Origin of the sequence: Streptococcus sp. 27098_8_22 (assembly GCF_041432415.1) — a bacterium.
Taxonomy (GTDB): Bacteria; Bacillota; Bacilli; order Lactobacillales; family Streptococcaceae; genus Streptococcus; species Streptococcus pseudopneumoniae_M.
Genome location: NZ_JAPVZP010000001.1, coordinates 691,696 through 734,994 on the forward strand (window position 1 = coordinate 691,696; position 43,299 = coordinate 734,994).

General features: G+C 40.6%; 49 protein-coding genes, 12 tRNA genes and 1 other annotated feature (1 of these 62 only partly in view). Of the genes, 9 read left to right on the forward strand and 52 right to left on the reverse strand.

Translation table 11 applies throughout. The annotated features are described in order from the left end of the window. The 6 genes from O3633_RS03320 to O3633_RS03345 all read right to left on the reverse strand — a co-directional run. A protein-coding gene (locus O3633_RS03320; protein WP_049529954.1) for a nicotinate-nucleotide adenylyltransferase crosses the window boundary here: on the reverse strand, positions 1-195 show its beginning. Its footprint begins 435 nt before the window's first position; 195 of the gene's 630 nt are visible here — the first part of the coding sequence; it begins with the start codon at positions 193-195; its stop codon lies off the left edge, out of view. A gap of 51 nt (positions 196-246) precedes the next feature. After that, positions 247-558 (reverse strand): ribosome assembly RNA-binding protein YhbY, encoded by a 312-nt coding sequence (yhbY, locus tag O3633_RS03325; RefSeq protein ID WP_000060171.1) that lies wholly within the window; start codon positions 556-558, stop codon positions 247-249. An 83-nt stretch (positions 559-641) separates the two neighbouring features. Continuing rightward, the gene (yqeH, locus tag O3633_RS03330) at positions 642-1,748 is read right to left on the reverse strand and encodes a ribosome biogenesis GTPase YqeH (protein ID WP_371620374.1); all 1,107 of its coding nucleotides are present in this window, start codon (positions 1,746-1,748) and stop codon (positions 642-644) included. A 2-nt stretch (positions 1,749-1,750) separates the two neighbouring features. Then, positions 1,751-2,278, reverse strand: a complete 528-nt coding sequence (locus O3633_RS03335; protein ID WP_049529952.1) for a YqeG family HAD IIIA-type phosphatase — start codon at positions 2,276-2,278, stop codon at positions 1,751-1,753. A gap of 16 nt (positions 2,279-2,294) precedes the next feature. After that, on the reverse strand, positions 2,295-3,200 hold the full coding sequence (locus O3633_RS03340; RefSeq protein ID WP_371620375.1) for a magnesium transporter CorA family protein: 906 nt from the start codon (positions 3,198-3,200) through the stop codon (positions 2,295-2,297). 51 nt (positions 3,201-3,251) lie between these two features. After that, the gene (locus O3633_RS03345; protein WP_371620376.1) at positions 3,252-3,818 is read right to left on the reverse strand and encodes a mechanosensitive ion channel family protein; all 567 of its coding nucleotides are present in this window, start codon (positions 3,816-3,818) and stop codon (positions 3,252-3,254) included. A gap of 151 nt (positions 3,819-3,969) precedes the next feature. On the opposite strand from O3633_RS03345, the gene sstT reads away from it, so the two are divergent. Both sstT and O3633_RS03355 read left to right on the forward strand, forming a co-directional pair. Then, on the forward strand, positions 3,970-5,175 hold the full coding sequence (gene sstT / locus O3633_RS03350) for a serine/threonine transporter SstT (RefSeq protein ID WP_371620377.1): 1,206 nt from the start codon (positions 3,970-3,972) through the stop codon (positions 5,173-5,175). A 64-nt stretch (positions 5,176-5,239) separates the two neighbouring features. Beyond that, a complete protein-coding gene (locus O3633_RS03355; RefSeq protein WP_371620378.1) occupies positions 5,240-6,211 on the forward strand; it encodes an aromatic acid exporter family protein in 972 nt (323 codons plus the stop codon). Between the two features lie 70 nt (positions 6,212-6,281). On the opposite strand, the gene O3633_RS03360 is transcribed toward O3633_RS03355, so the two are convergent. Next, a complete protein-coding gene (locus O3633_RS03360) occupies positions 6,282-6,530 on the reverse strand; it encodes a DUF3165 family protein (RefSeq protein ID WP_000262655.1) in 249 nt (82 codons plus the stop codon). 19 nt (positions 6,531-6,549) lie between these two features. Continuing rightward, positions 6,550-8,391 (reverse strand): translational GTPase TypA, encoded by a 1,842-nt coding sequence (typA, locus tag O3633_RS03365; protein ID WP_049529947.1) that lies wholly within the window; start codon positions 8,389-8,391, stop codon positions 6,550-6,552. 161 nt (positions 8,392-8,552) lie between these two features. On the opposite strand from typA, the gene O3633_RS03370 reads away from it, so the two are divergent. Next, complete coding sequence (locus O3633_RS03370; protein ID WP_371620379.1) at positions 8,553-9,278, forward strand: 16S rRNA pseudouridine(516) synthase; 726 nt, start codon at positions 8,553-8,555, stop codon at positions 9,276-9,278. Positions 9,279-9,320: 42 nt separating this feature from the next. On the opposite strand, the gene O3633_RS03375 is transcribed toward O3633_RS03370, so the two are convergent. The 8 genes from O3633_RS03375 to O3633_RS03410 all read right to left on the reverse strand — a co-directional run bounded on the left by O3633_RS03375 (position 9,321) and on the right by O3633_RS03410 (position 13,206). Continuing rightward, positions 9,321-9,548 carry a DUF4190 domain-containing protein gene (locus tag O3633_RS03375; protein WP_371620380.1) on the reverse strand — a complete coding sequence of 76 codons (228 nt, stop codon included), beginning with the start codon at positions 9,546-9,548 and terminating at the stop codon, positions 9,321-9,323. Between the two features lie 166 nt (positions 9,549-9,714). Then, entirely contained in the window at positions 9,715-9,942 is a 228-nt protein-coding gene (locus tag O3633_RS03380; protein WP_049529906.1) for a hypothetical protein, read from the reverse strand. Between the two features lie 92 nt (positions 9,943-10,034). Beyond that, entirely contained in the window at positions 10,035-10,415 is a 381-nt protein-coding gene (locus tag O3633_RS03385; RefSeq protein WP_000259323.1) for a rhodanese-like domain-containing protein, read from the reverse strand. Between the two features lie 5 nt (positions 10,416-10,420). Further along, positions 10,421-10,645, reverse strand: a complete 225-nt coding sequence (locus O3633_RS03390) for a YqgQ family protein (RefSeq protein ID WP_049529907.1) — start codon at positions 10,643-10,645, stop codon at positions 10,421-10,423. Positions 10,646-10,713: 68 nt separating this feature from the next. Then, the gene (locus O3633_RS03395) at positions 10,714-11,175 is read right to left on the reverse strand and encodes an ECF transporter S component (RefSeq protein ID WP_049529908.1); all 462 of its coding nucleotides are present in this window, start codon (positions 11,173-11,175) and stop codon (positions 10,714-10,716) included. Next, positions 11,153-11,926 carry a bifunctional hydroxymethylpyrimidine kinase/phosphomethylpyrimidine kinase gene (locus tag O3633_RS03400; protein WP_371620381.1) on the reverse strand — a complete coding sequence of 258 codons (774 nt, stop codon included), beginning with the start codon at positions 11,924-11,926 and terminating at the stop codon, positions 11,153-11,155. Before O3633_RS03400 ends, O3633_RS03395 begins: the two co-directional genes overlap by 23 nt. Continuing rightward, positions 11,916-12,665, reverse strand: a complete 750-nt coding sequence (gene truA, locus O3633_RS03405) for a tRNA pseudouridine(38-40) synthase TruA (RefSeq protein ID WP_371620382.1) — start codon at positions 12,663-12,665, stop codon at positions 11,916-11,918. Before truA ends, O3633_RS03400 begins: the two co-directional genes overlap by 11 nt. An 85-nt stretch (positions 12,666-12,750) precedes the next feature. Next, positions 12,751-13,206 carry a GNAT family N-acetyltransferase gene (locus tag O3633_RS03410; protein ID WP_371620383.1) on the reverse strand — a complete coding sequence of 152 codons (456 nt, stop codon included), beginning with the start codon at positions 13,204-13,206 and terminating at the stop codon, positions 12,751-12,753. 70 nt (positions 13,207-13,276) lie between these two features. Here O3633_RS03410 and O3633_RS03415 point away from each other — a divergent pair, with 70 nt between their 5' ends. Further along, entirely contained in the window at positions 13,277-13,939 is a 663-nt protein-coding gene (locus tag O3633_RS03415) for a prepilin peptidase (protein WP_371620384.1), read from the forward strand. Between the two features lie 41 nt (positions 13,940-13,980). On the opposite strand, the gene O3633_RS03420 is transcribed toward O3633_RS03415, so the two are convergent. From O3633_RS03420 to O3633_RS03470, 11 genes are all read right to left on the reverse strand, one after another. Then, positions 13,981-14,544, reverse strand: a complete 564-nt coding sequence (locus tag O3633_RS03420; protein WP_000601936.1) for an aminodeoxychorismate/anthranilate synthase component II — start codon at positions 14,542-14,544, stop codon at positions 13,981-13,983. Between the two features lie 27 nt (positions 14,545-14,571). Further along, entirely contained in the window at positions 14,572-15,753 is a 1,182-nt protein-coding gene (gene trpB / locus O3633_RS03425) for a tryptophan synthase subunit beta (RefSeq protein ID WP_371620385.1), read from the reverse strand. 161 nt (positions 15,754-15,914) lie between these two features. Next, positions 15,915-16,139 (reverse strand) — a binding site (T-box leader). Between the two features lie 66 nt (positions 16,140-16,205). Then, entirely contained in the window at positions 16,206-17,432 is a 1,227-nt protein-coding gene (locus O3633_RS03430) for a DegT/DnrJ/EryC1/StrS family aminotransferase (RefSeq protein WP_371620386.1), read from the reverse strand. A 38-nt stretch (positions 17,433-17,470) separates the two neighbouring features. Continuing rightward, positions 17,471-18,163 carry a sugar transferase gene (locus O3633_RS03435; protein ID WP_061863623.1) on the reverse strand — a complete coding sequence of 231 codons (693 nt, stop codon included), beginning with the start codon at positions 18,161-18,163 and terminating at the stop codon, positions 17,471-17,473. 105 nt (positions 18,164-18,268) lie between these two features. After that, a complete protein-coding gene (locus O3633_RS03440) occupies positions 18,269-20,011 on the reverse strand; it encodes an ABC transporter ATP-binding protein (RefSeq protein WP_371620387.1) in 1,743 nt (580 codons plus the stop codon). After that, positions 20,001-21,746 carry an ABC transporter ATP-binding protein gene (locus tag O3633_RS03445; protein WP_371620388.1) on the reverse strand — a complete coding sequence of 582 codons (1,746 nt, stop codon included), beginning with the start codon at positions 21,744-21,746 and terminating at the stop codon, positions 20,001-20,003. Before O3633_RS03445 ends, O3633_RS03440 begins: the two co-directional genes overlap by 11 nt. A gap of 54 nt (positions 21,747-21,800) precedes the next feature. Next, positions 21,801-22,436, reverse strand: a complete 636-nt coding sequence (locus O3633_RS03450; RefSeq protein WP_000174434.1) for a DUF421 domain-containing protein — start codon at positions 22,434-22,436, stop codon at positions 21,801-21,803. Continuing rightward, the gene (locus O3633_RS03455) at positions 22,433-22,888 is read right to left on the reverse strand and encodes a DUF3290 family protein (protein WP_308688043.1); all 456 of its coding nucleotides are present in this window, start codon (positions 22,886-22,888) and stop codon (positions 22,433-22,435) included. Before O3633_RS03455 ends, O3633_RS03450 begins: the two co-directional genes overlap by 4 nt. Positions 22,889-23,014: 126 nt before the next feature. Further along, on the reverse strand, positions 23,015-23,656 hold the full coding sequence (locus O3633_RS03460; RefSeq protein ID WP_371620389.1) for an SdpI family protein: 642 nt from the start codon (positions 23,654-23,656) through the stop codon (positions 23,015-23,017). Beyond that, positions 23,657-23,923: an autorepressor SdpR family transcription factor gene (locus O3633_RS03465; RefSeq protein ID WP_371620390.1), complete on the reverse strand. Its 267-nt coding sequence runs from the start codon at positions 23,921-23,923 to the stop codon at positions 23,657-23,659. It abuts the gene before it with no gap. Next, a complete protein-coding gene (locus O3633_RS03470; protein ID WP_371620391.1) occupies positions 23,907-24,806 on the reverse strand; it encodes a CPBP family intramembrane glutamic endopeptidase in 900 nt (299 codons plus the stop codon). Before O3633_RS03470 ends, O3633_RS03465 begins: the two co-directional genes overlap by 17 nt. Before the next feature lie 218 nt (positions 24,807-25,024). Here O3633_RS03470 and O3633_RS03475 point away from each other — a divergent pair, with 218 nt between their 5' ends. From O3633_RS03475 to O3633_RS03485, 3 genes are all read left to right on the forward strand, one after another. Then, on the forward strand, positions 25,025-25,852 hold the full coding sequence (locus O3633_RS03475; RefSeq protein ID WP_371620392.1) for an exodeoxyribonuclease III: 828 nt from the start codon (positions 25,025-25,027) through the stop codon (positions 25,850-25,852). A gap of 11 nt (positions 25,853-25,863) precedes the next feature. Next, entirely contained in the window at positions 25,864-26,250 is a 387-nt protein-coding gene (locus O3633_RS03480; RefSeq protein WP_371620393.1) for a bleomycin resistance protein, read from the forward strand. Between the two features lie 170 nt (positions 26,251-26,420). Then, positions 26,421-27,014: a helix-turn-helix domain-containing protein gene (locus O3633_RS03485; protein ID WP_371620394.1), complete on the forward strand. Its 594-nt coding sequence runs from the start codon at positions 26,421-26,423 to the stop codon at positions 27,012-27,014. A 105-nt stretch (positions 27,015-27,119) separates the two neighbouring features. Here the strand turns inward: O3633_RS03485 and O3633_RS03490 are convergent, their stop codons facing one another. The 3 genes from O3633_RS03490 to O3633_RS03500 all read right to left on the reverse strand — a co-directional run bounded on the left by O3633_RS03490 (position 27,120) and on the right by O3633_RS03500 (position 30,272). Further along, the gene (locus tag O3633_RS03490; protein WP_036759319.1) at positions 27,120-27,524 is read right to left on the reverse strand and encodes a PaaI family thioesterase; all 405 of its coding nucleotides are present in this window, start codon (positions 27,522-27,524) and stop codon (positions 27,120-27,122) included. 69 nt (positions 27,525-27,593) lie between these two features. Further along, positions 27,594-29,075 (reverse strand): UDP-glucose--hexose-1-phosphate uridylyltransferase, encoded by a 1,482-nt coding sequence (locus O3633_RS03495; protein WP_371620395.1) that lies wholly within the window; start codon positions 29,073-29,075, stop codon positions 27,594-27,596. A gap of 18 nt (positions 29,076-29,093) precedes the next feature. Then, positions 29,094-30,272 carry a galactokinase gene (locus O3633_RS03500; protein ID WP_371620396.1) on the reverse strand — a complete coding sequence of 393 codons (1,179 nt, stop codon included), beginning with the start codon at positions 30,270-30,272 and terminating at the stop codon, positions 29,094-29,096. A 168-nt stretch (positions 30,273-30,440) separates the two neighbouring features. Between O3633_RS03500 and O3633_RS03505 the strand changes: the two genes are divergently transcribed. Next, positions 30,441-31,442 carry a LacI family DNA-binding transcriptional regulator gene (locus O3633_RS03505; RefSeq protein ID WP_045763128.1) on the forward strand — a complete coding sequence of 334 codons (1,002 nt, stop codon included), beginning with the start codon at positions 30,441-30,443 and terminating at the stop codon, positions 31,440-31,442. Positions 31,443-31,655: 213 nt separating this feature from the next. Here O3633_RS03505 and O3633_RS03510 read toward each other — a convergent pair whose 3' ends face one another. Both O3633_RS03510 and O3633_RS03515 read right to left on the reverse strand, forming a co-directional pair. Beyond that, positions 31,656-32,693, reverse strand: a complete 1,038-nt coding sequence (locus O3633_RS03510; RefSeq protein ID WP_049529927.1) for a zinc-binding dehydrogenase — start codon at positions 32,691-32,693, stop codon at positions 31,656-31,658. Positions 32,694-32,769: 76 nt separating this feature from the next. After that, positions 32,770-33,672: a cation diffusion facilitator family transporter gene (locus O3633_RS03515; protein WP_049529928.1), complete on the reverse strand. Its 903-nt coding sequence runs from the start codon at positions 33,670-33,672 to the stop codon at positions 32,770-32,772. Positions 33,673-33,804: 132 nt separating this feature from the next. Between O3633_RS03515 and O3633_RS03520 the strand changes: the two genes are divergently transcribed. Beyond that, positions 33,805-34,338, forward strand: coding sequence for a TetR/AcrR family transcriptional regulator (locus O3633_RS03520; protein ID WP_049529929.1), 534 nt, complete (start codon positions 33,805-33,807; stop codon positions 34,336-34,338). Between the two features lie 184 nt (positions 34,339-34,522). Here O3633_RS03520 and O3633_RS03525 read toward each other — a convergent pair whose 3' ends face one another. The 20 genes from O3633_RS03525 to O3633_RS03620 all read right to left on the reverse strand — a co-directional run bounded on the left by O3633_RS03525 (position 34,523) and on the right by O3633_RS03620 (position 43,283). Continuing rightward, positions 34,523-35,146, reverse strand: a complete 624-nt coding sequence (locus O3633_RS03525; RefSeq protein ID WP_049529930.1) for an endonuclease III domain-containing protein — start codon at positions 35,144-35,146, stop codon at positions 34,523-34,525. Continuing rightward, entirely contained in the window at positions 35,143-36,663 is a 1,521-nt protein-coding gene (locus O3633_RS03530; RefSeq protein ID WP_371620397.1) for an ABC transporter permease/substrate-binding protein, read from the reverse strand. Before O3633_RS03530 ends, O3633_RS03525 begins: the two co-directional genes overlap by 4 nt. Next, entirely contained in the window at positions 36,656-37,384 is a 729-nt protein-coding gene (locus tag O3633_RS03535) for an ATP-binding cassette domain-containing protein (RefSeq protein ID WP_049529932.1), read from the reverse strand. Before O3633_RS03535 ends, O3633_RS03530 begins: the two co-directional genes overlap by 8 nt. Further along, positions 37,385-38,344: a zinc-binding dehydrogenase gene (locus tag O3633_RS03540; RefSeq protein WP_049529933.1), complete on the reverse strand. Its 960-nt coding sequence runs from the start codon at positions 38,342-38,344 to the stop codon at positions 37,385-37,387. A 13-nt stretch (positions 38,345-38,357) separates the two neighbouring features. Next, on the reverse strand, positions 38,358-39,122 hold the full coding sequence (locus O3633_RS03545; protein ID WP_049529934.1) for a nuclear transport factor 2 family protein: 765 nt from the start codon (positions 39,120-39,122) through the stop codon (positions 38,358-38,360). Positions 39,123-39,125: 3 nt separating this feature from the next. Then, on the reverse strand, positions 39,126-39,575 hold the full coding sequence (locus O3633_RS03550; RefSeq protein ID WP_049529935.1) for a MarR family winged helix-turn-helix transcriptional regulator: 450 nt from the start codon (positions 39,573-39,575) through the stop codon (positions 39,126-39,128). A gap of 133 nt (positions 39,576-39,708) precedes the next feature. After that, the gene (locus O3633_RS03555) at positions 39,709-40,413 is read right to left on the reverse strand and encodes a hypothetical protein (RefSeq protein WP_049529936.1); all 705 of its coding nucleotides are present in this window, start codon (positions 40,411-40,413) and stop codon (positions 39,709-39,711) included. A 152-nt stretch (positions 40,414-40,565) separates the two neighbouring features. Beyond that, positions 40,566-41,699, reverse strand: coding sequence for a DUF4767 domain-containing protein (locus O3633_RS03560; protein ID WP_049529937.1), 1,134 nt, complete (start codon positions 41,697-41,699; stop codon positions 40,566-40,568). Positions 41,700-42,231: 532 nt separating this feature from the next. Beyond that, a tRNA-Ser gene (locus O3633_RS03565) sits at positions 42,232-42,319 on the reverse strand. A gap of 6 nt (positions 42,320-42,325) precedes the next feature. Further along, a tRNA-Ile gene (locus O3633_RS03570) sits at positions 42,326-42,399 on the reverse strand. Between the two features lie 37 nt (positions 42,400-42,436). After that, positions 42,437-42,507: transfer RNA gene (locus O3633_RS03575), tRNA-Gly, on the reverse strand. A 13-nt stretch (positions 42,508-42,520) separates the two neighbouring features. Beyond that, positions 42,521-42,593 (reverse strand) — tRNA-Phe (locus O3633_RS03580). A gap of 3 nt (positions 42,594-42,596) precedes the next feature. Continuing rightward, positions 42,597-42,670, reverse strand: a tRNA-Met gene (locus O3633_RS03585). Positions 42,671-42,680: 10 nt separating this feature from the next. Then, positions 42,681-42,770 (reverse strand) — tRNA-Ser (locus tag O3633_RS03590). An 11-nt stretch (positions 42,771-42,781) separates the two neighbouring features. Then, positions 42,782-42,855, reverse strand: a tRNA-Ile gene (locus O3633_RS03595). Positions 42,856-42,868: 13 nt separating this feature from the next. Continuing rightward, a tRNA-Met gene (locus O3633_RS03600) sits at positions 42,869-42,942 on the reverse strand. Positions 42,943-42,947: 5 nt separating this feature from the next. Then, positions 42,948-43,021 (reverse strand) — tRNA-Pro (locus O3633_RS03605). 15 nt (positions 43,022-43,036) lie between these two features. After that, positions 43,037-43,110, reverse strand: a tRNA-Arg gene (locus O3633_RS03610). Between the two features lie 8 nt (positions 43,111-43,118). Then, positions 43,119-43,204, reverse strand: a tRNA-Leu gene (locus tag O3633_RS03615). Between the two features lie 7 nt (positions 43,205-43,211). After that, positions 43,212-43,283: transfer RNA gene (locus O3633_RS03620), tRNA-Gly, on the reverse strand. Positions 43,284-43,299 lie beyond the last annotated feature (16 nt).

Sequence of the window (43,299 nt, forward strand, 5' to 3'; positions counted from 1 at the left end):
AGGTGGTTGATATTCGGGCATGAGCAAGACCTGATCCAATCCCAACTGCTGGCGGACTTGGTCTGCCACGATAAGGTGGGCGTTGTGAACAGGGTTAAAATTCCCCCCTAAGATTCCAACTTGCTTGCGTTTTTTATCCTTGATTTCTGGCTCTAACTCCACTTTGGTAAAGGGAGTTAATAATTCGATTGCCATAGGTTAATCTCCTTTACTTTTCTGTAAAAACAGTTTTTTGGAGTGTCATTCTTAAATTTCTTTGACTTTTTTAGAAATCTTGCGATTTTCTTTCTTGCTTGATTGTTTATACAAAATCAAGATACGTCCGATTTTTTGGACTGTATCCACACCTATTTCTTCTTCTAAGATTTCAGCTACTTCGTGGATATTTTCATCTGTGTTTTGCAAGAGAGTAACCTTGATCAATTCGCGAGCATCAAGTGCCTGACGAACGCTGGTTTTGATTTGGTCGTTGAGTCCATTTTTCCCGATTTGGATGATGGGTTTGAGGGTGTGTGCCTGGCTGTTGAGGAAGGCACGTTGTTTCGATGTTAATGACATAATTCATTTAAGAGAGTTTCTTTTTATACTTTTCTGGGCTCGTAATGCTCACCTTTATAAAGACAACTCTTTCCTTTCTGTGTTTAAATAATTGCTTTTCGTGTGACGACGGCGACGCCTTCTGGGGCCCAGACGGCGACTTTGGCGGTGCCTGTTACACGAATCCAGCCTAGTCCTGAGATGACTAGGTCTGTCTTATCCTTGATAGTAAAGACATGTTGGACTAGTTTTGGAAAGTCTTCTTTTTCCTTGTTATTTGGTGGTGTAAGGAGGGTTCCAAGGTGCTTGTCGTAAAAAGCGCTAGCCCCTTCTAGCTTGGTACGATGAAGTTTGAGTTCATTGTCAAAGAAGGCTGTGAAACCTTGCTTTTCTCCTGCAATGAAGTCAAAGCGTCCGAGTCCACCTAAAAACAGGGTTTGTTCAGGATTGAGCTGATAAGTTTTAGGTTTGATTTCCTTTTTAGGGCTGACATACTTGAGGTTTTTGGCCGTCAAGTAGTGGGCCATCTGGTGACGGTGGATAATTCCTGGTGTATCATAGATATAAGAACCATCATCAAGCGGAATTTCAATCTTATCCAAGGTTGTCCCTGGGAAGCGTGACGTCGTAATGACATTCTGGTCGCCCGTGATTTCTTGGATAATGGCATTGATTAGAGTTGATTTTCCAACGTTGGTTACCCCAACGACATAGACATCGCGTCCCTTACGGTAATGCTCGATTTTGTCAATGACTTCCTTAATGGCATGCTTATTTTGTGCAGAAGTTAGGACGACATCAACTGGACGAAGACCCTCCTCATGGGCACGTTCCATGAGCCATTGGCTAATTTTACCAGGCTTAACAGACTTAGGAAGGATGTCTTTTTTATTTCCAACCAAGAGCACATCATTACCCGATACAAAACGTGGCAAACCTGGGATGACAGAACCATTGAAGTCAAAGATATCAATGACATTTACTACCAAGGCATCGCTATCTCCAACCTCGTGCAAGAGTTTGAGGAAATCATCATCCGTTAACTGAACATCAGTGATTTCATTGTAGTGACGAAGACGGAAACAACGCTGGCAATAAACTTCTCCAGTTTCCAAACCTTTTTCAAGTGCTGACTGAGGTGTAAAACCTAAACCAGTCTTATCTTCCGTCTGAATGATTGCTCCACAACCAATACAGAGAATTTCTTCCATAATTAGATTCCTTTTTTATATGTAATCGGTCCGTACTTTTCAGCGATTTTTCTCATCACACGACGCTCACGCGCTCGGTTAATCTGAGTCTTAATAGAGTCGTGCTGAACCAAGGGTTTAACCAAAATCGAACGAATACCTGCTCGATGGGCTGCTCGAATATCCGTCATCAGCTGGTCGCCTACCATGACCACTTGGTCTTTTTCATAGTGGAAATGTTTCATGGCACGGTTAATTCCTAAAGTAAAGGGCTTCAGTGCCCAGTAAACATAGTCAATGTCAAATTTTTCAACTGCTCGTTTGACACGTTTGGGAGTATTGTTAGATACCACAATGATACGTATCCCAGCATCGCGCAGATCATGCAACCATTGCTTCATCTCTACCGTTCCATCTGGATTATTCCAAGCAATCAGGGTATTATCCAAATCAACCAAAACAGCCTTGATCCCCTGCTCTTGCAGGCTTTGGACTGTCAAATCATAAACTGCTTCTACAGCAAAGTCTGGCATGTAGTTTTCAATCACCATTTTGGCTCCTTTTCTTTTATTTTCTAGTAATTTTCTTCAGCCATTGAGATAAGGCTGCCCATAAAATCAAGCTAGCCATTAAGATATAAATCCAAGCATTTGGCTCTTCTGTAAATGGTAGAGGAACATTCATTCCGAAGAAACCTGTAATAACCGCAAGTACTGCTAGTAAGACGGAGATAATAGTCAAAATTGTCAAACTATCATTCAGGTTATTGTTTAGGATGTTGTTGTAAGAAGCAGAGAGTTGTTGCAAGACTTGAGAAATCAAGTCTGTCATAGACACCAACTGATGGGCTTCAATCATTGCATCATCAAACTGCTCTCGTTCAACATCATTAAATCTCCGATAAAGAGCATGGCCCTGGATATGTTCCAAGAGGAGTCGATTTTGTTTTGCCGCTGCTGTTAAGTAAACCATACCAGTCTCCAAGTCAGAGAGGGCGAAGAGATTTTTCTTTGTTGTGGTTTGACGTAGCAAGGCACTAATTTCGTCCTTACTTTTATCCATCTCTTCAATGACAGGATAATAAGCGTTACTGATAATCTCTAAACCAGCAAAGAGAAACTTGTAAATTGAAATAATTTCATGGCTATCCAGATAAGCTAACATCTGATCAATGACATAAGCATTCTTATGGTTGCTGATGGTAATCATTCGTTGTTTTTCAACGATAAAAGTCATAGGAATGGCTTCATAGTATTCCTTGTCCCTTTCTAAGTCAAGAACGTTGTAAATGAAGGTGACTGTCCCGTTTTCACGATTATAATCCATGTGGGCTCGTTCGTTTCTATCCAGCGCATATTCGATAGTTTCTTTATCCAATCCATAGATTTTTGATAGGTCTTCGAGATTTTTGATGATTTCCACATCTAGATTAATCCAGGTACAACCATTTCCTAACTGCTTATCTAAAAACATCGTTTCTCCTTTACCAAACTCCTTCTATTGTACCATAAATCAAGTAAAATTTCAGTTCTCTTCTTTTCTTGAAAAATTGCTAACGACGGTGATATTGCGGTTAGGAACAAAGTGGAGGGCTTGGTCATCACTTCTCAGTTGAGTCGTTCGAATTCCGACACTAACTACTTTTCCCGATACAGTAATAGGCCCATTGGTCAAAACAACCTCGTCTCCAACGTCCAACTGACGTTCAAAGAGAATAAAGAAGCCGTTGATGACGTCTGACAGGAAGCCTTGTGCCCCCATACCGATAGCCACCCCAGCAATCCCCGCACCTGCAAGCAAGCTAGAAACAGGCAAACCTAAAATAGACAAGATACAGTAAATCAAGAAGAAATAAAGTGTGTAGTTGAAAATATTTTCAAGCAAACGAGAAATAGTCTTCTGTCTACCTGCATCTCGATTTGAAAACTTAAGTGAAGGTTTAACAATCTTTCGTACAGCAACATGGAGGAACTTTTTAGCTATATAAAATAGAAGGATAAGAAGTAGAAGAGAAATCACCTTAGTCAAGAGATTCTCTAATACAGTTGTTAGATCTAATTTATCCAAATAACGTTGAAAAAATTCTTGCATATAAAACTCCTTTTCTATCCATTATACCATAAATCCTTCCCAGCCATCCTTTTCATAAATATTCATTAATTCCAATGAAACTTATAACTCACTTGCTTTTCAAGCATATTTATACTATAATCATAAACAATACACAAAAAAGGAGACCTCTATGAAAAGAATCATTCGTGCTTGGAACAAAACAAATTTGATCAAACGTATCGGAATCGGAATGGTCTTGGGAGCAATTCTAGGTCTACTCTTTCCTAATCTAACTGGCATTGGTTTATTGGGAGATTTATTTGTAGGAGGACTAAAAGCTATCGCTCCTATCCTGGTTTTTGCTTTAGTCGCTAACGCCCTTTCCCAACACCAAAAAGGCCAAGATAGCAATATGAAAAGAGTCATTTTCCTCTATTTGCTGGGAACTTTTGCTGCGGCTCTTGTAGCAGTTTTGGCTAGTTTTCTCTTCCCTGTTCAGATGGTCTTGAGTAGCGCTAGCACAGAAGTTACTCCTCCAGACGGTATCGGACAAGTGCTCAGCAATCTTCTGCTAAAAATAGTAGATAATCCTGTCAATGCCATCATCGAAGCTAACTATATCGGAATTTTATCTTGGGCTATCGTCTTTGGGATTGCCATGCGAGAAGCTAGCAAAAATAGCAAGGAGCTACTCAAAACAATGGCCAGTGTGACTTCAAAAATCGTCGAATGGATCATCAACCTTGCGCCCTTTGGTATCCTGGGCTTGGTCTTCAAAACCATCTCAGACCAAGGTATCGCTAGTTTAGCAAATTACGGAATCCTACTCGGACTTTTGATTGCCACTATGGTTTTCGTTGCCCTAGTGATCAATCCTCTGATTGCTTTTCTCTTTATCAAGAAAAATCCATATCCCTTGGTGTGGAAATGCTTGCGTATCAGTGGCGTTACAGCCTTTTTCACCCGAAGTTCCGCTGCTAATATCCCTGTTAATATGAAACTCTGTGAGGATCTAGGTCTTAATCCAGATACCTATTCTGTCTCAATCCCCTTGGGATCAACCATCAATATGGCTGGAGCTGCTGTTACCATCAACATCTTAACCCTAGCAGCTGTCAATACTCTAGGAATCTCAGTTGATTTTGCAACAGCCTTTGTACTCAGTATCGTTGCAGCCATCTCTGCCTGCGGTGCTTCAGGAATCGCCGGAGGTTCACTCCTACTTATCCCAGTTGCCTGTAGTCTCTTTGGGATTACCAACGATATTGCTATGCAGGTTGTGGGTGTTGGTTTCGTTATTGGTGTTATTCAAGACTCTTGCGAAACAGCCCTCAACTCTTCAACAGATGTCCTCTTTACAGCAGTAGCAGAATTTTCCTCTGCTCACAAAAAATAATCTAGACAAGCCTTTTTAGGGCTTGTTTTGTCTGGTTTCTATCATTCATTATAGGAAATATCTCATGTCTATCACCCAACGTACTTTAAAACTCGTTCTGGCAACCTGTTTGGCCTGTGTTCTAGCCTACTTTCTCGATTTATCTTCAGCAGTGTCAGCTGGTATCATTGCCCTTTTGAGCTTGTCTGATACTCGTAGAAGCACTATAAAACTAGCTCGCAATCGTCTATTCTCTACCCTTCTTGCTCTTTTCATTGGTGTCCTTTCCTTTCACCTGACTGGCTACCATATCTGGAGTTTCGGTCTCTATTTGGCCCTCTATGTTCCCCTTGCCTATAAATTCGGCTGGGAAATTGGCATTACCCCGAGTAGTGTCCTTGTCAGTCATCTCTTGGTTCAGAAGTCTACATCACCAGAACTTCTTGTGAATGAACTCCTCCTATTTCTTATTGGTACGGGATTTGCCTTGACTGTCAATCTCTATATGCCTTCTCGACAAGAAGAAATCCATCTCTATCATCTCAAGGTAGAAGAAAAACTCAAACACATTCTACAACGTTTTGAATATTATCTTGGAAAGGGCGATGGCCGCAACCGTGCTCAACTCGTTGAGGAACTGGATCAGCTTCTTGAAGAAGCTCTCAAACTGGTCTATCTTGATCACTCTGACCATCTCTTTCATCAGACCGACTATCATATCCACTATTTCGAAATGAGACAGAGACAGAGTCGCATTCTTCGCAATATGGCCCAGCAAATCAACACCTGTAATCTAGCAGCAAGCGAAAGCCTAATCCTTGCCCAGCTATTTGCTAAAATTGCGGATCAACTCAGTCAGACCAATCCAGCCAACGATTTATTAAATGATATTGAAAGCTACCTGCAGGTATTTCGCAATCGTAACCTCCCTAAAACAAGGGAAGAATTTGAAACACGCGCAACATTACTTCAACTCCTGCGCGAATTGGAAAACTTTATCCAACTGAAAGTTGACTTCTATCAACGCTATTCTGAAGAAAAAAGCAATCTATCTTAATCAAAAAAACTTCTATCAGCCAACTAGTTGCTAATAGAAGTTTTTGTTATTTTAGGATTCGAATTGATGATTAGTGTTTTTTTCGAATTGACATGAGACTGATATCTCGCAAACTAAAGTAAGCAAGGACCAGCATGGCTACTGTGATAAAGAATTCTGTTGGTAGCTGAAAGATTTGCAGGATGGACAACATGAGCAAAATCACGAGGGAAACGAGACCAAAAACAAGAATTACAATATTAACCGTTCCCTTGATACTTTGAGGTGTCGCAAATATATAGAGTAAGAGTAATAAAATCCCTATGATTAAATAGACCATTTTCTGCTCTTTCTAGCTTTTATTCAGCTGACTTTTTCTTTTTGTTTGCTTTTTCGCGCTCTGCCTTGTTAAGGATTTGTTTACGCAAACGGATAGACTCAGGCGTTACTTCCATGTATTCATCGTCGTTCAAGAACTCAAGTGATTCTTCAAGAGTCAAGATACGAGGAGTTTTGATAACCGCTGTTTGGTCTTTAGTAGCTGAACGAACGTTGGTCATTTGTTTAGCCTTAGTGATATTAACAGTCAAGTCATTTTCACGAGAGTTTTCACCGATGATCATTCCTTCGTAAACCTCAGTACCTGGGTTAACAAAGATAGTTCCACGTTCTTCGATAGACATGATAGAGTAAGTTGTAGCCTTACCAGCATCGATCGAAACAAGGGCACCACGGTGACGTCCACCAATTTCACCCGGAATCAATGGCAAGTATTGGTCGAAGGTATGATTCATAATCCCGTAACCACGAGTCATTGACAAGAACTCAGTCGAGTATCCAATCAAACCACGCGCAGGAACTAGGAAGACCAAACGAGTTTGACCATTACCTGTTGCAATCATATCCAACATTTCACCCTTACGCTCAGAAAGGCTTTGGATAACAGATCCTTGGTATTCTTCTGGAGTATCGATTTGCACGCGCTCAAATGGTTCACATTTGACGCCATCAATTTCTTTTACGATAACTTCTGGACGAGATACTTGAAGCTCATAACCTTCACGACGCATAGTCTCGATGAGGATTGACAAGTGCAATTCCCCACGTCCTGAAACTGTCCATTTATCTGGTGAGTCTGTTGGATCTACACGAAGAGATACGTCTGTTTGCAATTCTGCTTGCAAGCGCTCTTCAACCTTACGAGAAGTCACCCATTTACCTTCGCGACCAGCAAATGGTGAGTTGTTAACCAAGAAGGTCATTTGAAGAGTAGGTTCGTCGATGTGAAGAACTGGAAGAGCTTCAACTGCATCTGTTGGAGTGATTGTTTCCCCAACGAAGATGTCTTCCATACCTGATACGGCAATCAAGTCACCAGCCTTAGCTTCTTGGATTTCACGACGTTCCAAACCAAAGAAACCGAAGAGTTTTGTGACACGGAAGTTCTTAGTTGTACCATCCAATTTAGAAAGGGTAACTTGATCCCCAACCTTTACACTACCACGAAAGACACGTCCGATACCGATACGACCAACGAAATCATTGTAGTCCAAGAGTGACACTTGGAATTGAAGGGGCTCATCTGAGTTATCGATTGGAGCTGGAATGTGGTCGATAATAGTGTCAAAGATTGGCGCCATAGTCTTTTCTTGGTCTGCTGGATCATCTGACAATGAAGATGTTCCGTTGATAGCTGACGCATAAACAACTGGGAAGTCAAGTTGGTCATCATCCGCACCAAGCTCGATGAAAAGTTCCAAGACTTCATCTACTACTTCTGCTGGACGAGCTGATGGCTTATCGATTTTGTTAACCACAACGATAGGCACAAGGTCTTGTTCCAAGGCTTTTTTCAATACGAAACGAGTCTGTGGCATGGTTCCTTCGTAGGCATCTACGACCAAAACAACACCGTCAACCATTTTCATGATACGTTCAACTTCTCCACCGAAGTCCGCGTGCCCTGGTGTATCCATGATGTTGATACGAGTTCCGTTGTAGGCAACTGCTGTATTTTTCGCAAGGATGGTAATTCCACGCTCTTTTTCAATATCATTTGAGTCCATTGCGCGTTCTGCCAACTCTGTACGCGCGTCAAGAGTTTCAGATTGTTTCAACAATTCGTCAACAAGGGTAGTTTTACCGTGGTCGACGTGGGCGATAATCGCGATATTACGGATATCTTCTCTTAATTTTGTCATGATTTCCTCTATTGTATTCAAAAATTTATTTTCTAACTGAACGATTATACCACAATTTTGAGCAAATGACTTAACTCAAGTAAGTGTAAATGTTTTCAAAAGAAAATTCATTCCTTCTCTTTTCTTTTCAAAAATTCCGACTTGTGATAAGATAGGCTGGTATGCGTTTAGATAAATTATTAGCCCAGGAAAAAATCAGTCGAAAAGCCATGAAACAAGCTCTTTTGAAAAAAGAAATTTTAGTTGATGGACTCCCTGCTAGTTCCCTTGCACAGAATGTTGATACGGGATTACAAGAGTTGATTTTTCAGGGTATAAAAATCCAAGGATATGATCACACCTATATCATGCTTCACAAACCAAATGGTGTCGTGACAGCAAGCAAGGACAAGAAGCTCCCAACGGTTATGGACATACTACCTCAACACCTCCAATCAGACCAACTCTATGCTATCGGTCGTCTGGATCGGGATACGACAGGACTCCTCCTCTTAACGGACAATGGGCCTCTAGGTTTTCAACTCCTCCATCCTCAATACCATGTCGATAAAACTTACCAAGTAGAGATCAATGGGCCACTAACTCCCGACCATATTCAAGAGTTCAAAGACGGGATTATCTTTCTTGACGGAACTATTTGTAAACCTGCTCAACTTGAGATTTTATCCTCAAGTCCTAGTCTCAGCAAAGCCACTATCACCATCTCTGAAGGAAAGTTTCATCAAGTCAAAAAAATGTTCCTCTCAGTCGGTGTCAAGGTAACTGCTCTCAAACGAGTTCAATTCGGGAATTTTATATTGGACTCTGGCCTAGCAGAAGGTGATTTCCGACTTCTGAACAAAGAAGAATTACAGGTTATAAAAAATTACTTAGAAAATAGTGGATAAAACAAAAAAGCTTTAAACAAATAAAGCTTTTTTTAATCTTCTTTAGCGTACGAATAGCATAACACCTAAAATAAAGTGAAGTGCAGATATTACAATCCCTAGGATGGACAAATTTTTTTCTCTCTTATAGTCTAGTCCAGATTCTTTTTGGTGTGAATTAGCCAAGACTAGACCAATGATCCCCAAAACGAGACCTACGATTGGAGATAGCAAACCAAGGACGATAGATAGGATACCTAAAACAAGTGATGGTTTTTTCTTTTCATTCATCTTCAAAAAACTCCTTAAACTAAACACAAATGAATAATACCATAAAAATCGGCTTTATCAATTGGGTGAAAAATTTTAGCACTTTGTTATTCGGTTCTTGAACCGAGAAGAGTGGATAAAACAAAAAAAGCTTTTAAAGATAAAGCTTTTTTTGTTAGAATCCTGATTAGTGCATCATTAAGATGAGTCCTGCAACCCAGTTAACTACAGAAATTACAATCCCAACAATATTGAGAATTCGTTCTGTTTTATAATCAAGTTCAGATTCTTTTTGATGTGAATTAGCCAAGACTAGACCAATGATCCCCAAAACGAGACCTACGATTGGAGATAGCAAACCAAGGACGATAGATAGGATACCTAAAACAAGTGATGGTTTTTTCTTTTCTTGCATCTTCAAAAAACTCCTTAAATTTTATACTAACAATTATACCATAAAAAGCCGAGACTTTATATTAAACACATGTGACAAGTTTTTTCACATTGTTAATTAGACTTCACCTTCCCAGTCCATGAATCCAATCCGTAAGAGAGGATATAGATTTCTGAGAAGCCTTGCTTTTTCAAGAAAAGTGCTGCATTAGTCACACGTTGCGCACGTTGATTTTCATATAGAAGGACTGGTTTATCCTTGCGAAGAGCTGCAAGACTTGTCTTCAATTGATTTGAAGGAATATTACGAGCTCCAAGGATATGTTTTCTGTGAAAGTCAGCTGGATCACGCAAGTCAATTAACTGACCTGTACGAATCAAAGACTCAAACTCTGCATTGTCTACAATTTTAGCTGCACGGCGAATGCGAAGGTAGTTGTATCCCATCCAAGCCAACATCGCTACAATAAGTCCCCATAATACCCAAGTTACCATAATATCTAATCTCCATTTTTTTCTAAATAGTCTAATTCTAGTTTGTGCTCTCTGCGAAGAACAGCTTCTGCTTCAAGATAATCTAGCTTGTCCATCAAGCCTGCATCATAAATCCGTGATAGTTCAATTTTCATCAGTTCAATGTCATAGAGACGTTTTCCCATATAAACAATGATACCGAACTGTTTTAGATATTGTTGCACATCGTAGAGTGTTTTCATAGCTCTCATTTTAGCAAATAATCAGATTTTTTTCAATAGTTCCCTAATAGTTTGGAGTAGGTTTCCTTTTTTCACTATTATCTGAATTTCTTTACACTATGACAAAGAAGAAATCCTAGAGTCATTCCAACAACATTTTGCATGAGATTTGGGATGATTTCTGGAATAGCTGCACCCCAACCATTCATCCAAGCTGATGCCAAGGCATAACCAGCTACCATGAATAGAGTCGCCAAGACTAATCCTAACCATTGCCATTTCCCTTTAAAGCCTGCAAAATAGCCTTGCAAACCATGATTGATTAAGCTAAAAATCATCCACTGAGGGTAGCCTGAAATGAGATCAATGAGAAATCCTGCTAACCCTCCGACAACGGCTCCTTCACGGCTTCCAAAGTAAAAGGCTGTGAAGAAGACTCCAACGTCCAAAAGTGTTAGAAATCCAGTTGGTGTTGGGATTTTTATAAAATACCCCAATACGACAGAACTGGCTGCTAAGATAGATACTAGGGCGATTTTAGTTGTTTTGGTTTGCTTCATACTGTCTCACTCCATATTGATCTGCTTGTGCAATGGCACGGTAAACAAAGGCTTTGGAACTCTCAACCGCAGGTAATAGCCCCTCTCCCTTGACTAACTGACTAGCAATGCTTGACGCAAAGGTACATCCTGCACCAGCATTTTGTCCTTCTATGACTGGATTCTCAAAAATGGTAAAATTCACTCCATCATAAAAGACATCCACAGCCTTATCCTGACTGAGGCGATTCCCACCCTTGATAATCACTGCTGGCGCACCCAAATCACGCAGTTTTTTGGCTGCATTTTTCATGTCTTCCAGACTTTCAATCTTTTGGTCTGCAAGCAACTCTGCCTCAGGAAGATTAGGAGTAATCACTGATACATAAGGGAAAAAGCGAATCAACTCTTGACAGAGCTCACTAACTGCAACGTCGTGCGTTTCCTTACAAACGAGAACAGGGTCCAAGACTACTGGAACTCCTGATCTTTCCTTGATGAAATTCAAAGCTCTCTCAGCAACACCAACTGTCGGCAAGAGACCAATCTTAATCCCTCCAAAGTCTACGCTTTTAAGACTATCCAACTGTTGTTGGAAAATAGTCTCATCTGTCGGAAAGACCTCAAATCCATTTTCTGTCAAAGCAGTTAAGCAAGTCATGGCTACAAAACCATGCAAACCATTTAAAGTATAGGTCGCAAGGTCAGCAGCTAGTCCACCACCACTAAAAATATCATTTCCTGAAAGTGCTAAAATACGATTATTCTTCATAACGAATCTCCTTTAAATACAATCCATTAGGTGCTGCAGTTGGACCTGCCAACTGTCTGTCTTTTTTCTCCAAGATGAGGTCAATCTGTTCAACTGGCATACGGTTGTTACCAATTTTCAGCAAGGTTCCAACCATATTTCGAATCTGCTTATAGAGGAAGCCATTGCCAGAGAATGTAAAGGTCAAAAACTGCCCTGTTTCATCAACCCTAAGACTAGCTTCCGTGATCGTCCTAACCTTATCCTCCACACTAGTACCTGATGCCGTAAAACCAGTAAAGTCATGTGTTCCCTCTAGCTTTTTTACAGCTTCTTGCATCCGCTCCACATCGAGTGGATAGGGATAATGAGTCGCATAATGGCGACGCATGGGATTTTTAGGACGTCCTCTATCCACGATAAACTCATAGGTCTTGCTATGCTTGGCATAACGGCAATGAAAATCGTCAGCCACTATCTCAATCGAAATCACATCGATATCTTCAGGACTTTGGGTATCAAGAGCAAAGCGAAGTTTTTCCTCATCCATCTGATAGGGAAGGTCAAAATGGACGATCTGACCTAAAGCATGAACGCCACTGTCCGTTCGTCCAGCACCATGTATTGTAATAGCCTGTCCTTTATTTAATTTGGTTAGAGTTTTTTCAATTTCCTCTTGGACACTACGCGCGTGTGGTTGCCGCTGAAAACCAGCAAAGGCGTAGCCATCATAGGAAATGATTGCTTTATATCTAGTCATATATCTATTTTATCAAGAAAATTTCTCTGCAACAAGTTTGAAAACCAAAAATTGTACGGGGACAAATATTGATATAATCTAATTCTTATCTAGATTTTATCATCATATATTTTCGTACAGGTACTTCAACCATTTGAACGATTTCAAATCCTTCTTTTTGGTAAAGATTGTAAGCTGTTTGATTTGCCTCGTAGACATTTAGAGAAATAGTATCTATGTCTTCATTTTCAAAGGCCAAACTAACAAATTTCCTTAAAGCCTGGCTACCTAAGCCCTGCCCCTGTTTCTGAGGATTGATAAAAAATCTCCCGATATGAAGATTCCTGTCTTCTAGCCTGATTTTCTGGATAAGCCCCACAAACTCTTGTCCATCAAATATTGAAAAAATTCCTTCCAAATCTTGCAAGACTTGAATTGTCAAGGGAAAAGGAATCATTGGTCCCATCCATTGCTTCTGAAAACTTTCTCCCAAAGCATTAGACCAATGACAAATGAGTTGGGCATTTTCTAACTGAAGTCCTTTTTCAAAGTGAATTTTCATATTTGCTCCTAAAATTTCTCCTTTATCCAACTATTATACTCTTTCTCTTATTTTTTCCGAATAAATAAGTATGATTCATCTTTATTTTTTTCTTGTTGGAGCTATTATTGCTTCCTTTCTAGGCTTGGTCATTGACCGCTTCCCTGAGCAATCCATAGTTTTTCCTACTAGTCACTGTGAGTCTTGTCAGACTCGCTTATGTCCCTTGGATTTGATTCCAATTATTTCTCAAGTAGTCTATCGCTTTCGCTGTCGCTATTGCAAGGTCCACTATCCTTTCTGGTATGCCCTCTTTGAGTTATTCTTGGGGCTACTCTTTCTAACTTTTTCTTTGGGATCTCTAACCTTAGGACAACTTATTCTGATAACTGCTGGCTTGACCTTAGGCACCTACGACTTTCGTCATCAGGAATATCCCCTGCTAGTCTGGCTAATTTTTCACTTAATCCTTATGTTTTTCTGTAGTTGGAATCTGGCCATGGCTTTCTTCTTGATTCTTGGAATCATTGCTCATGTTATCGATATCCGTATAGGAGCAGGAGATTTTCTCTTTCTGGCCTCTTGTGCTCTTATTTTTAGCCTAACTGAAATGCTGATTTTAATTCAATTTGCTTCCACAACTGGCATCCTAGCCTTTCTCCTACTAAAGAAAAAGGAAAGACTTCCTTTTGTGCCCTTCCTCTTGCTTGCTGCTTGTATGATTATTTTTGGTAAGCTACTGCTTTTAGGATAGTCAGGCCCTCTATGAGGGCTTTTATTTTGACGTCCTATTCCTTAGATAACCTTTTCAATGAAGTTTCGTATGGTTGATAGTCCATCTGGTGTCCCTATACTTTCTGGATGATATTGAAAGCCATAGATAGGGAGCTTCTCGTGTTGAAAACCCATGATAACCTGATCGTCTATCGCACGAGCGGTAACTTCAAAGTCTGCGGGTAATTCCTCCACCATAAGACTATGGTAACGCATGACTGAACAGTTATTTTCTATACCCTGATAAAGAATGGATGGAGCTTCAAATTGGAGCTGACTTTGTTTACCATGCATTACCTTTGGAGCCAAACCTAGTTTTCCACCAAAAGCCTCTGCAATAGCCTGATGTCCCAAGCAAATCCCCAAAATTGGCTTTTCCCCAGCAAAATCTCGAATCATATCCTCCATTTTTCCAGCATCAGCTGGCCAACCAGGTCCAGGCGAAAAGACAAGAGCTCTTGCCTTTTCTGCTACTTGATAGAGACGAGGATCGTCATTTCTCAAGACCTCAACAGAAGAAAAAGTTCCGATATATTGAGCTAGATTGTAGGTAAAAGAATCATAATTATCAATCAATAAAATCACAATTTTCTCCCTTTAATCTTGGAATGATTAGTTATTCTTTGCTTCAAGATAATCTGCAATAGCAGCTACGTCCTTGTCTCCACGACCAGAGACATTGATGATGATAATCTCATCTTTACTTAGTTTTGGTGCGCGTTTGGCTGCTTCAGCAATAGCATGTGAGCTTTCAATTGCAGGGATGATTCCTTCTGTTTTGCTTAATAAAAGCAAGGCTTGGACAGCTTCTTCGTCTGTCGCTGCTACATATTCTACTCGACCAGAGTCTTTAAAGAAGGCATGTTCTGGACCAACCCCTGGATAGTCCAAACCTGCTGAGATAGAGTAAACTGGCGCGAGCTCTCCATCTTCCTTAAAGACTGCATAGGTCTTCATTCCATCGACAATTCCGACACTACCCTTGGTCATAGTTGCTGCGTGTTTGTCTGTATCAAGTCCATGACCAGCAGCTTCTACCCCAACCAATTTGACTTCTTCATCAGCTACATACTGTGAAAAAGCACCGATGGCATTGGAACCACCACCCACACAGGCAATAACGTAGTCTGGCAGACGTCCTTCTTTTTCCAAGATTTGACGACGAGATTCTTCACTAATCACTTTTTGGAACTCATGAACAATCGTTGGATAAGGGTGAGGACCTACAGCAGATCCTAAAACGTAGAAGGCTTCAAGGTCATTCATCCATGCTCCAAAGGCTGCATCTACCGCATCTTTGAGGGTACGAGTACCAGTTTCAACTGCGTGAACAGTTGCTCCCATCATCTCCATGCGGAAGACATTGAGACGTTGACGCTCCACATCTTCTGCCCCCATGTAGACATCACATGCCATACCAAATTTGGCTGCCGCTGCAGCTGTCGCAACACCGTGCTGGCCAGCTCCTGTCTCAGCAATGACACGCTTTTTACCCATGCGTTTTGCTAGAAGGATTTGACCCAAAACATTATTAAGTTTGTGAGATCCAAGGTGGTTAAGGTCTTCACGCTTGAGATAAATCTTAGCTCCACCTAAGTGCTCTGTCAAGCTTTCAGCAAAATAGAGCGGTGTTTCGCGACCTGAATAATCCTTCAAGTAATGGCGAAACTCAGCTAAAAACTCTGGATCATCCTTGTATTTTTCAAAAGTCACTTCCAATTCATCTAGTAAAACCTGAATTGGTTCTGGTACAAAACTACCACCAAATTGTCCAAAATATCCTTTAGTTGTCATAAATTCTTCCTCCTTCTGTATGAATCCGGCTTTTTGTTTGCTTTTAGTAGTAGGCAAGGAGCTGTAGATAGAACTCAAGTTCATCAAAGCTACTTAAGGCCCTAATAAAATATAAACAAAATGACGGATAGAAAAAAGCCCACACACGGAATTTACTTCCATGTGAGGGCGTTCGTAACGCGGTACCACCTCAATTGTAAAGAGAATATCCCCTCTACATCTCTGCCTTGTCTAACAACAAGTTGCACTGTAAGGTGTGCCTACCGAATTTTCATTGTTTCAAATTCACTTTTAAAATCAGCCCAATTTCACTAGTTCCAACCACCTGTTCACAGTAACCACAGGCTCCCTGAAGATTAAAAATAATTACTTTTCTGATTTGTTGAGTTAATTATATGTTATTGTTTTTTCTTTGTCAACCGTTTTCACTAATTTTTTACTAATTTTTTTAATTATTTTTGTGAAGCGTCTAGAACTTCTTCAGAAACTCTGACAAAAGTCTCAATGATATAATCTACTTCTTCATCCGTTAATTTCGTGTGAAGTGGTAACGTAATCTCGTTTACAAAGTAGGCATAAGCCTTAGGATAGTTTGCCATGTCAAAGCCAAGATTCTTATAAGCTGTCAAAAGTGGAAGCGGTTTGTAGTGAACGTTACTTGCGATTCCTGCTTTGGCCAATTCTTGGATAATTTGATTGCGTTGCTCGAGACTAGCACCTTCTACATGGGTAACGTAAAGGTGACGACAAGATTCAACAGTATCTGTCTCATGAGCCAATGGGTGAATACGAGTTCCTGCAAATCCACGGTCATAGCGAGTTACGATTTCTTTACGACGTTGAAGCAAGCCAGTATAACGATCCAATTGTACCAAACCAATTGAAGCCATGATATCTGTCATGTTGCACTTGTAGGCAGGTGTTACGATATCGTATTCCCATGAACCCAGTTGCATCTTGGCAAGAGCATCTTTTGTTTGACCATGAAGAGATAGGATTTGGAATTCCTTGTACATTTCTTCATCGTCAATCGCTGGATTAGCTTTCCAAGTAGCACTTCCTCCTTCAGCAGTTGTGAAGTTCTTGACTGCGTGGAAAGAGAAGGATGTAAAGTCTGCAATGGAACCAGCTGGTTGTCCTTTATAGGTTGAACCCAAAGCATGAGCACTATCAGAGACAATCACAATACGGTTAAAGGCCTTTTGCCACTTGCTAGTAGCTGTAAAAAGGTCACGTTTCTTCTCAACAACTTGGAACAAACGGTCATAGTCACAGACAATCCCTGCAAGTTCTACTGGGATGATAACCTTAGTCTTCTCAGTAATCGCTTGCTCAAGCTTGTCATAGTCCATTTCAAAGGTATCGCCTTGGATATCAACCATCACTGGTGTAGCACCAACGTGAGTGATAACGCTACATGATGCTGTATAAGTCATAGCTGGAACGATAACTTCATCACCAGGCCCCACTTCAAGCACGCGCAAGATCAATTCAAGAGCTGCTGTTGCAGAGTTGAGGCATACTGTCTTAGGCGTTTGAGTATAGACGGACAGGCGACGCTCCAATTCTTTTGTCTTTGGACCTGTTGTGATCCAACCAGAACGGAGGGTATCTGCTACTTCCGCAATTTCTGCTTCGGTAATATCGGGTGGTGAAAATGGAATATTATACTTTGTCATTGTTTTACTCCTTTTACTGTATTCACTTTTGTGACTACTTATTTTAAAACTTCAAATACAGTCTGGAACATGATCTTGATATCTCCGAAGAAATTAAAATCACGTAGGTAGGCTAGATTATAGTGCATCTTTTCTGGAAGGACTCTTTCGACATAAGCTTGGTCGACCGTCATACCTTTTGCAGTCATTTGACTGATAATGGCATCCTCGTCCTTATAATTAATGCTGGCAAGGGATGTAATCCCTGCTGGTAAGAGCAAGGTAGCCATCATTTCAGGGCTATACTGCTCTGTGTAGCGTGGTACTTCTGGACGAGTTCCCACAAAGGACATCTCTCCTTTAAGAACATTGACCAATTGTGGAAGTTCATCCAAACGAACACGGCGAATGAAATTTCCAACTTTGGTGATGCGACTATCATTTGCAGAAGTTACTAGGCTTCCTTTTTTATCAGCATCTGTCACCATGGTACGGAATTTCCAAATCTTGAAGTGTCGGTTGTACTGGGTTACCCGCACCTGCTTATAAATGACTGGACCCTTACTATCTAGTTTGATCCAAATACTTAGAATCAGAAATACGGGTGAGGTCAAGATTAACAAGATCAAGGCTAGAACCAAATCTAGACAACGCTTGAGAATCAGAGAGCCTTTTCTTTTAGAAACAAGCTGGTAGTATGGTTTTACCTCACTCAATTGCATTTCTTGAGGTAGTTCATCCCATTTCAGCATGCACATTCTCCTCTGTTTTTTAATATGTAATCTTTAAACATTCTACATTATACCACAAAATGAAAGAGGCAGTGCAAGAAATCTGTATTTTAAAGGAATTCTTCTCTAAGAAAGAGCCCCTGCCTGTAAACTATACATCTTGTGATAGGTTCCTCCTAAGGCCAAAAGTTCCTCGTGTGTGCCGCTCTCGATGATTCGTCCCTTATCTAGGACATAAATACAGTTAGCATCCTGAATGGTAGAAAGACGATGGGCAATGGCAATGGTTGTCCGGCCCTGTCTCATCTTGGCTAGAGAATTTTGGACCAGGGCTTCTGTTTCAGAATCAATATTGGCTGTCGCTTCATCCAAAATCAGAATTTTCGGTTGACTGGCAACAGTTCTGGCAAAGGCAAGAAGTTGACGTTGACCAGTTGAAAAACTCGAACCACGCTCAGATACTGGAGCATCATAACCTAATGGAAGATCCTGAATGAAAGAATCTGCATCGACAAATTCTGCTGCAGCCTTGACTTGGTCATCACTGATATCTTGGTACATGGCGATATTGGACTTGATGGTCCCATGATAGAGGAAAGGTTCCTGTAGAACCAGACCGATGTTTTTTCTCAACTCCTCTTGACTATACTTACGAATATCCACACCATCAAGGAGAACTCGACCAGACTGGAATTCATAAAAGCGCATGAGAACATTGATGATAGAGGATTTCCCAGAACCAGTATGTCCGACAAAGGCGATGGTTTCACCTTTATTGACTGTAAAGGAAATATCATCGAGAATCTGGTGCTCCCCATCATAGGAGAAGGACACATGTTCAAAACGGATATTTCCTTCTTTAATCTCGGCTTGTCCATCTTCTTGGGCCGGTTCATAGTTAGTCTCATCGATAAGTGCAAAGACGCGACCTGCTGACACCATAGATGTCTGAAGGGTAGAAAAGTTTTGCGTTACCTCGATGAGGGGATCAAAGAGGCGATTGATGTACTGGATAAAAGCGTACATGGTTCCTACTGTTATGCCTAGATAAAGACCACGATAGCCAAAGTAAGCCATCAAAACCGCATACCCCAACAACTTCAACAAACTCATAGCTGGACGTAAAAAGAGGGAGTCCAAGGCTACTGAACGGTTAGCGTAAACTAGATGTTCCTGATTTATCTCATCAAACTCTTCTTGCAGGCGTTTTTCTTGATTAAAGGCTTGAATAATGCGAATCCCTTCGATATTTTCTGCCAGCTTACTGTTGATATCTGATAAGAGACTTCTGGTTTTTTCAATGACCTTGACCGATTTTTTACGATAGAGATTGACCAAAAGGAAAATCAAGGGTAGAAAAAGCAACACTATAGCTGTCAGACGATAGTCCAAAACGAGCATGGTATAAAGGGTTGTCACAAAGATAAAGACCGCCGAGATAAAGCTGGACAAAATCCCTGAAAACATATCACTGATTGTCTCTGTGTCATTGGTCAAACGAGAAACGATGGAACCTGCTGGTGTTTTATCAAAATAAGACATGCCTAGTTTTTCCATATTGGCAAAGGCATCACGTCGAATATCTCTAACGATGCTGTAGGACACTCGCGCAAAAAGAAGGTTCCCCACATATTGGACAAGGGTTTGAAGAATGTAGAGACCATAGTAAACTAGCAAAACTGTAACCGCAAGCTGGTTGAGATTATGTAGATACTGGTCGATAAAGTGCGAAGCTACCAAGGGGATGATACTCTTGACAACAGTCGTCGTAAGGAGAAAAGCTAAGGCTAAAAAGGTTAGGAGACCATAGGGCTTTAGATAGGACAACAAGCGTTTCAATACAGCCCATTGTGCTTGTTTATTGCGCATCTTCTTCTCCTTTCATTTCTAATTGTTGTGACTGGTAGGTTTGTGCATACCAACCATCCAAGGCTAGTAAGTCTTCATGTGTACCTCGTTCAATGATGCGACCATTTTGCATGACCAAAATCAAATCCGCATGAACAACTGCACTGAGACGATGGGCAGTGATAATGGTCGTTTTATCTCTGCGAGTTTCCTTGAGATTATCGATAATAGCGAACTCTGTCTTGGCATCTACAGCTGACAAGGAATCATCTAAAATCAGGATATCAGGATTTAAAATCATAGCCCGACTCATGGCCAGACGTTGCTTTTGTCCACCAGATAGACTGACACCCTTTTCACCGATAACTGTATCAAATCCCTGGGGCATTGCTTGAATGTCTTGATAGACTTGAGCCAGCTTAGTGGCTTCTTCTACTGTAGAGAAAGGCAGGTCGGGATTTCCAAAGCGGATATTATCTAGGATAGAGCTAGCAAAGAGAAATTGGTCCTGTGGAACATATCCCATCAAACTCCGTAAGTCAGCTAGTCGATAGTCACGAATATCATGGCCATTTAGATAAATGGCCCCTTGGTCAACATCATACTCACGTAGGAGCAACTTAATCAAAGCAGTCTTCCCTGAACCAGTCTGCCCAACCAAGCCCAAGGTTTGCCCTTTTTCGAGACTAAAATGTATATCTCTCAGCGTCTCCTCGTCTTCAAAGGCAAAACTATCAATGGAATAGTCCAAACGCCCGTTTTCAATCCCGTCAAGTGGAGATTCTGGATCTTTGACAGGTGACTCTTGAGACAAGAGACTCTCAATACGTTGGTAAGAAACTTTCCCTCTTTGAGTAATATTAAAGAGGAACCCAATAGCCATCAAAGGCCAGACCAACATATCCAAGTAAGAAATAAAGGTGACCAGATTCCCAACAGTTACCTGTCCTGCTTGCACCATAAAGGCACCGACTAAGAGAGTTAAGGCATAAGAAGAACCAACAAAGAGCAAAACCATAGGGTCAAAGAGGCTATCATATTTCATGGTTTGCAGATTCTTTTGGAAGGTCAAATCATTGACTTCCTGAAAAGATGCCAATTCATCAGACTGATAGCCAAAGGACTTGGTTACCTTGATACCTGATACAGATTCTTGAACCTTATTGTTGAGTTCAGAAAAGGCTGCTTGCGATTCACTAAAAGCCTTATGGGTCTTTCTCCCCAGACGACTAGTCGCATAGGCCATAAATGGCAAAGGCAGAATGGCAACCAAGGTCATCTGCCAAGAAATGCTAAAGAGCATAGTCAACAGAGTCACAAGGGCTGTGATAGAGGCATCCACTGCAGACATGACACCTCCACCGGCTAAACGAGTCAGGGCATTGATATCATTGGTTGCGTGAGCCATCAAATCCCCAGTTCGATAATTCTGATAAAAAGCAGGCGACATTTTTGTAAAGTGCTCAAATAGTCTTGAACGCATGATTTGCCCAAGTCGGTAGGAGGTTCCTAGGATATACATGCGCCAAACGTAACGCAGATAGTACATCCCAAAAGCTGCTAGCAGGAGATAAAAGAGATGAAGCAAGAGCTCATCCTGTGTTAATCGTCCCGAAGTGATGGCATCGATTACGCGCCCCATAACCATAGGTGGGATGAGGTTGAGCACAGAGACCAAGACCAGGGCCACAATCCCGACTAGATAACGGCGTTTTTCTAACTTGAAAAACCACCAAAGTTTTTGAATAATGGACATAAAATCCCTTTCTGATTGCAAATGGAAACCTGAGGCCAAGACCCCAGGTTTTTCTTACTCATAGGTTACGACTGAGACGACACCCTTGTCATACTCAGCGATAAAGATATTGGCCACATTGTCATACCCTTGTTTACTGAGGTTATCAAGCAGCCATTCTTCGCTCCGACCAATGGTCTCCAAAATTTCGACTTGGATAACACCATCTGTGACAACAGGATACTTGGGATTCTCATCTCCCATTTGGACTACGATGAGTTGACCGTTTTGCTCCTGCATAGCTCGTTTGACTTGTTTCATTTGGAAAATTCCCTGACTACGGAGCTTAAGAGCTACGTCCGCTGCTGACAAACCAACCGAACGGCAAGCTTCTGGATCAATCTTCCCATTTTTGATGAGCAGGGTTGGCTTCCCATCAATCAAACGTTTCACAAAGTGAACATTGTTGTTGAGCCATTTGAGAGTCAAGACCAGAATGGTCCACATAATCAGGATAACTGCATACTGAAGGATACTGATGGCGCTATTGTAAATCACCCCACCGATGATACCCCCTAGCACATAGTTCTGGATTTGGTCTATTGCTGAGTTAGGCGCTAGGTTGCCCTTTCCTGTTACATTGATTACAAAAACCAGAGAAAAGAGACCCAAGGCTAGTTTGATTAAAATTTCGATATAATTAAGTGTCATTTGTTCACCTCCACCAGTTCAATTGCATCTGTTTTATACAATTCCACTTTCTCTAACAGGTACTTGTCTGGCTCACTGCCGTTCAGGGCACGATAATAACGATCTCCCACCTTGATAAGTGCGCCATCAGTGTTTGTGGAAGTATTAACATAGACTTCTGACTTGTCTACTCCCAAATCTTTGGAAACAACCTCGATGAAATGAAGTGAAGTTTGAAATTTATTGTTAGAAACTTGATTGTTTTGATAAGTCGTGATGCTGACCAAAAGTAGAGCTAATAAGGTCAGAGCTGAAATCATGACCAACTCACGAAATTTGGTCCCCTTTTTATCATGGTATGCCTTAAAAGCAAAAAAACCTGTCACAGCTAATAGAACAATCCCAAAGCCAACCATGATACCATTTTGCTGACCGATTTGGCTGAGTACATAGTCATAAGAGTAGAATTTCATCTATTTTCACTCCCCTTCATAAAATCATTCTTAATTATAAACGAAAGAGGGTGATTTTTCAAACCATACGCTGGGGAAATACGCGTATCAGACCAACTTCTCTAACTAACGACTCAAATACCTATTTCAAGATTCTGATTTTGATAATTGATAAGAATAGACACTAGGAATTATCACTACAAAGAAAAGTGTCAAGAAGAATACCCAGTAAACATATAGCTGAACAAAGGCATTTAGAAACAATAACAATCCTCCTAATACCCAAATTTTTCCAGCTAGGCGATGCGTTTTGCTCCAGTTCTCATCATTCTCCAAAGTCCACGGAAGTCGAATACCGATTATATAATTTCGGCGTGTTTTTGGTAGATAATTTCCAATTACAATCATGATGACTCCCATAAAAATCTGAGCTAGAATTCCACTCATCATAGAATAACCCAAAGATGCTCCGTAGATAGAAATCATCGATAGACAAGATACAAAAGGAATAATCCAGTAAATCAAAAGTTGTATTTTTGAACTAATATTGCTGGACTTAGGATCCTTGATCATCAAGAATAGAATCAACCAATGCATCAAAAGCATGAGAGCCGGTAATCCAAAGATAGCAAACATTTTATGATCGTAGCCATCTGCTTGGCCCAGTAGATTAAAATGAGTCGGCATCTTCTCTGGTAGTTGAAACCAGAAAACACAACCTACAAGGGTAGGCAGTAGGATAAGAATGCTAGTATATAATACCAATTTCTTATTGATTTTTATCTTCATCTAAAAATCTCCTTTCAGTTCTGCTAACCACACCATCATATCCTCTAAAACTGATGTATTTAACTCATAATAAATAAAGTTTTTCTCTTTCATTTCACGAATCAAATCCGCTGCTTTCAAAATCGTAAGGTGGTGTGAAATTGTTGCACCTGTTAACTCAAAATGACTGGTAATTTCTCCTGCAGATAACCTGCCTGTTTTAAGCAAATTCAAAATCTCCCTCCTGACTGGATGAGATAAAGCTTTAAAACTATTTGCAAAACTCATAGTGCTTCCTTTCTATTCGCAATATCAGTAAGGCAAGGAATAAGCAGGGTAGCACTGCTATCAGTCCTGCTGGTGACGGACCAAAAATCAAGAGGCTTGAAGCTTTTTCTCCAGGCAGTTGAAAGAGTAGTCCAAAACCTGCAGTTGCATTGATTGCCCCATGAAATAGTGCTGAAGCCCAGATAGAACCTGTTTTTTCCATCAGCCAACTCAACAATATTCCTACGCTAAAACAAAATAAAAACATGGCGACAACTCCCAAAACGGGATAAGCAAAATAAGTTAGTCCATAATTAAAGCCTTGCAAATTAATTGGTAAATGCCATAGACTCCAAATGAGACCAAGCAAGACATGAGTCTGTACTAGTGAAAAGCGTTCTCTTAGAGCTGGGTAAAGATAACCACGCCAACCAATTTCCTCTCCCAATGCAAATAAGCTATTAAGAAAAGGAGCGTAGGTTAAACTAGCTAGCATTTGAATCAAGACCAAGGAAGATAGGGGGATCGGTGATTGAAGTACTCCTTTTTCTTGTAAGATGGCTTGAATAAATTCAAAACCAAGGCTGAAATTGTTAGGAAATACAAGAAAATAAAGTCCTGCTCCTAAGAAACTGATAACTGCTGGCAACCAGATAGCTAGTAAGTAAAAGCGCCAGTTCCTCTTGAGATTCACGACTAATTTAGACTTGATTCCACTAGGTTTTTTCGTTATTTTCCCTAAGAGAAAGACTGCAAGCGCAGGCATCCACATGGCCACAATACTAGCAAGCTGACTCCATGGAGAATTTAGTCCAATACCACTTAGCCATAGTGCCAACCATATTATCCAAGCAAGACCATAAGACAAGACCACAAAAAGAAGGATTGTTCTCTTATTTGACATATTTGTAACTTCACTTTCTATTTAGATGTTTTTCTAAATAATATTATATACCTTTCCACTCCAAATACAAGAACTATTTAGATTTTTTTCAAAATAGTTGCGAGAATTTTTTGTTTTCTAAGGATAAAGTCTAAAGAGTGAGTTTACGAACTAGAAACTCGCTGGCTTTACTTTTTTTTGATAAAATATAAGAAATACATCTAGAAAAGGTACACACTATGAAACTAATCTCATGGAATATTGATTCCCTCAATGCAGCGTTGACGAGTGACTCTGCGCGTGCGAAATTATCACAAGACGTTCTCCAAACCTTGGTAGCCGAAGACGCTGATATCATTGCTATCCAAGAAACCAAGCTTTCAGCTAAAGGCCCTACAAAAAAACACCTTGAGGTACTGGAAGAACTCTTCCCAGGTTACGAAAACACCTGGCGTTCCTCTCAAGAGCCTGCCCGTAAAAGCTATGCTGGAACCATGTTCCTCTATAAAAAAGAACTCACTCCAACTATCAGCTTCCCAGAGATTGGCGCACCTTCTACCATGGACTTGGAAGGCCGCATCATTACTCTTGAATTTGATGAATTTTTCGTAACGCAAGTCTACACTCCTAATGCAGGTGATGGACTCAAACGTTTGGAAGAACGTCAAGTTTGGGACGTCAAATATGCGGAATACTTGGCTGAACTAGACAAGCAAAAACCTGTCCTAGCAACAGGAGACTACAACGTTGCCCACAAGGAAATTGACCTTGCTAACCCGGCCAGCAACCGCCGTTCACCAGGATTTACAGACGAAGAACGTGAAGGATTTACAAACCTTTTAGCCAAAGGATTTACAGATACCTTCCGCCATATCCATGGCGATGTGCCAGAACGCTATACTTGGTGGGCACAACGCAGCAAGACTTCAAAAATCAACAACACAGGCTGGAGAATCGACTACTGGCTCACAAGTAACCGTGTAGCAGACAAGGTTACCAAGTCAGACATGATTGACTCAGGCCCACGCCAAGACCATACACCTATTGTCATGGAGATTGAGCTCTAAGGAGAAAGCTAATGGACTATCAAGCTGTCATTCCTGAATTTGTAGTATCTGACCTCGAAAAGTCACGCCACTTCTACTGCGACTTGCTGGGATTTTCTGTCGAATACGAGCGTCCAGAGGAGAAATTTCTCTTCCTCTCGCTTGAAGACTGCCAACTTATGCTAGAGGAGGGGACAAAAGATGAATTGGCTGAACTGGCTTACCCCTTTGGTTGTGGAGTCAATATCTCCTTCGGCATAGAGGATGTCCCTCGACTCTATCAGAAAGTAATCGAGTCTAACTATCCTATTCATCGTCCTTTGACCAAAAGAGAATTCCGTGTTGGTGAACAATATATCTATCCTCATGAATTTGCAGTTTTAGACCCAGATGGCTATTTTTTAAGATTTAGTGAATAAGAAAAAGGAGGCTGATAGCCTCTTTTTCAGTAGGTAAACATGAATTGACAGACCTGTAAATCCATTGACCAAAACCTTTGCTAAAGCCTATGAAATCAGTATGTCAAAGAACTTTGATAGCCGTTTTTTGTATAATTGAGTAGAATGAAATCAGAAAGCGAGGAAATTTTATGCAAGTCGGAAAACAAATCCAGCGCTATCGTAAAGAGAAAAAATTATCTCAAGATGATTTAGCTGAAATAATTTTTGTCAGTCGCCAATCCATTTCCAACTGGGAACGCGGTGCGACTTACCCTGATATTCAAAACCTACTCTTACTGAGCAAGGTTTTTGAAGTGTCATTAGACAAACTAGTAAAAGGAGATTTGGAAACTATGAAACAAATTATTCACGATCAAGAATTTATACGTTATAAAAAAGATGGAATAATCTTTAGCATACTGCTATTTGGTTTTCCTATCATCAGCATACCCTTAATTCTTTATTTGGATTGGTATGGTATCGCTTTTAGTTGCTTGATTTTTGCTATCGCTATCTTCTACGCCCTACGCATTGAAAAATTCAAGAAACAGCATAATCTTCGCACCTACCGACAGATTGTTGCCTATGTTCAAGGAAGCAGCCTAAGCGAGATTGAAGAAGCTGAAGAAAGGGGTAAAGCCCCCTACCAAAGAATCACGCTTCCCATTCTATTTGGCCTTGGAATTGGCGCTATTGCTCTGCTATTTTATTGGCTCTTACTTACTTTCTTCCCTATCAAATAAAAGCGAAGTCATCAGACCTCGCTTTTTAAATGTATTAAAATTTATAGGGTTGTGGATAGTGAACACACTCTGGGTTTTTAAGGCGTAGCTATCTACCATATTTTCCTATATCCTCACCTGTCTATCTTCAGATCGTTGTCCTGTGACAAACATGGTGAAGGTTGCCTTGCAGACATTTCTTCCATCTTGATTGGTGATATCAACATCGACGACACAAGTGGTGCGTCCATGATGGACACATTCCCCCTTGATGGTAAGAACGTCCCCTAGATTTCCAGCTTTCAGATAGTTGATAGAAGACTGGAGCGTCACCCCGTCTAAACCAAGCGAAATCACCACAAGACCACTGATTTGGTCACAGAGGGTAAATAGATAGCCTCCATGGGCATTCCCATAATAGTTAAGTGAGGAGTCCACTACTTTTGTCGTTACCACAACGTGGCCATCTCTCATCTTTTCAATTTCATAGTTTTCAAAGGCAGATATAGCGTCAAAGTGAAAATCTTTCATACGTTCCTCCTGATGTTTCAAACGACACTATGATACTACTTTTCAGGACTCTACGCAAGGGAGAAGCACTTATTCAGGTAAAACTCCAACCTGCTCGACAAAGCGCATAAAGGCTGCTTGTCCTTCTTCTGTTTGCTTGTAAACCCCTGCATCTTCCAATACCCGAGCGAAGATTTTACCAACAGATTCTTGGACGATTTCAAGAGCTTGGTCTTTGTCGGTCAAGTCAGGATTGGATTCTTTCAACTCATCCGCCCATTCTTGGTGATAATCTGCTACTAGAACATCCTCTCCAACTAGGTAAGCTGCTACTTGCTCCGCTTCTTCCTTCAAGCGTGGTGGCAAAATGGCTAAGCCCATAACCTCAATCAAGCCGATATTTTCCTTCTTGATATGTTGAACATCCTTATGAGGATGATAGATACCATCTGGATGCTCTGGGGATGTTTGATTGTCTCGCAAGACCAAATCCAACTCAAACTGTCCATCTCGTTTACGCGCAATCGGTGTGATGGTGTGATGTGGTGTCCCATCACTTTCCGCCAAAACTTGAACACTTGGATCGGAGTATTGACGCCAAGCCAGTAAGATTTTCTCAGCAAGGTTGGTCAAATCGTCTTTTGAATCTGAGGTCAATCGAATCACAGACATAGGCCATTGAACAATTCCTGCTTTGACTGATTCAAAACCTTCAAAGGTAAAGCTTTTCTGAATAGGAGCCACTTCCATTGGGAATACATGGCGCCCACCTTGGTAATGATCATGGGTCAAGATTGAACCACCAACAATTGGTAGGTCCGCATTCGAGCCTGCAAAATAGCTTGGAAACTGCTCTACGATTGCTAACAAACGCTCAAAACTTTGGCGACTGATGGCCATGGGACGATGTTGGCTATCTAGGAAAATACAGTGCTCATTAAAGTACGCATAAGGCGAATACTGGAAGCCCCACTCCTGACCAGAAATATCAAAACGGATAATACGATGGTTGCTTCTAGCTGGATGATTGACACGACCATGGTAGCCTTCGTTTTCCATACAAAGCTGACACTGAGGATAGTTGCTCGACTTGACCAACTTAGCTGCCGCGATCTCTTTTGGATCCTTTTCAGGCTTAGACAGATTGATGGTAATCTCCAGTTCACCGTATTCAGACGGTACACGATAAGCAATATTCTTTGCGATAGCTTTTAGTTTGATGTAGTCATTCTTCTGACTGAGTTGGTAGAAGTCCGCAATCGCCTGCTCTGGTGACTGGGCATAAGTAGCCCAAAAGTCTCGATTAACCTGACTTGGACAAGGCGTTACCAAGTCCATTAGGTCTGCACCGAGAATCTCACGAGCAGCCAGACTATCTTCAATCGTTTCCAAGCGAACGGCTTCCTCGACAAGCTGATCTTTAAGGTCAATCAAGTTATCTTGGTCAGTCTCAACTTCAAGAACTCCATCTCCCACCAGTGCTAAAACACGATTGGTCAGATAGATACGATCCAACTCTTCAAAGCTACTTTCTGCAATGACTTTGGTAACAAATGTTTCTACTAAGGTCACTAGAAAACCTCCTTTTGACTAATCAAGAACGTGAGTTCCACCTGCAACTTCAGCGATATAGAAGCTTGGAGCGTAACCAACGATTTCTTCATAGTGTTTGCCAACAGCTTCTTTAAAGGCTTCAACCGCATCTTTTTGAACCAAGGCAATGGCACAACCACCAAAACCTGCTCCTGTCATACGAGCACCAAGAACACCTTCTTGAGCCCAAGCTGTATGAACAAGAGTATCCAATTCCAAGCCAGTCACTTCGTAATCATGCTCAAGAGAAACGTGAGACGCATTCATCAAACGACCAAACTTGTCCAAATCTCCTGCTTGAAGAGCCGCTTGTGCTCTAAGGGTACGTTGATTTTCAAGAACTGCGTGGCGAGCACGTTTCAAACGATTTGCGTCTTTGATCAGGTAGCTGTATTCATCAAAAGCCCATTCATCCAATTCGCCTAAAGTCTGGATATCCAAGGCCACTTGAAGTTCTTCCACTGCCTTTTCACATTCAGCACGGCGTTCATTATATTTAGAATCTGCTAGTTCACGACGTTTGTTGGTATTCATGATCACAACAACATTGTCTTTCAAATCAAGTGGAACCAAGTCGTATTCTAGAGTGTTAGTATCTAGGTAAATAGCGCGTTGGTCAGCACCCATACCGATAGCAAATTGGTCCATAATACCAGAGTTAACACCGATAAAGTTATTTTCTGTTAGTTTTCCGATTTTAACTAAGTCTAGACGATCCAATTTTAGGTCAAAGAGGTATTCTGCCACGACACCTGTCAATAGCTCCAAAGAAGCTGAAGATGACAAGCCCGCACCATTTGGGATATTCCCAAAAACATAGAAATCAAAACCTTTGTCAATCACATGCCCAGCTTCTTGCAAGAAATGAAGGACACCTTTTGGATAGTTGGTCCAGTTGTGCTCTTTCTCAAACTTGAGATCAGCTAGAGGCACTTCGATAATTCCTTTGTCCTCAAAATTTGCGGAGTAGAAACGCAAAACTTGGTCATCACGCTTACGAGCAGCCCCATAGGTTCCGAGTGAAATAGCTGCTGGAAAAACATGACCACCGTTATAGTCAGTATGTTCCCCAATCAAGTTGATGCGCCCTGGCGAGAAGAAGGTTTGATCCGCTTCTTGACCAAAAACAGCAAGAAAATCCTTGCGAAGTGCTTCAGCAGTAAGATGTTGTGTCATATGAATTCTCCTTTTACGAAATATTAGGTAAAAAAGTTTATCCTGTAATCGTTTTCTTCTATTGTACCCAAGGGTTTTGCTTAGGTCAACATTTTTACCGATATTTTACTAAACTATGAGTAAAAAGGAAGAAAAATATGCTATAATAACTTAAAAAGGAGGGGAATTATGGCTACACTCAAAGATATTGCTCAGCTAGCCTCTGTCTCGATCGCAACTGTATCCCGTGTCCTCAATCGCGATCAGAGTCTATCTGTCACAGAAGAAACCAGACATCGTATTTTAACCGTTGCCGAAGAACTAGGCTACACCAAACATCTCAAAACAGGTGAATCACACAAACTCAAACAGAAAATCGCTATCATCCAGTGGGTCAGTGAACAGGGAGAGTTAGAAGATCTCTACTACTACCAGATTCGACTAGGAATTGAAAATAGAGCACAAGAATTAGATTACGACATCTTGCGCTATTTTAATGACCAGCCTTTCACGCTTAGCGAAGAAGTGATTGGGATTCTTTGTATTGGGAAATTTAGCCAAGCACAGATTGCATCATTTGAGGAATACCACAAACCCCTAGTATTTTTAGACAGTGATACGATTGCTCTTGGTCATACCTGTGTCATTACAGATTTTTATAATGCTGTTAGACAGGTTGTTGATTACTTTACAGATCATGATCGTAAAAAGATTGGTATCCTATCCGGTCTTGAAACTACTACTGACCATGAAGAAGTCATCTCAGATAAGCGTTTAGATTACTTTATATCCTATACGCAAGAAAAAGGAATTTATAACGAAGAATTCATTTTCCAAGGCTCATTTACTGCCCAATCTGGATATGATTTGATGAAGGAAGCTATTGAAAAATTAGGAGATAAACTTCCACAGGCCTTTTTTGCTGCCAGTGATAGCTTGGCCATTGGTGCCCTTCGCGCCCTTCAGGAAGCCAGCATCAGCATTCCAGAGCGCGTCAGCATTATTTCCTTTAATGATACCATTCTAACCAAGCAAGTGTTCCCACCACTTTCCAGTATCACAGTCTACACCGAAGAAATGGGACGCACAGGAATGGATATTTTGAACAGAGAAGTCCTTCACGGACGCAAAATCCCAAGCCTGACTATGCTGGGAACCAAACTGACTTTAAGAGAAAGTACCTTGCATTAAGCGCAATAGTTAAACACAAAAAAACCTAATAGAGATTCTCAAATCCTATTAGGTTTTTCTTTTTATACTCAATGAAAATCAAAGAGCAAACTAGGAAGCTAGCCGCAGGTTGCTCAAAGCACTGCTTTGAGGTTGTAGATAAAACTGACGAAGTCAGTCACATATATAATCCAAGGTGAAGCTGACGTGGTTTGAAGAGATTTTCGAAGAGTATTAATCCATCACAATCATAGACTTGATAGTCTTGCGTTCATCCATAGCCTTATAAGCTTGGTCGATATCTTTCAGTTTATAGCTTGAAGTAAAGACGCGACCTGGATTGATATCACCATCCAGAACGGCTTTAAGCAAGAATTGCTTATCGTATGTTGTTGCAGAAGCTGCTCCACCTGCAACAGTTATATTTTGCATAAATGTTGAACCAAGAGCACGATTCTTATAATGTGGAACTCCTACAAATCCCATGCGCCCTCCATTGTGAAGCACACCCAGTGCTTGCTCAACAGCTGCCTCAGTACCAACACACTCAAGCGCTGCATCTGCTCCACCGCCGAGAATTTCACGTACCTTGGCAATGCCTTCTTCACCACGTTCTGCTACAACTGCTGTCGCACCTGACTCCAAAGCCATCTGTTGACGGTCTTCGTGACGGCTCATGAGGATAATTTGGGAAGCTCCACGCATTTTAGCTGCAATAACAGCACATTGCCCAACAGCTCCATCCCCAATAACCACAACTTTATCGCCGGGTTTTACACCAGCTACACGCGCTGCATGATAGCCAGTCGGCATGACATCAGCCAGAGTCAAGAGAGACTTGAGCATCCCTTCTGTGTAATCAGACGGTTGCCCAGGAATTTTAACAAGGGCCCAATTAGCGTAGTGGAAACGGAGATATTCAGCCTGGAAATTCCCTCCTAGATTATTTCCGATATGATTGTCACAAGAACCATCAAATCCAGCACGACAGGCGTCACATTCACCACAACCATGAGTAAATGGCACAATCACAAAATCACCGGGTTTGACTGTTGTAATGGCTTTTCCAGTTTCTTCAACGATTCCAATTGCTTCGTGTCCACTATTTTTGTGACCCGCTTTAATATCTGGATTACGATAGCTCCAAAGGTCCGAACCACAAACACAAGCACGTACCACACGGATAATAACATCATCCGCCTCTTGAATACTTGGGCGCTTGATTTCCTCAATACCGACCTGACCTGCCTTGGTATAAACTGCTGATTTCATAAAATTTCCTCTCTGTATGTAACTACCTTAAGTATACACTTTTTATCAAGCTTTCGCTCACTTATACTACATCTCATTAATGATGATGTTCATGTCCATGACTTTGACCTACTTCCAACTCCTCAATTTTTCGCTTATGGGCTTGATGAGTTGCTAGATCTGCATCAACCTCAATGGTGATATTTTGAAAACCACAATCTTTGAGTAGGGTTCGAATGGATTCTTTACAAATCTCCATCTGTCCGATCTCTTTTAGACAAACATGGACAATGGCATTTTTTTCCAAACCATCCATGGTCCAGAGGTTTAGCTGATTGATACTAGCAACGTAGTCCAGTTGCTCCAAATCACTCTTGACTTGCTCAATATCTACTCCTTCTGGCACAGCATCCAGGAAAATCTTGAGCGTGCTCCAAAAACGTGGAATGGCTTTTGATAGAATAAAGAAAGAAATGACCAGAGACAAGAGAGAATCTAGGATATACCAGTCGGTAAATCGCAGAACAATGGCCATAAGGATAACAGCCAGCCAACCCAGAGTATCTTCCAGAAAGTGCAGGCTAAGGATGGATTCGTTTTTTGTTTTTCCTTTACGAACGACAAGACTGGCTAGCACATTAATACTAACAGCAATGATTCCTAGCCAGAGAATGCCCTCATCATTGACAGGTTGTGGATGAAAGAGTTTTGTTATATTTTCCAAAATCACCAGAACAGACCCCGTCATAAGAATCACAGCTGTTACCATGGCACCTAGAAGGCTAAACCGTTTGTAACCCAAGGTGTAATGACTATCTTCTTCACGATTGGAAATTGCTTCAAGAAAGGCTGATATCCCAATTGCGATTGCATCTCCAAGATCATGGACAGAGTCAGCAAGGACCGCACTAGAACCAAAAATCTCTCCTGCGATAAACTCAACAATGGCATAACTTAAATTCAAGAAAAAAGCTAACCAAACTGTATGTTTTGTCTTCATAATCAACATTCCTTTGTTATAATAGATTCATGAACATCTTGTTCATTATCATTATCTAACATTCATTTCAGAAAGGATAGGAGCAAATTGTTTACTTTGTAAGATACGGAACAGTTTGTTCAAAGTGTCCATATGACTGCTCAAGATCGTCGCATTACCAAGACTCGAAAATCTATCTATACTGCTTTTTTACAATTACTAAATCAAAAAAGCTTTGAAACGATTACCGTTCAGGAGATAATAGACCTAGCAGATGTCGGGCGTTCCACCTTTTATAGCCATTATGAAAGTAAAGAATTACTCCTAGACGAGCTCTGTCGTTATCTCTTTCATCATCTTTTTGAACGTGAGGAAAATATATCTACAGAAGCTTATTTGTCTCATATCTTTTCGCATTTTAAGAAAAATCAAGACCATATCACCAGCCTCCTTTTCTCAAAAAATGACTACTTCCTCCGTCAATTACAGAAAGAGCTAGAACATCATGTTTACCCCATGGTAGCAGAGGACTTGCATGCTTCTTATCCTACTATTCCTGCTTCCTATCTCAAACACTATGTTGTAACTAACTTTATCGAAACATTGACCTGGTGGCTGAAAAAGGGAAAATCGAATACGGAAGACCAAGTCGTGAGATTTTACTTAGATGTCTTAAAGATGAAGTAGCAAACACAACTATAGATTTCATACCCACTCAAAAGAAAAATACCAGTCGACATTTTATCATTCAAATATTCCATTCACCATGAATATTTTGCCTCTACTTTCTACTTACTAATCTGATCAAACTATGTTTTTTAAGCCAGTAAATTCACTAAAAAAATTCTAAGACAAAAAGTCTTAGAATTTTTTATCGTAACCAACTTTCGTCTAACTGGCCTTTACTTTTGCTAAAAACTTTCCCATGTTCATCAATAACAGCATGAATCTCTTGGCATTGTTTGAGAGTAAGTCCTTCCAATACGTTACAATAAACAGCCTGCATTTCATTATAGGTATCAAAATTTCCAAATCCTAATCGTCGAAAAAGTCTTCTAGCATATTCATCCGAAATAAAAACTGAACGATCAAAAAGATATAGTAAAAGTGCATCTGCAGTCTCTGGTCCAATCCCTTTTAACTCCAAAAGTTGCTTCCGTAAATCTTCTGTTCCAATCCTAGCAAGAACCTCAAAACCACCATTTTCTCTTAACCAGATTAGAAGTCCCCTAATCGTTTGAGACTTTTGCTTAAAAAATCCAGCAGGTCGAATACGTTCCTGTAAATCTTCTAGTGATAACCCTAGGATACCCTCTACTGTCATGACATCCATAAGACCAGCTAAAGCCAACTTAGCATTTTTCTCAGATGTTCGCTGGATAAGAATAGTAGATACCAGATCTTCAAGCTTGTTATCCGATTGCCACCAATTTTGTTCTCCATAGTGCTTACAGAGTCGCAAAAGAGTCTCTTGTATTTCTTCTTGCCTCATCATTTCTTCAATAATCCCTGTTCCACCAAGAAATCATGTGCAACAGTATAAGCATCCTTACCATCAATACCAACCTGATAGTTCATCTGACTCATCTGGCTCTCGGTGATTTTACCAGCTAGTTTATTGAGGACTGCTTCCAGCTCAGGATGTTTTTCGAGTAATTTAGCTTTCATGAGTGGAGCGCCTTGGTATGGAGGGAAGAGTTGTTTATCATCCTCCAAAACCACTAAATCATAGCGAGCAATTTCAGCATCTGTTGAGTAAGCATCTGTAATTTGAATGTCCCCTGACTGGATGGCTTGGTAGCGAAGAGCTGGCTCCATGGTTGCCACATTGAGATTCAATCCATAAACAGACTGCAAGCCCTTGTTTCCATCCTCACGGTCATTAAACTCCAGAGTGAATCCCGCCTTGAGCTGTCCTTCTACTTTTTTCAAGTCTGAAATCGTCTTAAGCCCATATTCTTGCGCAATTTTTTTAGGAACTGCTATAGCATAAGTATTTTGATAAGCCATGGGTTTAAGAAAGGCTAGTTGATCCTGTTTGGCAATACCATCACGAGCCACTTCGTAAACTTCTTCAGAGTCATTGCTCACTTTAGGAGCTGGCTGCAAGAGAGAGCCTGTAATAGTACCTGTAAATTCTGGATAGATATCAATATCCCCTTTTTTCAGCGCTTGATAAAGGAAATCTGTCTTCCCAAAGTTAGGCTTGACCGTCACCGTCATATCCGTATTTTCCTCGATGAGAAGTTTATACATATTCATGAGAATCTCAGGTTCAGGTCCTAACTTCCCAGCAATGACGAGATTGTCTTTCTCATTATGTGGAATAATGCTTGGAGCATAACTAGCTCCCAAACCAAGGACCATGACAGCAAAGGCCGCAACAATTGTACGCAACTTTGCCTTTTCCAACCATTTGAGAACAACATTAAAGAGAATGGCCAAGATGGCTGATGAGATTGCTCCGATTAAAATGAGACTAGCATTCCGACGATCAATTCCCAAAAGGATAAAGGAGCCCAATCCACCAGCTCCCACAAGAGCTGCTAGAGTCGCTGTCCCAATGATCATAACGGTTGCTGTACGAACCCCCGATACAATGACAGGCATGGCCAGTGGAATTTCAAACTTCTTGAGTCGCTCCCACTTGGTCATTCCAAAAGCAATCCCTGCCTCCTCAAGACTAGGATCAATGCCGTTCAAGGCTGTGATTGTATTTTCTAAAATCGGGAAAATAGCATAAATAACAAGGGCTGTGAGGGCTGGTAAGGTTCCAATCCCCATGAAAGGAATAAAGAGCCCCAACAAGGCCATTGAAGGAATGGTCTGGAAGATACCTGCAACTTGTAGCACCCAGGTCGCTGCTTTTTTGTGACCATTTAGATAAACCGCAAGTGGGATGGTCAGAAAAATAGCGACCAATAAGGTCAAAAGCGATAATTGTAAGTGTTGACCAAGAGCGGTTAACCATTCCCCAAAACGCTCTTGAAAGGTTGAAATCAAATTAGACATGAAGGCTACCTCCAAACAAGTTCGCTACAAATTCTGTCGCAGGCGCTTGTAAAATTGTTTCAGGTTCTGCTACCTGGCGAATTTCTCCATCCTGTAAAACAGCAATTCGATCCCCTAATTTTAAAGCCTCATCCGTATCATGAGTAACGAAAATAGTTGTCATACCGAACTCCTTGTGCAAGTCTTTGGTGAGAGCTTGCAACTGCTTGCGGGAGATAGCATCCAAAGCTGAGAAGGGCTCATCCATCAGCAAGATTTTTGGTTCCCCAATGATAGCCCGCACAATCCCAATCCGCTGTTGCTCCCCACCAGATAACTCGCTTGGTAAACGATGAGCATAATCTGCAGCAGGTAGGCCAACCTTGTTCAAGAGTTCTTCTGTTTTAGAGGCGATTTGTTCCTTTCTCCAACCCTTCATCTCAGGAATCAATGCTATATTTTCAGCAACTGTCAAGTTAGGAAAAAGGGCAATGGCCTGAAGGACATAGCCGGTACTGAGACGTAACTCCCGTTCATCATAGTCCTTGATGCGTTTCCCATCCATATAAATATTGCCATCTGTCGGCTCCAAGAGACGGTTCACCAACTTGATCATGGTGGTCTTTCCAGATCCTGAAGGACCCACTAGCACCATGAATTCTCCATTTTCAATGCGGAGATTGACATCTTTTAAAATGTCCTTATCCGTGTAGCGCAAGGCTACATGTTTGTATTCAATCATTTAGTCTTCCTCATTTTTCACAATAACTTTGCCAAAAGAATAGCTTCCTTCCAGATAAGCATGCGCTTCCTGAATTTGGTCAATCTTATAAATCTTTTCAGGCCCTACATCCACATGGTAACGCTCGACAAAGTCTACCAATTCCTGAAGCTTGTCTTGAGACACATTGGCAGAAGCAAAGGTCGTCAAGTAGAGATTGCGAGAGAGCATCTCGATTGGATCAAAGTCTGGAACAGTCCACTGACCACCCAGTAGGCCACAAGAACAGATAATCCCACCTTCTGCTGTCCGCGCAAAAGTATCGAGAATAGCGCTGGGACCAACAAGATCCAAAACCTTATCGAACTGCTCTTTCGTGTGCAAGACACCGTACTTGTCCAAAATCACCTGATCAAATCCGACTGCCTTCAATTGGTCTTCCTTAGCTAAATTTCGGCTAGTTCCTGCTAGGTGAATCTTAGGAAATTTTCCTTTAAGCAGTTTAGCAAAAGCAATTCCTACACCACTGGTTGCTCCGCGGACTAACACGCTATCTTTCTCCTCAATCTTAAGATTGAGAAAAGAGCCAAATGCCGTGTAATAGGTTTCAGGTAGTGCGATCAAGCTTTCCAAATCAAGTTCTGTCTTGATCGGATAAATTTGTTCATTTGGAAGAAGTGTATACTCTGCATAACCTCCATCAAAGGCTCGCCCCATCTCTCCCATAATGGAAATGATTTGTTGTCCAATCTTCAAATCCGGTCGTGTCGTTTCTTCCACAAGACCGACACACTCAATCCCTAATACACGAGGAAATTTCACAGATGGTGATTGTCCCTTACGGGTAAAAATTTCACTATGATTGATGCCAAATCCTTGGATTTTCACTAGGGTCCAACCTGCCTTCAGGACTGGTTTAGGTCGTTCGACAACTTCTAATACCTCCGGTCCACCTGGAGTGCTTACAACAACTGCTCTCATAATGTATTCCTTTTTAAAATTTCCCACTATTGGTCAAGGCTTCTACCTTAGGCATAACTTCCTTATTATCCCAATGTTCAACAATTTTCCCATTTTCTAAACGGAAGATATCGTATTGAGCATAGGCAACGCCATCAATCAATACCTGACCATAACTCACTGCAAAATTTCCTTGAGTCAAGAGTTGGAAAACAAAGTCATAGGCCACATGGTGCTCGCGTACGTAATCCTTATAAGCTTGACTCCATTGCCCAATCTCATGATTATGCTGAATCACATCCTCTGCTACAAAGTCTTCCCATTGATCGAGCTCCTTGTTTTGGAAAATTTCTGTCAAGAAACGACGGACCAGCTTTTTATTTTCCGCTGACTTGTCCAAGTCCTTGATTTCAAAATCTCCAAAGATCTGATCGAGTTGCTCATTTTCAGGTGTACGATAGTAGTCAATAACATCCCAATGCTCAACGATACGAGCATTTTCATCTGCACAGAAAGTATCTGTCGTCACCCATTGGGCTTCTCCACCGTTTAGGTACTGGTGCACATGAACAAAAACCAGATTGCCATCTTCAATGGTACGAACAATCTTGATTTCACGTTCTGGATGGCGCTTGATAAAATCTGCAAAAAAAGTAGCGAATCCTTCTTTCCCATCCGGCACTCCTGTCGAGTGTTGGATATAGGTATCCCCTACTGAGCTTGCTTGCGCTTCTGCTACACGGCCATCTTGAATAGCACGAATATATAGATTTTGTGCATTTTGTGCTTGAATGGACATGATTTATTCCTCGTTTTCTTTTTTCTTTAAATTAGTGATAATACGCTCTTGATAAGCTTCAAATTCCTGGATTTCTTGATCCGAAAATCCTTGGTAGAAAATTTCACCTAACTCTTTACTGACACGGTCTCCAATTTCTTTTTGCGTCCAACCGAGATCTGTCAAAGAGATATATTTTTTTCTTTTATCCTGTGTACAAGGCTTAATCGTAACCAAACCCTGTTCTTCTAATTTCTTAACCATACTGGTCAGCGTATTGTTTGCCAGACCTGTCGCAAGAGCAATATCAGTTGCGGTAGCACAACCCAACTCTTGCTTCCACAAGATTGTTAAAATTTTTCCCTGCTCACTTCTGTATTGGGCATCTGGTTCCTTGCTCAAGAGTTTTTGAAAGATACGCCCATTCAACAATCGAATCTGTAGAGCTTGGTAGCCCCCTAACATCTTGTCCATTTTGTCTCCTTTACTTCTATATCGAACTTTCTGAATTTATTGTAAGATTTTTCATTACATCTGTCAACTATTTCGATATAGAAATAACAAAAAACTTCCTACCCAAAAGTAGAAAGTCATCATTTTTATAAAATTATACATGAATCACATCTGAAGCATTCCTCTTAAAGAAACTACTATGGACCAGATAAGGACCATACTTAGAATTTTGACTAGAAACCAAGCATAAAGGAATGATAAAAATTTTTATAAAGTAGAGTAAGCAAAAAAGTAAAAAATAACTAAAACTAAGAGTTTTTAAATCAAGAAAGTAAAGATAAAATAAAAGTAAAGCATTTAATAGAATATTAAATCCCGTAGCAAAACTAGCCGATAAGATATTCGTCTTGATCTGAGAATTAAAGAGTTTGACAAGAAACAAGGCTAATAAAGAAGTGTTATAGATACAAATCGGTTTATAATTATTACGATAGAAAACTAAACATTTATTGTTATAAAAAGCAAGCCCTCTGCTAAAATTACTCGCTTTGTTAATCCAAACATGGGAAACTCCACTGATATCACTCCAAGGAACAAATAAATCTAACCTTCTAATGTATATCCCATCCTGAGTAATATAAAATTTCCAAGGAAAAAGAAAATTAATACCAATACCAACGAAAATTAATAAAACAAAGGAATACCCTAACTGTGTTTGATGAAAGTTAAAGACGTAATCAAAGATAGTAACTGTTTGAATTCCTCGACCAACAATTTGATGAGCACCCAAAAGATATAAAATAACTATAAAAAGAACAAATCTATAATAAATACTACGAAACTTCACACTTTTTGGCATAGAAATTATTCTCCCGGATTATAGAATCATCATCAAATAATGCTTTACGTTCTTATATAACACTAGTATACCATTAAATACTCAAAGAATATAAAAATGAAAGAAGAGATTTTAAAAAATAGAGCTTGGCCTTGACCAAACTCTTCATTTTTCTACTCTTCCTCAACTAAGCGTTTAAACTCTGCTTGGATCTCTGTATTCTCTGTCGGTTTTAAGTACATAACCCCACCATTTGTTGTTGGAGAATGAAAAACAATCGCTTCCCCAGTATCAGTTATCGCAAAAAAGTAGCTATGCACGTCTGGGTATTTATCCCAGTTACTATAGCGTTCCACAATTCGATACTTAGCATTTCCTAAACCTGTATCCGTGTATTCGGCATTCATTTTTTCGCTTGGTCCATCTCCAAAGGTATAGAGATTATCTGCACCAACATCACCACCAGAAATTCCCTTTTTGTAATTTGGTTGACCAAGTCTTTCACCCCATCCTTTAATGAAGGCTTCTAATTTTGCAGATTTGCTTGCATTCCAAGGAGCTTTTTGTTTCTCCTCGGAGATAGAAGAGCTAGTCGAAGTTTCAAATTTCTGCCAATCAAAACCTCTTAGATCAATTTGATCAGATTCAGTTTTTCCAAAATTAGATCCAATATAATTAGATTCTATTTGAAATTCTTTTTCCTGAAGTTTACTAGCCCCCTTTTGCTTTTCATTTAACTTATAAAGAGTTCCATAACCTTTACCAGTTCCTGACGACCAACTTAATTCAAGAATCTCCCCACCTTGATAAATAATTGTCGCATTCCTAGCTCCACCATGTCCTGCAGCAAAACCTTCTGCTAAAAGCACAGGTTTACCTTCTTGTATAGAGTACACTCCAGTTAAAAAGTATTTTCCACTTAAATTAAGATCCGCTACAAGTAACTCCACAACGTCATCATCATTTAAATCAACAAAAGAGTAACACATATCATCTGAACGATTTATAGCATTTTCAATAGACCAACTATTGATAGGACGTTCAGTAGCTTTTAAACTTTGATAAAGATTTGAAATTGCAGTTGAATCATTAGAAGTAGAAAATATTTTTTGGTAATCATCAAAAACTGACTTGTACAAATCTTTATAATCTTTCTTAGACTCCCCAGACTTTATCTCATTACTAGTAGTTGAAGTAGATAAACTAGTATCTTTACTAGAAACCTCAGAATTTTGATTACTACAACCAACTGTAAAAAAACTAAATATAAGAATAAACAGACTTCCTACTATACTTCTATTCCCCATAAAAATCTCCTCTTGAAATGAATGGTGACCATAGCTTTGCCTACATTATATCAAATATTTTAGAGTTTCGGTAAAATAAAAAATCTTATATATACAAATACTAAGTAAATAAGTTCTATAATTCTTACATTAGATACACCTTCGATAAATCCTATAGATCAAAACATATTGTAGAAAAGGCCAATAGGACCTATAAAGAAAAGAGATTAACCATTATTTAAAGGTAATTTGTAATATAATTAAATTATAATAGAAACTTACAGGAAAATAAAGAAAAGAACATTAACACATCGAAAGACTAAAATAGAAATGCAGATAGAATCTAGGAAAAAGACTACAAAATCACTAAAAAAACTTAAATATTCGGTTAGTTTAATAACATTAAACCTAGAAACTTCCTAAGAGTGAAACAAAAAGAGTAAATCATTTTGTTTCACTCCAGATTGTAACAATGCATCGCCCTACCATAGTTATCAAAAAGCCTAAATTTTACAGTCAAAAACACAAAAAAAGAGCTAAGAAGCTCTAATTACGGAGAATAAGGGATTCGAACCCTTGCGCCAGTTACCCGACCTAACGATTTAGCAAACCGTCCTCTTCAGCCTCTTGAGTAATTCTCCTACTAATGGGCACGAGTGGACTCGAACCACCGACCTCACGCTTATCAGGCGTGCGCTCTAACCACCTGAGCTACGCGCCCAAGTTTTAAAAACTTGGTAAATGAACTATATGTTCAAAGCGGGTGACGAGAATCGAACTCGCGACAACAGCTTGGAAGGCTGTAGTTTTACCACTAAACTACACCCGCATAAAAATAAATATGGCGCGAGACGGAATCGAACCGCCGACACATGGAGCTTCAATCCATTGCTCTACCAACTGAGCTACCGAGCCTTATTGCGGGAGCAGGATTTGAACCTACGACCTTCGGGTTATGAGCCCGACGAGCTACCGAGCTGCTCCATCCCGCGTTAATAATAAAGGAGGATGTGGGATTCGAACCCACGCACGCTTTTACACGCCTGACGGTTTTCAAGACCGTTCCCTTCAGCCGGACTTGGGTAATCCTCCATAGTATTTAATGGACCTTGTAGGACTTGAACCTACGACCACTCGGTTATGAGCCGAGAGCTCTAACCAGCTGAGCTAAAGGTCCAACAAGATCATTATAGCGGCGAAGGGGATCGAACCCCCGACCTCCCGGGTATGAACCGGACGCTCTAGCCAGCTGAGCTACACCGCCATCAATCGGGAAGACAGGATTCGAACCTGCGACACCTTGGTCCCAAACCAAGTACTCTACCAAGCTGAGCTACTTCCCGAGTTAAATAGAAAAATGCACCCTAGAGGAGTCGAACCTCTAACCGCCTGATTCGTAGTCAGGTACTCTATCCAGTTGAGCTAAGGGTGCTCTTTATATGCCGAGGACCGGGATCGAACCGGTACGATCGTTACCAATCGAAGGATTTTAAGTCCTGTGCGTCTGCCAGTTCCGCCACCCCGGCCTCTCTAAGCGAACGACGGGATTCGAACCCGCGACCCCCACCTTGGCAAGGTGGTGTTCTACCACTGAACTACGTTCGCATCGACCTCTTGGTTA

Excerpts from the sequence above, each read along its gene's own strand:
- trpB (WP_371620385.1), bottom strand. The coding sequence starts at position 15,753 with ATGACAACTAAAGGATATTTTGGACAATTTGGTGGTAGTTTTGTACCA.
- O3633_RS03505 (WP_045763128.1), top strand. The coding sequence starts at position 30,441 with ATGGCTACACTCAAAGATATTGCTCAGCTAGCCTCTGTCTCGATCGCA.
- O3633_RS03410 (WP_371620383.1), bottom strand. The coding sequence starts at position 13,206 with ATGAAAATTCACTTTGAAAAAGGACTTCAGTTAGAAAATGCCCAACTC.
- O3633_RS03555 (WP_049529936.1), bottom strand. The coding sequence starts at position 40,413 with ATGCCAAAAAGTGTGAAGTTTCGTAGTATTTATTATAGATTTGTTCTT.
- O3633_RS03450 (WP_000174434.1), bottom strand. The coding sequence starts at position 22,436 with ATGACACTTAATTATATCGAAATTTTAATCAAACTAGCCTTGGGTCTC.
- O3633_RS03465 (WP_371620390.1), bottom strand. The coding sequence starts at position 23,923 with ATGAGTTTTGCAAATAGTTTTAAAGCTTTATCTCATCCAGTCAGGAGG.
- O3633_RS03335 (WP_049529952.1), bottom strand. The coding sequence starts at position 2,278 with ATGGTGATTGAAAACTACATGCCAGACTTTGCTGTAGAAGCAGTTTAT.
- O3633_RS03535 (WP_049529932.1), bottom strand. The coding sequence starts at position 37,384 with ATGATTGAATACAAACATGTAGCCTTGCGCTACACGGATAAGGACATT.
- O3633_RS03440 (WP_371620387.1), bottom strand. The coding sequence starts at position 20,011 with ATGCGCAATAAACAAGCACAATGGGCTGTATTGAAACGCTTGTTGTCC.
- O3633_RS03375 (WP_371620380.1), bottom strand. The coding sequence starts at position 9,548 with ATGAATGAAAAGAAAAAACCATCACTTGTTTTAGGTATCCTATCTATC.
- O3633_RS03400 (WP_371620381.1), bottom strand. The coding sequence starts at position 11,926 with ATGAAGAATAATCGTATTTTAGCACTTTCAGGAAATGATATTTTTAGT.
- O3633_RS03490 (WP_036759319.1), bottom strand. The coding sequence starts at position 27,524 with ATGAAAGATTTTCACTTTGACGCTATATCTGCCTTTGAAAACTATGAA.
- O3633_RS03545 (WP_049529934.1), bottom strand. The coding sequence starts at position 39,122 with ATGTCCATTCAAGCACAAAATGCACAAAATCTATATATTCGTGCTATT.
- O3633_RS03470 (WP_371620391.1), bottom strand. The coding sequence starts at position 24,806 with ATGTCAAATAAGAGAACAATCCTTCTTTTTGTGGTCTTGTCTTATGGT.
- O3633_RS03510 (WP_049529927.1), bottom strand. The coding sequence starts at position 32,693 with ATGAAATCAGCAGTTTATACCAAGGCAGGTCAGGTCGGTATTGAGGAA.
- typA (WP_049529947.1), bottom strand. The coding sequence starts at position 8,391 with ATGACAAAATTAAGAGAAGATATCCGTAATATCGCGATTATCGCCCAC.
- O3633_RS03525 (WP_049529930.1), bottom strand. The coding sequence starts at position 35,146 with ATGATGAGGCAAGAAGAAATACAAGAGACTCTTTTGCGACTCTGTAAG.
- O3633_RS03530 (WP_371620397.1), bottom strand. The coding sequence starts at position 36,663 with ATGTCTAATTTGATTTCAACCTTTCAAGAGCGTTTTGGGGAATGGTTA.
- O3633_RS03560 (WP_049529937.1), bottom strand. The coding sequence starts at position 41,699 with ATGGGGAATAGAAGTATAGTAGGAAGTCTGTTTATTCTTATATTTAGT.
- yqeH (WP_371620374.1), bottom strand. The coding sequence starts at position 1,748 with ATGGAAGAAATTCTCTGTATTGGTTGTGGAGCAATCATTCAGACGGAA.
- O3633_RS03460 (WP_371620389.1), bottom strand. The coding sequence starts at position 23,656 with ATGAAGATAAAAATCAATAAGAAATTGGTATTATATACTAGCATTCTT.
- O3633_RS03520 (WP_049529929.1), top strand. The coding sequence starts at position 33,805 with ATGACTGCTCAAGATCGTCGCATTACCAAGACTCGAAAATCTATCTAT.
- O3633_RS03500 (WP_371620396.1), bottom strand. The coding sequence starts at position 30,272 with ATGACACAACATCTTACTGCTGAAGCACTTCGCAAGGATTTTCTTGCT.
- O3633_RS03485 (WP_371620394.1), top strand. The coding sequence starts at position 26,421 with ATGCAAGTCGGAAAACAAATCCAGCGCTATCGTAAAGAGAAAAAATTA.
- O3633_RS03475 (WP_371620392.1), top strand. The coding sequence starts at position 25,025 with ATGAAACTAATCTCATGGAATATTGATTCCCTCAATGCAGCGTTGACG.
- O3633_RS03455 (WP_308688043.1), bottom strand. The coding sequence starts at position 22,888 with ATGAAATTCTACTCTTATGACTATGTACTCAGCCAAATCGGTCAGCAA.
- O3633_RS03430 (WP_371620386.1), bottom strand. The coding sequence starts at position 17,432 with ATGACAAAGTATAATATTCCATTTTCACCACCCGATATTACCGAAGCA.
- O3633_RS03380 (WP_049529906.1), bottom strand. The coding sequence starts at position 9,942 with ATGCAAGAAAAGAAAAAACCATCACTTGTTTTAGGTATCCTATCTATC.
- O3633_RS03340 (WP_371620375.1), bottom strand. The coding sequence starts at position 3,200 with ATGTTTTTAGATAAGCAGTTAGGAAATGGTTGTACCTGGATTAATCTA.
- O3633_RS03345 (WP_371620376.1), bottom strand. The coding sequence starts at position 3,818 with ATGCAAGAATTTTTTCAACGTTATTTGGATAAATTAGATCTAACAACT.
- yhbY (WP_000060171.1), bottom strand. The coding sequence starts at position 558 with ATGTCATTAACATCGAAACAACGTGCCTTCCTCAACAGCCAGGCACAC.
- O3633_RS03370 (WP_371620379.1), top strand. The coding sequence starts at position 8,553 with ATGCGTTTAGATAAATTATTAGCCCAGGAAAAAATCAGTCGAAAAGCC.
- O3633_RS03540 (WP_049529933.1), bottom strand. The coding sequence starts at position 38,344 with ATGAGAGCAGTTGTTGTAAGCACTCCAGGTGGACCGGAGGTATTAGAA.
- sstT (WP_371620377.1), top strand. The coding sequence starts at position 3,970 with ATGAAAAGAATCATTCGTGCTTGGAACAAAACAAATTTGATCAAACGT.
- O3633_RS03395 (WP_049529908.1), bottom strand. The coding sequence starts at position 11,175 with ATGAAGCAAACCAAAACAACTAAAATCGCCCTAGTATCTATCTTAGCA.
- O3633_RS03360 (WP_000262655.1), bottom strand. The coding sequence starts at position 6,530 with ATGGTCTATTTAATCATAGGGATTTTATTACTCTTACTCTATATATTT.
- O3633_RS03550 (WP_049529935.1), bottom strand. The coding sequence starts at position 39,575 with ATGGACAAGATGTTAGGGGGCTACCAAGCTCTACAGATTCGATTGTTG.
- O3633_RS03445 (WP_371620388.1), bottom strand. The coding sequence starts at position 21,746 with ATGTCCATTATTCAAAAACTTTGGTGGTTTTTCAAGTTAGAAAAACGC.
- O3633_RS03385 (WP_000259323.1), bottom strand. The coding sequence starts at position 10,415 with ATGGTAACTTGGGTATTATGGGGACTTATTGTAGCGATGTTGGCTTGG.
- O3633_RS03415 (WP_371620384.1), top strand. The coding sequence starts at position 13,277 with ATGATTCATCTTTATTTTTTTCTTGTTGGAGCTATTATTGCTTCCTTT.
- O3633_RS03480 (WP_371620393.1), top strand. The coding sequence starts at position 25,864 with ATGGACTATCAAGCTGTCATTCCTGAATTTGTAGTATCTGACCTCGAA.
- O3633_RS03515 (WP_049529928.1), bottom strand. The coding sequence starts at position 33,672 with ATGAAGACAAAACATACAGTTTGGTTAGCTTTTTTCTTGAATTTAAGT.
- O3633_RS03435 (WP_061863623.1), bottom strand. The coding sequence starts at position 18,163 with ATGCTGAAATGGGATGAACTACCTCAAGAAATGCAATTGAGTGAGGTA.
- O3633_RS03355 (WP_371620378.1), top strand. The coding sequence starts at position 5,240 with ATGTCTATCACCCAACGTACTTTAAAACTCGTTCTGGCAACCTGTTTG.
- O3633_RS03390 (WP_049529907.1), bottom strand. The coding sequence starts at position 10,645 with ATGAGAGCTATGAAAACACTCTACGATGTGCAACAATATCTAAAACAG.
- truA (WP_371620382.1), bottom strand. The coding sequence starts at position 12,665 with ATGACTAGATATAAAGCAATCATTTCCTATGATGGCTACGCCTTTGCT.